Here is a 54,030-nt window from a genome sequence, read left to right as displayed (position 1 = left end):
CGTCGGAATCCTCGCGCCGACCTACGAGCCGCGGGCGACGGCATCCGTCCCACAGATGCAGGAGCTCATCACCACGCTCATCGAGCGGGGGCACGCGTACGTCGCACCCGACCGCTCGGGCGACGTCTACTTCGATGTGCGCTCGTGGTCGGAGTACGGCGCGCTCACGCACCAGTCCATCGACGCGATGGAGGCGGCGGAGGACGCCGATCCGCGAGGCAAGCGCAACCCGCAGGACTTCGCCCTCTGGAAGGGCGCGAAGCCCGAGGAGCCTGCCGACGCGACCTGGGCGTCGCCTTGGGGCGCAGGACGCCCGGGGTGGCATATCGAATGCTCGGCGATGTCCAAGCGCTATCTCGGTGCGGAGTTCGACATCCACGGCGGGGGACTCGATCTCCGTTTCCCGCACCATGAGAACGAGCTCGCGCAGTCGACCGCGGCCGGCGACGCCTTCGCGCGCTACTGGGTGCACAACGGACTGGTGACCGTCGGCGGACAGAAGATGTCCAAGTCGCTCGGCAACTTCACGCTCGCCGCCGATGTCCTGGCCGAGCATGATCCGCTCGTCGTGCGGTATGCCCTCGCGGCCGCCCACTATCGGTCGAGTCTGGACCTCACGGAGTCGTCGTGGGCCGAGGCGGAGGCGGCGCTCGGGCGCATCCGCACCTTCCTGGAACGCGGTCAGCGCCTCGCGAAGCCGGGCTGGGGACAGGCCAAGGAAGGGCTGCCGACCGAGTTCTGGGAGGCGATGAACGATGACCTCGGCGTCCCGCGAGCTCTCGCCGTGATCCACAGCAGCATCCGCTCCGGGAACGCGCTCCTCGATGCGGGCAAGTACGACGAAGCCAAGCAGGACGTGATGGACGTCATTCAGATGACGGGTGTCCTCGGCGTGAATCCTCACGCCCCCGAATGGCGCACGAACGACAGCTCTGCCGAGGCGTCCGCTCTGGACTCTCTCATCCAGACGATGATCACTCAGCGCGCCCAGGCGCGGGCTGACAAGGACTGGGCGGCGGCGGATCGCATCCGTGACGCGATCGCCGCCGCAGGAATCACGCTGGAGGACTCTCCGGCCGGAACTCATTGGAGTATCGATGGCTAAGCCACAGCGCCCCGGCGCGAACAAGGGAAACAAGAAGGGCCCGACCAAGGGCACCGGCGGACTCGGACGCAAGGCCCTCGAGGGCCGCGGGCCGACGCCGAAGGCCGAGGACCGCGCCTGGCACCCCGCCGGCAAGCGCAAGGCCGCAGCCGAGCGCTACGCGGCATCCGGCGGCAAGGGCAAGCCGAACCAGCGCCAGGCGTCGGGTGGCAACCCGAACCGCTCCGCGCGGGCGAAGGACAACACCTCCGAGGCTGAGACGGTCACCGGCCGCAACTCGGTGCTCGAGGCGCTCCGCGCCAAGATCCCGGCGACCGCCTTCCACATCGCGCAGCGGGTCGAGATGGACGACCGCGTCAAGGAGATGCTGTCGATCGCGACTCACCGCGGCATCCCGGTGATGGAGGTCACCCGCCAGGAGCTCGACCGCATGGCCGGCTTCGACGGTGTGCACCAGGGCGTCGCGATCAAGGTGCCGCCGTACGAGTACGCGCACCCGCAGGATCTGCTCGAGCAGGCGATCGATCGCGGCCAGGTGCCGCTGTTCGTCGCCCTCGACGGCATCACCGATCCGCGCAACCTCGGGGCCGTCATCCGGTCGGCCGCCGCTTTCGGCGCGCACGGCGTCATCCTGCCGCAGCGCCGCTCGGCCGGCGTCAACTCCGCGGTGTGGAAGACGAGCGCCGGTGCGGTCGCGCGCACGCCGGTCGCCCTCGCGACGAACCTCACCACGCAGCTCAAGGAGTTCAAGAAGCAGGGTGTGTTCATCCTCGGGCTCGCCGGCGACGGCGACGTCTCGCTGCCCGACCTGCAGCTGGCCGACCGTCCCGTCGTCATCGTCGCGGGCTCCGAGGGCAAGGGCCTCTCGCGCCTGGTGCGCGAGACCTGCGACCAGATCGTCTCGATCCCGATCTCCGCATCCACCGAGTCGCTGAACGCCGGCATCGCGACCTCCGTCGCGCTGTACCAGGTCGCGACCGTCCGCGGCTCGAAGAAGAAGTCCTAGGAGGACGCACATGGCTCGCATCACGGTCCTCGGGGGCACCGGCTATGCCGGCCGGCACATCGTCGCGGAAGCCGTGGCCCGCGGGCACGCCGTGATCGCGGTCTCGCGCTCCGAGCCCGCCGACCCGGTGGCGGGTGCCGCGTACGTGCAGCGGTCGGTGCTCGACGGCGAATCGGTCGCGGCGACCTTCGACGGCGCGGATGCCGTGGTCTGGGCGCTGTCTCCGCGCGGCGACATGGAAGACAAGGTTCTCGGCGCGCTGAAGAGCGTCGCCACGGCGCTCACCGGCACCGAGACCCGGCTCGGCGTGATCGGCGGTGCCGGTGGCAGCCTCGCGGCCCCGGGCGGCCCCCGGCTGTTCGACCAGGACTTCCCCGAGGAGTACAAGGCCGAAGCGCAGGTCGGCATCGACTCGCTCGCGTTCCTGGAGGGCACGGATGCCGGTCTCGACTGGTTCTTCGTGCACCCGGCGGAGGAGTTCGGTCCCTGGGCCGAGGGTGAGCGCACCGGGCACTATCGCGACGGCGGCGACGTGGTCGTGCGGGATGCCGACGGGAAGTCGTGGATCTCGGGCGCCGACTTCGCGGTCGCCATGGTCGACGAGATCGAAAAGGGCAACCACCACCGCGAGCGGTTCACCGTCGGCCGCTGAGGCCGGCGGAGGTCAGACCAGGTCGCGCCAGTCGACCTCGTCCTCGTCGTCGGCGAGCGACAGATTGCCGGTGATGACCGGCAGGCTCATGGTCTCGGTGGGTGGCCCCATGATCGTGGCCTCGTCGCGTCGGTGACGCAGCACCTCGTTGATGTAGCTCGTCAGCACCTCGGCGAGGGGCACGGAGCGGCCCTGAGCCTGCGACAGGTACCAGCGGTGCTCGAGCACCTGGTGGAACACCTCGGCCGGCTCGAGCTTCGCGCGCAGCTCGTAGGGGATGGCCCGCACGACGGGCTCGAAGACGCGCGTCAGCCACTCGTGCGCGTACATCTCCTCGTCGGCCCACTGCTTGTTCGACCGGGCGCGGAACTCGTCGAGGTCGTTGAGCAGGCGACGCGCCTGGTTCTCCTCGACGTCGAGTCCGGTGAGACGGATGAGGCGGCGCTGGTGGTGACCTGCGTCGACGACCTTCGGCTGGATCTCCACCTCCGTGCCGTCAGCGGTGGTCGACATCGACATCTCGTCGATGTCGAACCCGAGGGCGTTCAGGCGCTCGACCCGCTCGGTGATGCGCCAGGTCTCCGCGGTCGAGAACGATTCCTGCGCGGTCAGCTCCGCCCACAGCGAGCGGTAGGACGACACGATGCCGTCGGCGATGGCCACGGCATCCACACCGTGCTCCAGTCGTCCGCCGGCGGCGAGGTCCATGATCTCGCCGGCGATGTTCGTGCGGGCGAGGTCGAGGTCGTAGGCGCGCTGACCGTCGGTCAGCCCCTCCTCGTGCAGCTCACCGGTCTCGGCATCGACCAGGTAGGCGGCGAAGGCGCCGGCGTCGCGGCGGAAGAGCGTGTTCGAGAGCGACACATCGCCCCAGTAGAAGCCGACGTTGTGCAGTCGCACCAGCAGCAGCGCGAGGGCGTCGACCAGGCGGGTGGCCGTGTCGGGGCGCAGCACCCGGGTGAACAGGGCGCGGTACGGCATCGAGAAGCGCAGGTGCGAGGTGACGAGCGCGGCGGGCAGCGGTTCGCCCCCGGCATCCGTCCGTCCCGCGATCACGGCCACTCGATCGACGCAGGGAACGTCGAGGCGCGCCAGGTTGCCGAGCATGTCGTACTCCCGCTGCGCCATCTCGGCGGTCGTCTCCTTCACGGCGATGACGCGTCCCGACAGGTCGGCGAAGCGCACCAGATGGCGGGAGAGACCCTTCGGAAGTGACACGATGTGCTCGGACGGCCACTTCGCCAGCGTCGTCGACCAGGGGAGGGACAGCAGTCCGGGGTCGACCTTGCTGGCGGTGATGCGGAGGGAATCCTGCATGGCGCTCCAGGGGAAGTCGGCGGGAAAGCAGAAGCGGCGCGGGCGACCCGAAGGTCGACCCGCGCCGCATCTCGTGGAATTACGAGGCCGAGACGACCGGCTTGTCGTTCAGACGCTCGCCCGACTCGATGTCGAAGGCGTGCACGTGACCGGCCGACGCGGCGAGCGTGACCGTCTCGCCGGCGTTCGGGTGGTTGCGGCCATCGACGCGGGCGACGAGGTCGGCGCGCTTCCCGTTGATCTCGGTGTGGCCGTAGAGGTAGCCGTCAGCGCCGAGCTCCTCGACGAGGTCGACCGTGACCGTGAGGCCCTTGCCGTCGGCGGGACCGACGACGATGTCCTCCGGGCGGACGCCGACCGTGACCTGCGAGCCGTTGGCACGACCCACGGTGTCGCGGTCCAGTCCGACGACCTCGGTGCCGAAGCGGATGCCGCCCTCGGCGAGGTCGGCCGAGAACAGGTTCATCGCAGGCGAGCCGATGAAGCCGGCGACGAACACGTTGTTCGGCTTCTCGTAGAGGTCGCGAGGCGTTCCGACCTGCTGGAGCAGACCGTCCTTGAGGACCGCGATGCGGTCGCCCATGGTGAGCGCCTCGGTCTGGTCGTGCGTGACGTAGACCGTGGTGACGCCGAGGCGACGCTGCAGCGACGCGATCTGCGTACGCGTCTGCACGCGGAGCTTGGCGTCGAGGTTCGACAGCGGCTCGTCCATGAGGAACACCTGCGGCTGACGGACGATCGCGCGGCCCATCGCGACGCGCTGACGCTGACCACCCGAGAGGGCCTTCGGCTTGCGGGTCAGGTAGTCCTCGAGGTCGAGGAGCTTGGCGGCCTCGAGAACGCGGGTGGCGCGCTCTTCCTTGTTGACGCCGGCGATCTTGAGCGCGAAGCCCATGTTCTCGGCGACCGTCATGTGCGGGTACAGCGCGTAGTTCTGGAACACCATCGCGATGTCGCGGTCCTTCGGCGGCACGTCGGTGACGTCGCGGTCGCCGATGAGGATGCGGCCGGCGTTGACCTCTTCGAGGCCGGCGAGCATGCGGAGCGAGGTGGACTTACCGCAACCCGAGGGGCCGACCAGGACGAGGAACTCGCCGTCTCCGACCTCGAGGTTGAGCTTGTCGACTGCAGGACGCGTTCCGCCGGGGTACAGGCGGGTCGCGTCGTCGAAAGTGACAGATGCCATTGTTGTTTCTCCTCACCGGCAGGTACGTGCCGGACGATCCGTAGTGATGGAAGTGGCGGAATGAACCGCCATGACCCGTCTTTGGGTCGGGATCAGTATGACACGAACCGCGGCACCTGGGTATTTCTCAGCCTGGCTGGTTAACATCGAACTTGGCCGCGCATCGCGGCGATCGTCGCCCCGAGCGATGGTCGGGGCCAACCCGGACCCCCTCAGACTTTCAAGAGGAACGATGTCGAGCGACGAAACGCCGAACGTCCCCACGCCTCGCAATTCCCGCGAGGCCGTGCGGGAGAAGGCCCAGCAGGTGCACGCCCAGCAGTCCCGGGCGCGACTCATGCGACGGATCATCATCGGCGCCGTCGCGGTCGTCGCGGTCGGTGCGATCGGCACAGCGGTCACGCTCGCCGTCTCCGCGCAGGTCTCCAAGCCGCAGCTCACCCCGACGGGGATGGAGTCCGATGGTGTCGTCGTGAACGACATCGCCGCCATCGCCGCATCCGGTGACGCGCTGACGACTCCGAGCCCCGAGCCCTCCGAAGCCGGCGCGACCGAGACCCCGACGCCGCAGCCGACAACGCCCGAGCGCGTCGAGATCCACGTCTACGTCGACTACCTGTCGCCCGACGCCGGAGAGTTCGAGCGCGCGAACTCGCGTCAGCTGGCGAGCTGGATCAGCGAAGGCGCGGTGTCGGTGAGCTACCACCCGGTCGCCCTGCTGACCGCGAGCTCGAACGGCACCAAGTACTCGCTCCGTGCAGCGGCCGCGGCCGCATGCGTCGCGACGCACTCGCCGGAGAAGTTCTACGCGTTCAACCACGATCTGCTCGAGAACCAGCCCAAGGTCGGCAGCGACGGTCTCTCCGACGCGCAGCTGGCCGATGCCGCCGCAGCCGTCGGCGTGGACAACGCAAAGGCCGTGCGCTCCTGCATCGAGAACGGCGACTTCGTCACCTGGGCGAAGGAGGCGACGACGCGCGCGCTCGACGGTCCGCTCGCCGGATCGGACGACCTGGTGCTGTCGTCGGCGCCGATGATCGTCGCGAACGGCGAGGCGTACGTGGGTGCGCTCGACGACCCGCAGGAGTTCTCGCAGTTCGTGCTCACCGTCGACAACGACGCCTCGCAGGAGTCGAACGAGACGCCGTCGCCGACCGCCAGCCCCACCGCGACGCCTACCCCGTAGTTCGTAGGGGGGACGATGCCATCGGTAAGCTGGTGGCATCCGCCGACTTGGCGCAATTGGTAGCGCACCGTACTTGTAATACGGGGGTTACGGGTTCGAGTCCCGTAGTCGGCTCTGTCTGTGTGCGGGAGTTCCCCCGGAGATCCGGGGCACATGCGCGCCGATGCTCATCGCTCGGCCGAACCCCGGATATGATCCAGGCGACGCGGGACCTGGAGGAAGAATCATGAGCGGACCGCTGAACACGCCCGTCGACCGGCGCGACGGCGACAGATGGCTCACCGTTCCGAACGCCATCACGGTCCTGAGGCTCGTGGTGTTCGCACCGCTGTTCGTCGTGCTCCTGCTCGTCTGGGATTCCCCGTTCTGGGCGCTGGTCGTGCTGGTCGTGCTCGGCGCGACCGACTGGGTGGACGGATGGGTGGCGCGCCGGTTCAACCAGGTCAGCGAGATCGGCAAGGCGCTCGACCCGATCGCCGACCGCATCAGCCAGATCATCGTGGCCGGTTCGATGGTCGTTGCGGGATTGCTCCCGATCTGGATGGCGGTGGCCGTGGTCGCCGCCGACGTGGTGCTCGGCTTGACGATTCTCATCGGGAAGTCCGGCCTCTTCCCGGTCCGCTGGCTGGGACGCATCCGCACCGGATTGCTCATGCTGGGTCTTCCCGCGGTCCTGGCCGTCGAGACCTTCGCCCCCGCCAGCGATGTCCTGCGGCTCGGCGCCCTCGCGATCGTGGGAATCGGCGTCGTGCTCCACGTGATCACGAATCTTCTGTACGTGCGCAGCATCCTGGTCGGAACCGCGCACGAGAAGCGCGACTCCAGGGGTCGCCGGCTCGCCGAGGGCGAATCCCGCTGACACTCCGTTGCGTCCTCGACGCGTGTCCGCAACACGCCGTCACAGGGAAATAGCTCGACCCCCGTCGCCGTTGTCCCGAACATGACTCGTATCGGAACCAGTGACCTCAACGTCTTCCCTCTGTCGCTCGGTGGCAACGTCTTCGGCTGGACGGCCGATCGCGACACCTCGTTCGCCGTGCTCGACGCCTTCGTCGCCGGCGGTGGGGACTTCATCGACACAGCCGACTCCTACAGCTCCTGGGTTCCGGGGAACTCGGGCGGGGAGAGCGAGACGATCGTGGGTGAATGGCTCGCGTCGCGGAAGCGCGCGGACGTGGTCGTCGCGACCAAGGTGAGCCAGCATCCCGACTTCAGCGGACTCTCCGGCGCGAACGTGCGCAAGGCCGCCGAGGCCTCTCTCTCGCGGCTGGGTGTCGACGCCATCGATCTCTACTACGCGCACTTCGACGACGCCTCCGTGCCGCTCGAGGAGACCGTCGAGGCGTTCGGCCAGCTCGTCGCCGACGGACTCGTCCGCAACGTCGCCGTCTCGAACTACACCGCCGAGCGCATCCGCGAGTGGATCGCGATCGCCGACCGCCTCGGCGTCGCTCGCCCGGTCGCCGTGCAGCCGCACTACAACCTCGTGCACCGCAACACCGTCGAGGAGACGATCATCCCGGTCGCGCAGGAGTTCGGGCTCAGCCTGGTTCCGTACTACTCGCTCGCGAGCGGCTTCCTGACGGGCAAGTACCGGTCGACGGATGCCGCGGGCCAGGCATCGCCGCGCGCTCAGGGCGCCGCGAAGTACGCGACCGACGCAGGACTGCGGATCATCGACACGCTCGAGGAGATCGGACAGGCCCACGACGCGTCGATCGCGGCGACCGCTCTCGCCTGGCTGCGCGCGCAGCCGACCGTGGCAGCTCCGATCGCGAGCGCCCGGACGGTCGAGCAGGTGCCGGATCTGCTCGCGGGTGCACGCCTGGAGCTCAGTGACGACGAGGTGGGGCAGCTGAACCGCGTCTCGGAGTGGACGCCGGCTCAGGCCTGAGTCGCGTCTCGGGCGCGCGGCGGCTCTTCGCCGTCCGCGCCCCCGACGAGCCCCAGACGGTGCGCGAGGATCACCGCATGGATGCGGTCGCGCGCGCCGAGCTTCGCCAGCACACGCCCGACGTGGGTCTTGACGGTGGACTCGCCGACGTAGAGGGTCTGGGCGATCTCGGAGTTCGTGAGACCCCGGCCGATCGCGAGGAAGACGTCACGCTCCCGGTCGGTGAGCTCGGCGAGTCGGGCTGCCTCGGCGGGATCGGGCTCCGCACGCGCCGAGCCCAGCTTCGGGGTGACGTGCTCGAGCAGCATCCTCGTGATCCGAGGTGCGAGCGCCGCGTCACCTCGATGCACGGCCCGCACCGCCGAGATCATCTCGTGGCGCTGCGCGTCCTTCAACAGGAACCCGCTCGCACCCGCGCGGATGGCGCCGAAGGCGTACTCGTCGAGGTCGAACGTCGTGAGCACGAGCACACGCGTCTGCGGATGATCGCGCACGATCGCCTCGGTCGCCGCGATGCCGTCGAGTCCCGGCATCCGGATGTCCATCAGCACGAGGTCGGGCGCCAGTACCGCGGTCTGGGCGATCGCATCACGGCCGTCGATCGCCTCGCCGATCACGGTGATGTCGGGTTCCGCGTCGAGAACCATCCGGAACCCGACGCGGATCAGCTCCTGGTCGTCCACCAGCAGGACCTTGATCGTGTCCGTCATGCGTTGTCCTCCATGGATGATGCTGCGGAAGTCGAGGAAGCCCCCGACGCGGGGAACTCGGCGCGGAGCACCCAGCGTCCGCCGCCGTCCGGTGCCGACTCGATCGTCCCGTTGACGTGGGCGGCACGCTCGGCGAGACCGCGCACCCCGAATCCACCGTTGCCGGTCGGGCCCGAGACCCCGTCGTTCACGACCTCGATCGTCACGCTCTCCGGGGAGTAGGCCAGGCGCACGGCGATCGTCGTCGCCGTCGGCGCGTGACGCATGGCGTTCGTGACGCCCTCCTGCACGACGCGCCCGATCGCGTGCGCGACCGCGGGTGAGACGGCGGCGTTGCCGCTCACCGCGAGGGTCGCCGGGAAACCGGCGCGCTGGGCGGCCGCGACAGTGTCGTGCGGCGGCGTCGGCTCCAGCGGCCCGAGGGGCGCCGGGGAGTCGTCGTCGCGGAGCACGCCGAGCATGGAGCGCATCTCGGTCAGGGCGCCGCGAGCAGTCTCCGCCGCCGATGCGGCCGCGGCGCGCGCCTGCTCATGATCGGGCGTCGCCGCCGCCCCTTCGGAGAGCGCGACGATCACGGTGAGCGAGTGGGAGACGATGTCGTGCATCTCGCGGGCGATGCGCGCACGCTCTGCCGCCGCCGCGAGCTGCGCCTGTTGATCCCGTTCGACGAGGAGCTGGCGCGAACGGTCGATGATCGCGGCGAGATACCGTTTGCGCTCGCCGACGTTGACGCCGATGAGGGTGCCGATGAGCCCGAGGATCACGCAGTTGAGGACGGCGTTGCCGGCGGTCTGCAGAGTGACGGCGCCGATGGCGAGCAGCGGAACAGCGATCACGGCGACAGCCCCCACGCTGATGCCATAGCCCGTCCATGCCGCGCGAGTGGATCCATAGACCGCGAGCGCGTACGCCGCGAACAGGACGAGCGGCGTGCCGCCGTCGCGCATCGTCGTGAGGAACACCAGCTCCAGCAGCACCGCCGCGGTGAAGGGCACGATCGGCATGCGTCGTCGCATCAGGAGACTCGCGCAGGCGAGGACGACCAGCACCACCAACAGCGGCCGCAGCGCTTCGGTCGCCTCGGGCGCGGGGTCTGCGCCGTTGACGATCCCCGCCGATCCCACGGACAGGAGGAGGCAGATCCCGGCGGTCAGGACATCGGTGACGACGGGATGCCGCGCCCAGAAGCGCCGGAACAGGCCCGGCGCGCGCGGAAGCCGCAGCTCCTCGTCCTCACGGATCGAGTCGCTGCGGCTTCGCGTTCTGCTCACGTGCCGACTTTACGCGTCACGCGTGCGGAGCACGGCCCACGCCGACAGCAGGCCGGCGGCGACCCAGCAACCGAGCGTGAGGTAGGCGACGGGGCCGTCCAGCCCGGACCCCGGGATGATCGCGCTCTGCGCGGCGGCCACCGGAAGGTAGGCGGCCGCGTCCATGACCCAGCGTCCTGCGTCGCCCGCGAGAGCGAACATGGTCGCCACGATGGGGAGTACGAACAGCAGTCCGACGGTCGCCGCGATCGCACCCGCACCCGAGCGCAGGATGAAGCCGAACGCGACACCGATCACCGTGAAGACGGCCATCGCCAGCGAGGCGACGAGGATCGGCAGGAACGACGCCGAAGGATCGGACCAGTCGATGCTCTGATCACGGCCCGAGACGACGACGCCGACGGCGACAGCGGCGATGCCGAAGATGATGAGCGACGACACGAACATCACCGCGGCCAGCACGACGGCCTTCGCAGCGAGGACCGAACCACGACCGGGGTTGGCCGTGAGAGTGGACCGGATCATGCCGGTCGAGTATTCGCCGGTGACCGAGATCGAACCGAGGATGCCGGCGAGCAGCATCGTGAACTGGATCGGCGACACCACGGCCTGGATCGGGTTGAACCCGGGGTCGATCACGTTCTGCGCGATCAGGACGGCGATGGCGACCGTCAGCAGGCCGGTGATCCCGATCGACCACCAGGTCGAGCGGAGCGTGGCCAGCTTGACCCACTCGCCGTGCAGTGCGCGCACGAAGGTGAGCCGATGACGGGTGTCCACGCGGGGTGGACCGGCAACGGGAGCCTGGACGGTCATGAGATCTCCTTGGTCCGGTACTCGACGGCGTCGCCGGTGAGCGCGAGATACGCGTCTTCCAGCGATCCGGTCGTCGGGGTGAGTTCGTGCAGTGGGATGCCGCGCGCGGCGGCGAGATCGCCGATCCGCGATGCCGGGAGTCCGACGATGTCGAGCAGGTCGGGTGCCGAGCTCACGACCTCGACGTCGGGGCCGCCGACGGCGGCGACGAGGTCTGCGGCGCGCGGCGTGCGCACCCGCACGGTGTTGGTGGTCCACGCGCGGACGAGCTCGGCCAGCGGAGCATCCGCCAGCACCTTGCCGCGGCCCATCACGATGACGTGATCGGCGGTCTGCGCCATCTCGCTCATCAGGTGGCTCGAGAGCAGCACCGTGCGGCCCTCGGATGCCGCATGCCGCACGAACTGCCGCACCCAGCGGACGCCCTCGGGGTCGAGGCCGTTGACCGGCTCGTCGAGGATCAGCGTGTGCGGATCGCCGAGCAGCGCCGACGCGATGCCGAGGCGCTGGCCCATGCCGAGCGAGAACTTGCCGGCGCGCTTGCGGGCCACGCTGCCGATGCCGGCGAGGTCGATGACCTCGTCGACGCGGGATGCCGCGATGCCGTGCGTCGCGGCCATCGCGCGGAGGTGGTTGCGGGCGGTCCGGCCGGTGTGCACCGCCTTCGCGTCGAGCAGCACGCCGACCTCGGTCAGCGGCGCACGCAGCTTGCGGTACTCGCGTCCGGCGACGGCTGCGCGGCCGGCCGTCGGACGGTCGAGCCCGACGATCATGCGCATGGTGGTCGACTTGCCGACGCCGTTGGGGCCGAGGAAGCCGGTGACGCTGCCGGGTTGCACGGTGAACGACACGTCATCGACGGCCGTCTTGTCTCCGAACCTCTTGGTGAGGCCTTCTGCTGTGATCATGCGGTCCACGCTACGGACCGGGCGGGACCGCCGCGTCCTCCCCGGGTACAGTTCTCGGTCGGAGAGGGTCCTCCCCGCGGTGGACGTCCGATCAGGGGCGCGGACGAGCCTGCACGCGCGCCGCCATCTCGTCGGACGCGATGATCGCCTCGTCGATGATCTCCCTGGTCGGCGGTGCCGTCAGCCAGTCATGGCTCAGCGAGGCGGGGATGAGCAGCGGCATCCGGTCATGCAGCTCGACGAGGTGGTCGGGAGCCGGACGCATCACGATCGAGTAGCAGGTGAACCAGTCGCCGTCGGCGGTGCGCCCGCGCTGGGTGACGGCTGCCATGCCGAACAGCGCGCCGTCGTCGACGAGGAACTCGTTCCACTGCCGAGACGGCTTCTGCATCTCGTACCAGCTCGTCGCGGGAACGATCGCGCGTGCCTTCGCTCCGCCGGGGCGATCCTGCAGGCGCTCGGAGCGCGTGTTGATGGAGGGGAATTTCGCCGGCTCGCCGTTCACGAGGAATCCCCACCACGCCGGCTCGAGCGTCGGAGCGGTCTCGGGCTGCACCACGATCGGGTTGAGGTTCCGCAGGTTCTTGCCGGTGGGGCGCACGGTCTCGCCGGCGTTCTCCTCTGCCCAGACACGCAGCCCTTCGAGGACGGCGTCGTCGGCCGCAGCGAGGAGCTCGACGTCGGTGAACCGCGGATCCAGACCATAACTCGCGCACATGCCGCCAGCGTAGCCCCGCCCGCGGACATCGACCCTGGCGGCCCCGCAACTCCCGCTCGGGTAGTGTCGACAGGTGCCCGAAACCCGCCGGATCCCTGTGCCTCTGGCCCTCGGCGGAGCGGTCGCCATCGGCGTCATGACCGCGATCCAGGCCCGGGTCAACGGGGTGCTGGGCGTGAAGGTCGATGACGGCATCGTCGCCGGATTCATCTCCTTCTCCGTCGGCCTGATCGCCCTCATCGTGGTGATCGCCTGCATCCCCTCGGCGCGCCGTGGGGTCGCGCGCCTCATCCGCGGCATCCGGCATCGGAGGATCCCGTTCTGGATGCTGCTCGGCGGCGCCTGCGGAGCGCTCACCGTCTCCACCCAGGGCCTCACGGCCGGAGTGCTGGGCGTCTCGCTGTTCACCGTCGGCGTCGTCGCCGGTCAGACGCTGAACGGACTCGTGCTCGACCGGATCGGCTTCGGTCCGGCGGGTGTGGTCGCCGTCACCCCGGGACGGGTGGCCGGGGGAGTGCTCGCGCTCGCCGCCGTCGCGATCTCGCTCGCCGGCGACGTGCTCGCCACCGTGCCCCTGTGGATGCTGCTGCTGCCGTTCGCCACCGGTGTCGGCATCGCGTGGCAGGCGGCCACGAACGGGCGCCTCGCCCAGCGGGTCGAGTCGCCGATCGCCGCGACGCTGATGAGCTTCATCGCCGGCACGATCGTGCTGGCGGCCGCAGCCGGCGCTAGCATCGCGGTGCGCGGCCTGCCCGACGCACCGCCGGCTGAGCCGTGGCTCTACCTGGGCGGCTTCCTGGGTGCCGCGTACATCCTGCTGGGCGCGTTCATCGTCGCGCACACGGGGGTGCTCCTGATGGGGCTCGGTTCGGTGCTCGGCCAGCTCACGACCTCGGTCGTGATCGATCTGATCTGGCCGACCGCCGCCGGTCCCGCGCTCTGGCAGATCATCGCGATGGTCGTCGTCGCGGTGGCATCCGTCGTCGTCGCGCGGATACGACCTCGGCGCAGACGGGCTACTTCTTCTTCGCTTTCTTCTTCGGCATCCGCGTGACGAGCTTTCGCGCGTCGACCGCCTTGCGCCGGCCGGGCTTGCGCCCCGCGGGCTTGCCGCCGACGTAGAGCCAGCCGAGCAGCTCCTCGTTCTTGTCGAGTCCGTGCGCCTTCGCCACGGCCTTCGTGCGCGTGTAGTGGCCGGTGCGCCAGATGACGCCCCAACCGGCTTCGTCGAGCAGCAGGCTCAGAGTGTGGGCGACACCGGAGGCGACGGCCTCCTGCTCCCAGTGCGGCACCTTGTCGCTCTTGCGGTAGCTGGCCACCACCGCGATGAGCAGCGGTGCGCGCAACGGCTTGGTCGACGGCGACTTGTCGCCCTGCGCCTTCGCGATCGCCGCGCCCAGCACCTCGCGATCCGCCCCGCGCAGCTCGATCAGCCGCCACGGGCGCAGCGAGGAGTGATCGGCGACCCGGCCGGCGGCCGCGACGAAGGTGAGGAGTTCCTCGCGCGTGGGCGCGGTGTCTTCCACCTTCGACCAGGACTGACGCGCGCGGACGGCGTCGAGCGCGCTCACGACTCGTCGGGCGTGAAGTTCATCGCGATCGAGTTCATGCAGTAGCGATCGCCGGTCGGCGTGCCGAACCCGTCGGGGAAGACGTGACCCAGGTGGGACCCGCAGTTCGCGCAGCGAACCTCGGTGCGCACCATGCCCAGGCTCGAGTCCTCGATCAGCTGGACCGCCTCGGGACGGATCGACTCGTAGAAGCTCGGCCAGCCGCATCCGGAATCGAACTTGGTGCCGCTCTTGAAGAGCTCGGCATCGCAGGCTCCGCAGGTGTAGAGGCCCGACCGGCTCTCATCGAGCAGCTCGCCCGTCCAGGCGCGCTCGGTCGCCGCCTGGCGCAGCACGGCGTACTGCTCGTCGCCGAGTTCGCGGCGCCACTCGTCTTCGGTCTTGTCCACGCTGTACGACATGTGTCCTCCTGAGTCCCCTCCATTCTCCACGTTCGCGCGGTGCTTCGGGCGCGCCGGGTCAGAATGGACGGATGACGGATGCTGTCCAGCAGCGCTACGCGCGGTTCGCCCGGGACGAGGCTCCCGGTCGCAGCGCCGTGTACGAGGGGTGGGCCGCCGGGGTCGCCGACGATCCGGAGGTGCAGCGGATCCTCGCGCGCATCCCGGAGACCCGGCGGCAGCCGCCTCTGGTCTTCGCGGTGTCGCGGCTGCTCGGCGCGGAGGTCGACGGATATCCGACATGGCGGCGCTTCGTGCTCGCGAACGCCGAAGAGCTGATCGCGGAATGCCGCTCGCGCGCGCTCCAGACCAACGAGCCGCTGCGACTCGCGGCCCTCCTGCCGGTGCTGTCCGAGATCGAGGGGCCGGTGGCGCTGCTCGAGATCGGCGCCTCCGCGGGGCTGTGCCTCTATCCCGATCGGTACTCGTTCCGCTTCCTCGGCGAGGACGGCGCGCTGCGGGCCGCCCTCGATCCTGCGGACGGGCCCTCGCCGGTCGTCCTGGAGAGCCGCGTGTCGGGCGACCTGCCCCTGCTGCGGATGCCGGATGTCGTGTGGCGCGCCGGCATCGACCTCTCGCCCCTCGACGCCGGCGAACCCCGGGATCGGCGCTGGCTGAAGGCGCTCGTCTGGCCGGGAGAGACCGGACGCGAGGAGCGCATCGACGCCGCGCTCGATGTCGCGGCATCCGATCCTCCGCATCTCGTCGCGGGGGACGCCCTGGAAGCGATCGATGCGCTCGCCGCCGCGGCACCCGCCGATGCGACCCTCGTCATCACGACTCCCGGCGTGCTCGTCCACATCCCGCGCGCGGAGCGGACCGCGCTGGTCGAGCGCATCTCCCACCTGTCCGCTCGCTGGATCACGATCGACCCGCCTGGTCTGCTGGACCTGTGGGAGCCGCCTGTCGACACCGACGACTGGCCGGGGTTCGTCGTCGCCCTCGACGGGCGCGTGCGCGCCGCTGCGGATCCGCTCGGGCGATGGTGGGAGTGGCGCGCGGCGATCGCGGCGGACGAGTCCTAACCTGGAGCCATGCTCGGAGACCTCACGGAGCGCGATCGCGCGATCCTCGCCCTGGAGTCGTCGTGGCCGCGGCACGGCGGCGCGAAGGAAGAGATCATCCGTGCCCAGCTCGGCATGAGCGCGGCGCGCTACTACCAGCTGCTGGGGCGCCTGATCGAGTCCGACATCGCGCTCGAATACGACCCGATGCTGGTGCGCAGGCTCCGTCGGCTCCGCGACACCCGTGCCACCCGCCGCACCGCACGCACCCCGGGTTTCGTGGGCTGATCCGGCAGGCTCACCTGTTCCCGGCCGTGCCGCGGAAGCGATTGACAGGAACGTGCCGCTAGCATCGAGGGGTGTCCAAGCCCAGTCGCGATCGCTTCGATGACGTCCCCCGTTCCTCCGGACGCGTAGGGGCGCACCGTGCGGAAGCCCCCGGCATGAACGGCTGGGTCGTGCTGCTGTGGTCCTTCGTGGCCGCCCTCGTGCTGATCATCGCCGGCATCTTCGGCTCGCTCGTGGTCATGGGACGCATCTCCCTCTTCCCCGAGGCGGCGCCGACCTCCGTGCCGACTCCCGAGGAGACCGGGGTCGTGGACACCACCATCTCGGTGATGATCCTCAATGCGACGCCCGAGGAGGGGCTGGACACGCTGCTGCGCGAGGACCTGATCAACAACGGCTGGGCAGCGGGAAGCGTCTACGCGAGCGACAGCGCGAGCCAGGACTTCGCGACCACCACCGTCTACTACGTCGCCGACGAGGACGAGCTCGCGGCGATCGGGCTGGCCGGCGTGATCGGCGGTGCCGAGGTGCAGCAGAGCGACTTCTACGCGGCGCTGAACGACACGGGCTCGAAGCAGATGACGATCGTCGTCGGCCTCGATCGGGCGACCACCGTGCCCGAGACGCCCGCCGAGACTCCCGCCTCCTGACATCGGGAAACGCCCCGCCCCCGGCGGCTTGCACTCGAAGGGGTCGAGTGCCAGAATGGCGTTAGCACTCTCTTACTCTGAGTGCTAAACCCAACGTCTACGTCCAGGAGGGACGAAAAAACTCATGGCAAAGATCATTGCTTTCGATGAGGAGGCCCGACGCGGCCTCGAGCGCGGCCTCAACATCCTCGCCGACGCGGTCAAGGTGACCCTCGGCCCGCGCGGCCGCAACGTCGTCCTCGAGAAGAAGTGGGGCGCCCCCACGATCACGAACGACGGTGTCTCCATCGCCAAGGAGATCGAGCTCGACGACCCGTACGAGAAGATCGGCGCGGAGCTCGTCAAGGAGGTCGCCAAGAAGACCGACGACGTCGCCGGTGACGGCACCACGACCGCCACGGTCCTGGCTCAGGCGCTCGTCCGCGAAGGCCTGCGCAACGTCGCGGCCGGCGCCGACCCGATCTCGCTGAAGCGCGGCATCGAGAAGGCCGTCGCGGCCATCACCGAGGAGCTGCTCGCCAGCGCCAAGGAGATCGACTCCAAGGAGCAGATCGCCGCGACCGCTTCCATCTCTGCCGCCGACCCCGCGATCGGCGAGCTCATCGCCGAGGCGATCGACAAGGTCGGCAAGGAGGGTGTGGTCACCGTCGAGGAGTCCCAGACCTTCGGCACCGAGCTCGAGCTCACCGAGGGCATGCGCTTCGACAAGGGCTACCTGAACCCGTACTTCGTCACGGACCCCGACCGCCAGGAGGCCGTGTTCGAGGACGCGTACATCCTGATCGCGAACCAGAAGATCTCGAACATCAAGGACCTTCTGCCCATCGTCGACAAGGTGATCCAGGACGGCAAGGAGCTCGTCATCATCGCCGAGGACGTCGAGGGCGAAGCCCTTGCGACCCTGGTGCTGAACAAGCTCAAGGGCATCTTCAAGTCGGTCGCCGTCAAGGCTCCCGGCTTCGGCGACCGTCGCAAGGCGCAGCTGCAGGACATCGCGATCCTCACCGGTGGTCAGGTCATCACCGAAGAGGTCGGCCTGAAGCTCGAGAACGCCACGCTCGACCTGCTGGGTCGTGCACGCAAGGTCATCGTCACCAAGGACGAGACCACGATCGTCGAGGGTGCCGGCGAGGCCGAGCAGATCGAGGGTCGCGTCACGCAGATCCGTCGCGAGATCGAGAACACCGACAGCGATTACGACCGTGAGAAGCTCCAGGAGCGTCTCGCCAAGCTCGCCGGTGGCGTCGCCGTCATCAAGGCGGGTGCCGCGACCGAGGTCGAGCTCAAGGAGCGCAAGCACCGCATCGAAGACGCCGTCCGCAACGCGAAGGCAGCCGTCGAGGAGGGCATCGTCCCCGGTGGTGGCGTCGCGCTCATCCAGTCGGGCACCAAGGCTCTCGACGCTCTCTCGCTCACGGGCGACGAGGCGACCGGCGCGAACATCGTGCGCGTCGCCATCGAGGCTCCGCTGAAGCAGATCGCGCTGAACGCCGGTCTCGAGCCGGGTGTCGTCGCGAACAAGGTCTCGGGTCTTCCCTCGGGCCAGGGCCTGAACGCGGCAACGGGCGAGTACGTCGACATGTTCGCCGCAGGCATCATCGACCCGGCGAAGGTGACGCGATCGGCTCTGCAGAACGCTGCATCGATCGCGGCTCTCTTCCTCACGACCGAGGTCGTCGTCGCCGACAAGCCCGAGAAGGCTTCGGCCCCGATGGGCGACCCGTCGGGTGGCATGGACTTCTGATCCACCTCGCATGACAGAACGCCCCCGGCTCCGGCCGGGGGCGTTCTGCGTTTCCGGCCTCTGGCGAGGACCGGCTCAGCGGAACAGGCTCGCCGAGTACTGATCGGCATCCGCGTACTGCACGGCCGCGGAGCCGAGCGAGGTGCCGATCGAGTCGAGCACCTGCTCCACCTGCAGCTGCGTGCCCTGCCACTGCTCGGCGCAGCCCTGGAACGCGTTCGACGCGTTACCCATCCACGACGACTGCAGCTGGCGCAGCTGCGCCATCAGCGTCGCGGACTCGCTCCGCAGGCGCTCGATCGTTGCTCTGGTCGCCGCGTGCGCGGACTCGACGGCATCGGTGTCGACGGTGAAGACAGACATGGGAACTCCTTCTCGTTGGAGCTCCGACGTTAGGCGCGAGCGAGACGCGGCATCCGGCCTCGCCCGGCGATCCGCCACCGACTGTGCACAAGCGAGCGCGGGCGCCGCCGGTGCAGGGCTGCTACAGCTCCAGGCGGTCGAGGGGCTGCGTGTCTTCGAGCAGGTGCGCCGGCGTCGCCCGCGAGGGGGCCAGGGGGAGCGTGACGGTGAACGTCGCGCCGCCGCCCCGAGTCTCCGACACGGTGACGGACCCGTGCAGGGCCTTCACGATCGACGCCACGATCGCCAGTCCCAGCCCCGATCCGCCGGTCTCCCTGGCGCGCGACGTGTCGGCACGCCAGAAGCGCTCGAAGATCTGCTCGCGGATCTGCGGCGGGATGCCCTCGCCGTGATCGACGACCGCGATGCTCCCCGTGCCCTGCACCCGATCGGAGTCGACGACGATCTCGATGGGGCCGTCCTCGGGGGAGAAGCGGCGGGCGTTGCCCAGGAGGTTCGTGACGACCTGACGCACCTTGTTGTCTTCGCCCAGCACGATCGGCGGGGTGCGCACCGGGATGTCGGGCACCTCGGAGAAGTCGATGGTGGGCGCCTGCTCCGTCGGTCGCGGACGGCGACGCAGCCTCGCGAGGGCGCCGCGGGAGAGGCCACGAGGACCGTGCGCGGGTGTCGACGCCGTCTGCGGCTCGGGTTCCGTCACCATCCGGGGGAGCACGGGTGCCATGACCTCGACGGTGCGGTCGATGACGGTCACGGTGCGCCCCGGGGCCGCCGCGCGGAGGTCGAGCGCCGCGTCGCGGGCGATCGGGCGCAGATCGAGCGGTTCGATCGCCGGTTCCCGCTCCTCGTCGAGACGGGCGAGCGCGAGCAGATCCTCGACGAGGACCCCCATGCGGATCGCCTCCTTCTCGATGCGCTCCATGGCGCGCGCCGTGTCCTCCTCGCCCTGGATCGCCCCCATCCGGTACAGCTCCGCATAGCCGCGCACGCTGACGAGCGGGGTGCGCAGCTCGTGGCTGGCGTCGCCGATGAACCGGCGCATGTGCTGCACCGTGCGATCCCGTTGGGCGAGAGAGCGGTCGACACGGTCCAGCATCGTGTTGATCGCGCTGTTGAGGCGGCCGACCTCGGTGGTCGGCTCGAGGTCCGTGAGCCTCTGGCGGAAGTCGCCGGCGGCGATCGACATGGCCGTGGCCTCGACCTGACCGAGCCGGCGGAACGTGAGGGTCACGAGTCCGCGCGTGAGCAGCGCAGCGATGAGGATCGTGATCAGCGCGATCGTGATGTAGATGCCGAAGTACTGGCTGATGATGCGGTCGACCTCGGCGAGGGGCATCGCGACCAGCTGTGTGCGCAGTACGCCGCCGTCTCCGGTGACCGTGGCGACGGACGCGCGGTACACCGAACCGTCGGCGCCGGGGAGATCGAACACGGAGTCGGCTGCCAGTTGCGCCTGCTGCACGGAGTAGCTCTCCGGGAAGACCGGGCCCTCTTCCGAGATGGCGGTCGATGCCTGCAGCACGCCGGCACCGTCGTAGATCGCGAAGGCGAAGTCGCGCGGCTGCTGGTCGCGCGGTGTGTAGATGGTGTCGCCCTCGACGTTCGTCATGTCGAAGTAGCGCTCAGCGAGGTCGCTGGAGACGAGCGCGGGCAGCTGCGCATCGATGTTCCCGACGAGCGCGGAGCGAAGGATCGGGACCGTGCCGATTCCGGCGACGAGCAGACCGAGGGCGAGAACCGCGACCGTGACGCCGGTGACCTTCGCCCTGAGGCTCGTCCGCCGCCACCAGCCGGTGACCGCATCGGGCTTGTGCGCCATGCGGTCCTCCCGTGTGCGGCGTCTGCGCCGGTGAACGGCGTCCAGGATTCTGCGGTCGTCAGACCGTCTTGCCGACCTTGAGCATGTAGCCGAAGCCGCGCTTGGTCTGGATCAGCGACTCCTCGGTGTGCGGGTCGATCTTGCGACGGAGGTACGAGATGTAGCTCTCCACGATGCCGGCGTCGCCGTTGAAGTCGTACTCCCAGACGTGGTCCAGGATCTGCGCCTTCGACAGCACGCGGTTCGGGTTGAGCATCAGATAGCGCAGCAGCTTGAACTCGGTCGGGCTGAGCTCGATCGCCTCCTTGCCGACATGGACGTCATGCGTGTCCTGATCCATCGACAGTTCGCCGGCGCGGATGATCGACTCCTCGTCGGCCTGCATCGTGCGGCGCAGGATCGCCTGCGCTCGCGCGACGATCTCATCGAGGCTGAACGGCTTGGTGACGTAGTCGTCGCCGCCCGCGTTGAGTCCCTCGATCTTGTCCTCGGTGCCGTCCTTCGCCGTGAGGAACAGGATGGGAGCCGTGAATCCGGCGCCGCGGAGGCGCTTGGTCACGCTGAACCCGTTCATGTCGGGAAGCATGACGTCGAGGATGATGAGGTCGGGCTCCTCCTCGAGGACAGCCGAGATCGTGGCGGCGCCATTGGCCACCGTCTTCACCTGGAACCCGGCGAAGCTGAGACCCGTGGAGAGCAGGTCGCGGATGTTGGGTTCGTCATCGACGACCAGGATGCGCGCATCAGTCATGTCCCCATTATGGTGACTTCGGCCATGCGGATGCTGACTATTGTCCGGAACGGCGCGGAGTCGCCCCCTCCGGGGGCGGAATCATCCCGTGGTCGGATGCGATCCACAGGCGCACCCGGAAGGATCGACGCATGAGCTCGACCGAGGACGACACCGCCGCCCCCGCCCCCGCATCCGCCGATCAGATCGCGTTCCACCAGCTCGCCCGTCTGCGCCCGAGGTATCGCTGGTGGCGGATGCTGCTGACCGGGGTTCTGGGTGTCGCGTTCTACGCGGCGATCCTGCTCGTCGTGATGGTGCCCGTCGGGGTCGCCTCGGCGCTGATCCCGGAATGGGGTGCCGAGCTGCAGATCCTGATGGGGACCATGCAGTTCTTCGACCTCGACCGCCCGTGGCTCCTCATCGCCCTCGTGCTGCCCCTGATCCTGATGATCCCGGCGCTGCTGCTGGCCTCGCGCATCGTGGAGGGACGCGGGGTGGGTCTGCTGTCGTCGGTCACCGGGCGGCTGCGTCTCGGCTGGCTCGGCAAGAGCCTGCTGCTGGCCCTGGGAGTCTTCGCGGTGTACTTCGCCGTGTCGCTCGGGGTGACGGCCGCGACCGGGACGGACATCGCCCCGGACTTCTCGCACCCGAACCTCTGGATCATGGTGCTGCTCGTCCTGCTGCTGATCCCGTTCCAGGCGGCAGCCGAGGAGTACGTGTTCCGCGGCTACCTCATGCAGCTCGTCGGCGGGTGGCTGCGGCATCCGGCGTTCGCGATCCTGCTGCCGGTGCCGCTGTTCATCCTCGGTCACGGATACGACGTCTGGGGCGCAGCGAGTGTGGGGGTCTTCGCGATCGTGGCCGCCTGGCTGACGTGGAGGACGGGCGGCCTCGAGGCCGCGATCTCGCTGCACATCGTGAACAATGCGCTCATCTTCCTGTTCGGCTCCGTCGGCATGGTCGATGCCAATGCCACGTCGGGCACGCCGATCGATCTGCTCGGCTCTGCCGCGGCGATGGTCGTCTACGCGCTGCTCGCCGATCGGTGGGCGCGCCGGCTCGGGGTGGTGCGCACCGTCCCGGCGCCGATCACGGCATCCGCCGGCGCGAACGGCACGCATCGACTCGAGCCTGTGTTCCACGGCTGAGCCGCACGGCGCGGCTCGGAGGGCTCAGGCCGCGATCGCGTCGGCGTCCATGATCGTGTAGCTGTACCCCTGCTCGGCGAGGAAGCGCTGGCGGTTCTGCGCGTAGTCCTGATCGATCGTGTCGCGGGCGACGAGCGTGTAGAAGCTCGCGGTGTGCCCCGACTGCTTGGGGCGCAGCAGGCGCCCGAGACGCTGGGCCTCCTCCTGACGCGAGCCGAAGGATCCGGACACCTGGATGGCGACGGATGCCTCGGGCAGGTCGATCGAGAAGTTCGCCACCTTCGAGACCACGAGCAGCGAGATGTCGCCCTCCCGGAACGCGCGGTAGAGCTCTTCGCGCTCATCCACGGGCGTCGCGCCGGTGATCTGCGGAGCGTCCAGTGCCGCGGAGAGCGACTCGAGCTGGTCGAGATACTGGCCGATCACGAGGATGCGCTCGCCCGGGTGCTTCGCGATGAGCTCGCGCACCGCCTGGACCTTGGCCGGAGCGGATGCCGCGAGGCGGTACCGCTCGTCGTCGGTCGCTGCCGCATACTCGAGCCGGTCGCTCGGCGGCAGGTCGACGCGCACCTCGTAGCAGGCGGCGGGGGAGATGAACCCCTGCGCCTCGATCTGCTTCCAGGGCGCATCGAACCGCTTCGGGCCGATCAGGCTGAAGACGTCTCCCTCGCGGCCGTCCTCGCGCACGAGCGTGGCGGTCAGGCCGATGCGGCGCCGAGCCTGCAGATCGGCGGTGAGCTTGAACACGGGAGCGGGGAGCAGGTGCACCTCGTCATAGACGATGAGGCCCCAGTCGAGCGCGTCGAGCAGCGCCAGGTGGGCGTACTCGCCCTTCCGCTTCGCCGTGAGGATCTGGTAGGTCGCGATCGTGACCGGCTTGACCTCTTTGACCTGGCCCGAGTACTCGCCGATCTCCTCGGCGGTCAGGCTGGTGCGCTTGAGCAGTTCGTCGCGCCACTGCCGGGCCGAGACGGTGTTGGTCACGAGGATCAGCGTCGTGGTCTTCGTCGCGGCCATGGCCCCGGCGCCCACGATCGTCTTGCCCGCGCCGCAGGGGAGCACCACGACGCCCGAGCCGTCCTTCGAGAAGGCGTCGACCGCATCCTGCTGGTACGGACGGATGTGCCAGCTGTCCTCGGCGAGGTCGATCTCGTGCGGCGTGCCGGGGGTGTAGCCGGCGAGGTCCTCGGCGGGCCAGCCGATCTTCAGCAGCTCCTGCTTGATCTGACCGCGCGCCCACGCGTCGACGACGAACGTCTCAGGGTTCGGGTGCCCGATCAGCAGGGGCTGGATGCGCTTGTTGTTCGCCACCTGCGTCAGCACGGCCGGGTCGGAGGAGCGCAGGATGAGGGTGCCCTCGTCGTCGCGCTCGATCACCAGTCGGCCGTAGCGGTTGACGGTCTCGCGGAGATCCACCGCGACCGACGGCGGGACGGGGAAGCGCGACCAGCGGTCGAGCGTCTCCAGCATGTCTTCGGCGGTGTGCCCGGCGGCCCGCGCGTTCCACAGACCGAGCCGGGTGATCCGGTAGGTGTGGATGTGCTCGGGGGCACGCTCCAGCTCCGCGAAGATCGCGAGTTCGTGCCGGGCGCTCTCCGCGTCGGCATGGGCGACTTCGAGGAGCACGGTGCGATCGCTCTGGACGATCAGGGGGCCATCAGACATAGCTGACCAGTTTACCGGGCGCGGGAGGGTGGGGGCTTACGGTGCGACGACCGAAGCCGCCAGGATGCTCGACACCGGGAGGGTGCGCTCGACATCGGCGGCACGGTCCCGACCGCGGAGGCGGCCGCCGCCGATCCCGGTGGCTTCGAGCAGAAGCTCTCTGGTCGACCCGTCCGGCATGCCCACCGTGACCTGCAGGACCGCCTTGGCGCGCACCGCCGCCTCGAGCTCGCGGTCGAGCCATGCCGCGTCGGCATCCGGTCCCTGGTGGGCGCGCAGGCGGGAGATCAGGGCACCCAGGTCGGCTTCAGCGACCGGATCCGTGGACACCTGGGGTGCGGGATGCCGTTCCCGCACCGGGATGGCACCGTCGGGCCCGACCAGTGTCGCCGGGTAGCGCGCATCGGTCAGCGCCCAGTACACGGTCTCCCGTCCGACCCGCGTGGTGAGCGAGTCGGCGTGGGCCGCGAGGGCGAGCGGGCGCAGGGACTGGTCGACGGCCATGGCCTGGATCAGGTGCAGGTCGGTGCTCTCGATCCGGGTGCGCCCGGTCTCGTCGTCGGTGGAGACGCGCACCAGGCCGTGCCGTTGCGCGGTCTGCGCGACGAGGTAGCTCAGCGGCTGCGGGATGCCGGTGAGCGAGATCTGGTCGAGGAACTCGAGGATCGACTCCTCGGTTTCGCCGGCGACGAAGGCGTGCGCCATCGATTCCGACGTGAAGCGGTACGAGGATGCCTGCGCGGCCGACTCGCGGGCGGCGATGGCCCGGAGTCGCACATCGAGTGCGGGCACCAGCGGCCCGGGGGCGATCGCGGTGAGGTCGTTCTGCAGGAAGATGCGATCGACCTCGGTCGGGAGGAGTCGGACGAGGGCGGAGGGATCGGCGCTCTCGCCCCGGCGCACGGTCGCGGCCCACTCCGGTTCTGTGCCGTCCTCGGCGACCAGGCCGAGCAGACGCGCCGCTTCCCGCAGCGTGCGGGAGCGCTCCGGCCACGACGGATCCCACGGATGCGCGACCGGCCAGGCCTCGGGCGGGATCCATCCGCCGTCGGCCGAGCGCACGCCGCGCGGCAGGGCATCGCGGAAGGCGGTCACGAGAAGGGTCCATCGCTCCGCCACGGACGAGCGCAGCCAGGTCTCCGCAACGGCGGTGGTGCGGAGCCGGCGGTCGGCGGCGACGGCGAGCCGTGCGTCGATCGCGATGCTGAGGAGCGCGTCGACGATCTCGGCGGAGATGCCCGATTCCGTGAGCTGCCTCTTCTCACCGGCGCTGATGGTGCCGCCGGCCAGCAGGGCGAACGGCGCCTCCCTGGCGATGAGCAGCACGTCGGCGAGCACGGCCACGGTGGTGAACGCGCGTTCCGCGGCATGTGCCGACGTCGTCTCCGAAGCGGGGCCGGGCGCGGCTGCCTCGAGGCCCTCGGGGACGGAGCGCCCGGCGAGCACCGGGATCAGCGGGGCGTAGGGGGTGCCGTCCGGTCGCAGCAGCGCGAGCGCGGTCAGCGCCTCGCGCTCGGGGCCGGGATCCTCGCCGGCGAGTGCCCGGAGCAGCGCCGTCGCCTCCGCTGCCGTGAGCGTCGGGAGGATCTTCGTCAGCGCCGTCGGGTCGAGCAGAGCCTCGGCCGTGTCGAAGAAGTCCTGCCACGCGACGTCGGGTCGCACTCCGCGAGAGGACAGGAGGTGATGCAGCGCTTCATCGCTCGCCGCGGCCAGCCAATCCGCCAGCGGTCGTGCGTGAGTGCTCATGGGCGATGCCTCAGGAACGCGATGCCGCGCGCCCCTTTCGGATGAAGCTCATCACGAGCAACGTGATGATCATCACGAAGGCGACCGGCAGGCCCCAGAACGGGATCGCCGCGACCAGCGGCCACAGACCCTCGCCGAAGGCGGACTGATCCATGCCCACCGCGGTGCCGATGATGATGGCGAAGAAGCAGATCACGGATGCCGCGCCGATTCCGAGCGCGGTGAACGCGAGGATGTTGTCCAGCCGGCGGACGGGAACCTCCGGTTCGGTGTTCTGCGTGCTCATCCGTCTCAGCCTACTCGTACGGGGCCCTCGATTCCGCCGGCCCGGTGACCGGTAGGCTGGGAGTGTGCGCGCATCAGCGCGTGCCCCGTTCTGCATATCGATTTCAGCGAGGTTCTCCCATGCCCACCGGCAAGGTCAGGTTCTACGACGAAGACAAGGGTTTCGGCTTCATCGCCAGCGATGACGGCCAGGACGTCTTCCTGCACGCTTCCGCGATGCCCACGGGCACCGCGGTGAAGGCCGGTGCGCGCGTGGAGTTCGGAGTGGCGGACGGGAAGCGCGGCCTGCAGGCCCTTTCGGTGCGGGTGCTCGAGGCGCCGCCGAGCCTGTCGAAGGCCAAGCGGATCCCCGCCGACGACATGGCGATCATCGTCGAGGACCTGGTGAAGCTCCTCGACACCATCGGCGGGGACCTGCGCCGTGGGCGCTACCCGTCGTCCGGTCACGGCCGCAAGATCGCGGCCGTCCTGCGCAAGGTCGCCGATGACCTCGAAGCCTGACGCCGACGCGCGTCTCCTCGACGCCCACGATCTCGCGCTGGACGCTCTCCGCGAGATCACTCCGGCGACGTCGATCGGGCCGGCCGCCGGCTATCTCCTCGAAGACGACGGCTCGGTGTCGTTGCGCTTCGAGAACCGGCTGCCCGGCTATCCCGGCTGGTACTGGACGGTGACCGTCGCCCGCGTGGACGACGAGGATCCGACAGTGCTCGAGGTCGAGCTGCTTCCCGGTGACGGCGCCCTCCTCGCGCCCGAGTGGGTGCCGTGGGCCGAGCGTCTCGCGGACTACCGCGCGCACCAGGTCGAGCTCGCCGAGCAGGCGGCCTCCGAGGCTGCCGAATCCGGCGAGGGCGTCGATGACGACATCGACGACATCGACGATGAGGATGCCGAAGACCTCGATGAGGACGACGACCTCGACGACGATGAGGACGACGACGCTCCCGCCACCGTGCTGCACGCCGGCGACGTCGACGGCGTCGACATCGACGAACTCGACCCGAGCGTGTCCGACGAGGATTCCGCAGACGACGGCTTCGACGACGATGAGGACGACGACGTGGACGCGGAAGAGTCCGACGACGACGGCCCTCTCGACGACGACTCGGACGACGACGCCCACGAAGAGGAGTGACGCGGGGGCTCAGGCCCCCTGGTTCTCCAGGACGTAGTCGAGGGCGCGGGTGAGCTGGCGCACGTCGTCGGGCTCGATGGAGACGAAGGTCGCCACGCGGAGCTGGTTGCGACCGAGCTTGCGGTACGGCTCGGTGTCGACGATGCCGTTGGCGCGCAGCGTCTTCGCGATCGAAGCCGCATCGATGCTCTCGTCGAAGTCGATCGTGACGACGACGGGCGACCGGTGGTCGGCGTCCGCGACGAACGGCGTCGCGACTGCGGACGCCTCTGCCCAGTCGTAGAGCACGGTGGAGGACTCCGCCGTGCGGCCGGCCGCCCAGGCGAGTCCGCCGTTGCCGAGGATCCAGCTCAGCTGGCTGTCGAGCAGGTGCAGCGTCGTGAGCGCCGGCGTGTTGAGCGTCTGGTTCAGCCTCGAGTTGTCGACGGCGTTCTTCAGGCTGAGGAACTCGGGGATGTAGCGGCCGGAGGCGGCGATCCGTTCGATGCGCTCGATCGCAGCGGGGGAGACCGCAGCGAACCACAGCCCTCCGTCGGATCCGAGGTTCTTCTGCGGGGCGAAGTAGTACACGTCGGCCTGGGTGACGTCGAAGTCGATGCCGCCGGCGGCGCTCGTCGCGTCGATGACCGTGAGTGCTCCGTCTGCGTGGACGCGCTCGACGGGGGCGGCGACGCCGGTCGAGGTCTCGTTGTGCGGCCAGGCGTACACGTCGACGCCCTCGACGATCTCGGCCGCGGTGCGCGAGCCCGGCTCGGCCTTGCGCACGTCGGGTGCGTCGAGCCACGGCGCGCCGGCGGAGGCGGCGAACTTGCCGCCGAACTCGCCGAACACGAGGTTCTGGCTGCGGTGCTCGATGAGGCCGAAGGCCGCCGCATCCCAGAACGCGGTGGAGCCGCCGTTGCCGACGAGGATCTCGTAGCCCTCCGGCACGCGGAAGAGGGCGGCCAGCTGCTCGCGCACGCTGCCGACGAGGTTCTTCACAGGTGCCTGGCGGTGGGAGGTGCCGAGGATCGTCGCGCCCGACGAGAGGAGCGCCTCGAGCTGCGCGGGACGCACCTTCGAGGGGCCGCAGCCGAAACGGCCGTCAGCGGGCAGGAGGTCACCGGGAATCTCGATCGCCATGCGTCGATTCTAAGGGGCGCGCGGCGGCGTCCTTCACCGGCTGCGGATCCGATGTCCCTCCGGGAATGTAGGCTTGCCTAAGAATCTCGGAGGGCCTTCACATGACCGATCTGATCGACACCACGGAGATGTATCTCCGCACCATCCTCGAGCTCGAGGAGGAGAACATCGTTCCGCTGCGGGCGCGCATCTCCGAGCGCCTCGGGCACTCCGGCCCCACGGTCTCGCAGACCGTCGGCCGCATGGAGCGCGACGGCCTCGTCGTCGTCTCCGAGGATCGCACGCTCGAGCTCACCGATGCGGGGCGCCGCAAGGCCGTCGACGTCATGCGCAAGCACCGTCTCGCCGAGCGCCTGCTGTCCGACGTGATCGGGCTGGACTGGGCCTTCGTGCACGAAGAGGCCTGCCGCTGGGAGCACGTGATGAGCGAGCAGGTCGAGCGGCGTCTGGTCGAGCTCCTCGGCCACCCCACCGAGTCTCCCTACGGCAACCCGATCCCGGGCCTGGACCAGCTGGGCGACCTGCCGGCGCGCACCTTCGACGAGGGTGTCATCGGCCTCGTCCAGAAGCTCAACGCGGCCGGCGCGCCGATCGACGGCACCGTTCGCCGCCTCGCCGAGCCCGCACAGGTCGACCCCGAACTCCTCGAGCAGCTGCGCGATGCGGGTGTCATGCCCGGTGCTCGCGGCGACTTCCGCTTCAGCGAGGGTTACGTCCTCATCCAGATGGAGGGCAAGGAAGACGGCCTCGAGCTGCCGGTCGAGCTCGCCTCGCACATCTTCCTGGTCGGCGAACCGGCCTGATCCGCGCCGGAATTCCGGGCTCTGCGTCGATTGTCAGGTTCCCGGGGTGACACGATCGTTATCTTCCGGTAACCTCGGACAGGTCGCCAGCGAAGAAGCCCGCTGGTGATGAACCGAGAAGATCGCCTTCCAGGCTCGTCGTCTTCACGGCAGGAACGCACAAAGTACCCCGAGCTACATTCGTGCCACGAGAAGCAGAGTGCCGACGAGCCAGCGCTACCCGAAAGCGCGTGGGCCCAGGAGGATCAAGTTTTGGCCGCAGACATCGAACCGACCGCGAAGAAGACATCTGAAGACCGATCACCAGCCCGCCGCAACGGCGCGCGCGTGGGTGGTCGAAAGGCCGTCAAGCCACTCCGATCCATCGCGATCTTCGGAGCAGTCGGAGCACTCGTCGCAGGGATCGCGCTTCCCGCGTTCGCCACGTCGAAGCCGTCCGAAGCAGCCACGACCACGCTCCAGCAGCTCGCTGCCGTCGATGCGCAGTCGCTCGTGGTCGCCTCGCAGGCGACGGCCGCGCCGCTGAGCCGCGGCACCTTCACCGCGACGACTCCCGAGGAGATCGAGAAGAAGAAGGCCGAGGCTGCTGCTGCGGCCCGCGCTGCTGCTGCCTCGACAGCCTCCACCCGGTTCAACACCGCCGGCTACGCTCTCGTCTCGCCCGGATCCGGTGAGGTCCGCTATCCGCTTCCCGGCGGCTCGTACTCGCAGGGCCGCACGATCGGCGGCGGTCACAACGGAGCCGACATGCTCGCTCCCGCCATGACCCCGATCTATGCCACCGCTGCCGGCGTCGTCCGCGCCTCGGCCGAGAGCATCGGCGGCTACGGCGTCTGCATCATGATCGACAGCGTCGTGGGCGGCCAGCAGGTGCAGTCCACCTACGGTCACATGACTTACGGAACGCGTCAGGTCGCCGCAGGGCAGACCGTCGCCGCAGGACAGCTCATCGGTTTCGTGGGCAGCACCGGCCGATCCACGGCGAACCACCTCCACTTCGAGGTGTGGATCAACGGCGGAATGGTCGAGCCGTACTCCTGGCTCGCCGCGAACGCCGGCTGATCCTCCACTGATCCCGGGACACGCTCCCGTCCGTTCACCTGTCGTTTCGCCCCGCATACAGCTGCATGGGTTAGCCTGAACCCGTTGTCGTACGGGCGGGAGAGGCAGATGGACCGAATATCGAGCATCCGAACCATGGATGGTCTCGATCGTCACGTCCTCCTGCATAGCCCGCAGGGATGCCACGGCGTTGCCGTGCGCGAAAGGCGCTGTCTTTAGACGGCGCCTTTTTTCGTCCTTGCGAACGCTCTGCCGTCTGCGCGACCTCGTGTGAGTCGAGAGTGCCGGGAAGCCGTCCCGGCGGATCGAGAGGATGACGAATGCGCACACTGGTCCTGAATGCCGGATACGAGCCGCTGGCGATCGTGTCGTTCAAGCGAGCCCTCGTGCTCGTGATGAACGACAAGGCGACAGTGATCGAACGCGTGGAAGACGATCCCGTCTGGGGGAGTCACGGCGTGTACGAACGCCCCGCGGTGATCATCCTGTCCCGCTACGTGCGGGTGCCGACGAGCAGACGGGTTCCGGTGACCAGACGAGGCGTGCTCCGCCGCGACAATCACCGCTGCGGGTACTGCGGGAAGGCCGCATCCACCATCGACCACGTGCTTCCGCGTTCACGCGGCGGAGCCGACTCGTGGGAGAACCTCGTGGCCTGCTGCCTGCGCTGCAACAACGTCAAGAGCGACCGGACGCCGCAGGAGATGCGGTGGCAGCTGCGGTTCACGCCGCGCCCCCCGCACGGCACCGCATGGACGGTGCGCGGGACCGAGCGCAGTGATCCTCGATGGGAGCCGTACCTCGCCCTCGCCGCGTGAGCGGGGAGCCGTCGGTGCGGGCCGCGGCCCCTTAGACTTGGGGTGCGCCCTCGTAGCTCAGGGGATAGAGCAGCCCTCTCCTAAAGGGCAGGTCGCAGGTTCGAATCCTGTCGCGGGCACCCAGCGCTATCTCTCGCCGTGCCGCCAGAGCTTCGACGGCCACCAGATGGCCTTCCCGATGTCGTAGGTCAGAGCGGGCACCAGCAGCGAGCGGACGACGAACGTGTCGAGCAGCACGCCGAACGCGACGATGAACGCGAGCTGCACGAGGAACAGGATCGGGATCACCGAGAGCGCCGCGAAGGTCGCCGCCAGCACGAGGCCGGCCGACGTGATCACCCCTCCGGTGATCGAGAGTCCGCGGAGCACGCCCTCGCGGGTGCCGTGCGCGCGCGACTCCTCTCGCACGCGGGTCATCAGGAAGATGTTGTAGTCGATGCCGAGCGCGACGAGGAAGACGAAGCCGAACAGGGGGACCGCGGGGTCGGCGCCGGGGAACCGGAAGATCCCGTCGAAGACGAGCGCCGAGACGCCCATCGCCGTGCCGAAGGACAGCACCGTCGTCAGGATCAGCAGCACGGGGGCGAGGATCGACCGCAGCAGCAGCATCAGGATGAACATGATGACGACGAGGATGACCGGGATGATGAGGTTCCGGTCGTGGATCGACGCGTCGTTCGTGTCGATCGAGGTCGCCGTGACGCCGCCCACCAGGGCATCGAGATCGTTCAGCTCGCCACGCAGCTCGCGGACCGTGGATGCAGCGGCATCGGAGTCCGCGGCATCCGTCAGCGTCGCCTGCAGCAGGACGTCGCCGTCGACGACCGTCGGCTCGGGCGCGGGCGTACCGGGAGGACCCACGGCCGTCAGACCGTCTTCCGTCACCGTCGCCGTACCGCTGGGGGAGTCGGCGGCCGTGACGGAGACCCCGTCGATGCCGTCGCTCGCGAGCAGGACGTCGGCTGCGTCCTGCAACCGGTCCTCGGCGACCACGACGTACGCCGGGCTGCCCGAGCCGCCCGGGAAGTGCTCGCCCAGCGCCGTCTGCCCGTCGCGCGCCTCGGAGGCGCCGAGCACGAGGTCGGACTGCGGCACGCCGACCGCGTCGAGCTGGGTCACGCCCGCGGCACCGGCGAGCAGGATCACGGTCGTCACGATCCAGATCACGCGCGGACGCCGCTTGATCAGGTTCGCCAGACGGGCCCACAGGCCGGTGGTGCGCATCCCGTGCTCGGCCTCGACGACGTCGGGCTCGAACTTCGGACGGCGAGGCCAGAAGACGGCACGACCGCAGAGCAGCAGCAGCGCCGGCAGCAGCGTCAGGGCCGCGAGCATCGCGAACACGATGCCGATCGCCGCGACGGGGCCCAGGGTGCTGTTCGACTTGAGGTCGCTGAGCAGCAGGCAGAGGAGCCCGGCTATCACCGTGCCGCCCGAGGCGACGATGGGCTCGAAGGAGCCCTTCCAGGCGGCCATAACGGCCGTGCCCTTGTCTTGAGCCGTGCGCAGCTCCTCGCGGAACCGCGCGACCAGCAGCAGCGCGTAATCGGTCGCCGCGCCGATCACGAGGATGAACAGGATGCCCTGGGTCTGACCGCTGAGCAGCAGGACCTCGAACTTCGCGAGCCACCAGACCACGAGCAGTGCGACGCAGAGCGCGAAGAGGCTCGTCGCGAGCACGACCAGCGGCAGCAGGAACGACCGGTACACGAGCACGAGGATCACCAGCACCGCGAGGAGCGCCACGCCGAGGAGCAGGCCGTCGATGCCCGCGAACCCGGCGACGAGATCGGCGCTGAACCCGGCAGGACCCGTGATGAAGACCGTGATGCCCTCGGGGACGGCCGCCCGCAGCTCCTCGCCGAGCGCCGCCGTGGCATCCGCCAGCTCGGCATCGCTCTGGATCGGGATGAACGCCTGCACCGCCCGCCCGTCGTCGGAAGGGAGCGCCGGAGAGACGTCGTCGCCGATCCCCTCGACGGCGGGCGCGTCGGCGACGGCATCCGAGATCGCGTCGAGGTCGCTCGCACTGAGCTCGTCCTCCGACGTGAACACCGCGATCGCCGGGATGGAGTCGCTGTCGTTGAACTCGCCGAGCAGCTTCTGCACCTGGGTGGCGTCGGCCGACTCGGGGAGGTACGTCGTCTGATCGTTGGAGGAGACCTCGTCGACCTTGCCGAACAGCGGTCCGCCGAACGACGCGCCGGCGAGCCACACCAGGATCAGCGCGACCGGGATGAGCACGCGGACCCAGGAGTGGCGTCGTGAACGCTCTCGGGTCGACGGAGCGGGCGCGCGATCAGGGCGGGACATCGGGGTTCCTTTCGGAGGGAGGCCGTTCGGAGTCAGGAGATCCACGCGAGGATCAGGATCATCGTCGCGAGGAAGCCGGCGAAGTAGTTGAGGGCGATGAACCGGCGCCACGCGCGGTTCGTCGTGGCGGAGGTCTCGTCGGTCACGTTCCACCACGGTGCGGCGTTGACCACGTAGGGAAGGGCGAGGAGGGCCGCGAGCGGCCCCGGCCAGGGAGTGAGGATCATCGAGGCTCCCGCCACGACCCAGAGCCCCAGCGCCAGCCGCACGGTCGCCCGCGCCCCGATGACGGTGGCGATCGACGAGATCCCTCCCTCGCGGTCCGGCCCGATGTCCTGCACCGCTCCGAACGCGTGCGCTGCCATCCCCCAGAGGAAGAAGGCGGCGAGCGTGATGACCGCACCGGGGGTGACCTGTGCGCCGGCGAGGGCGAGCCCGACGATCGCGGGGCTCACGAAGTGCGTGCTCGAGGTCACCGAGTCGAGGAAGGGCCTCTCCTTGAAACGCAGTCCCGGCGCGGAGTATGCGATCACGGCGAACACGCTCACGGCGAGCCAGACCCAGCTCGCCGGATCGCCGACGGCGACGAGGTACACCAGGAACGGGATGTTCGTCACGGCGGCGGCCCAGAGCGTCGCCCGATGGATGCGGGGTGCCAGGAGGGCGCCCTCGATGCCGCCCTTGCGCGGGTTGGCCAGGTCGGACGCATAGTCGAAGACGTCGTTGATCCCGTACATCGCGAGGTTGTAGGGGATCAGGAAGTACAGCGTGCCGATGATCAGCGTGAGGTCGACCTCTCGGGTGCTGAGCAGATACGCCGCGGCGAACGGGAAGGCCGTGTTGATCCAGCTGATCGGGCGGGATGAGAGCACGATCTGGGCGGCATCCCGCCCGAGGGTGCGGGCGGGCGCGGGCTCGGCGCTCATGAGCGCTCCTGCGCGTCGCGGTCGACCCGGTGGCGCTGCGCTCGCCGCCGGGCGCGCAGCGCGGCCCAGAGCGCGGGCAGCAGCAGCACACCGGCGAGCGGATACGCGAAGTCCTCGATCGGCGCGAGCCCGATGTGCAGCCCGGCCAGATGGTCGGGGGAGTAGTGGAACAGTCCGCTCGCGATCATGACGGTGTCGAACACGGCCGTGAGCACGAAGAGGGCGATGAGCGTCAGGATCACCGCGACCGGACGGGGTCCCTGGCGACGGGAGGCGAGCGTCAGCACGATGCCGCCGATCGCGGCGAGGGCGAGGAAGCACGCGGCGAGCTGGAGGTAGGTCACTGCCGTGCCTCCTGCTCGGTGCGCGGCACGCGCCGCGTGCTCCGGCGTGCGAGCAGCCGTACGGCTCCGGTGTAGATCACCATCGTGCACAGCACGAGGAAGAGCAGGAAGACGGGCTCCTCGATGGGCAGCTCCGGTGCCAGCACCAGGCCCGTCGCGATGGCCGCCTCGCCGCGGAAGAAGATCCCACCGGCGATGCCTGCGACATCCCAGGCCAGGAAGAACACGAACCCGACGACCGTCACGATGGCCGCCGACACCGCGTCCTTCCAGAAGAAAAGGCGGAAACGCCGGTCGAGCAGCAGCATGCATCCGGAGAAGAGCACCAGGGCTCCGAGGTAGAGCGCGCCCATCAGACGGACTCCTCGCCGACCGGCTCCCGCGCGGGCTCCCGGAGCGGGCCGGCGGAGTGATCGCCGCGCACGCGCTTCAGGACGATCTCGGCGCTGATGAGGCACATGGGCACGCCGACCCCCGGTGCGGTCGTCGCGCCGGCGTAGTAGAGCCCGCGAACACGCCGCGAGGCGTTCTGAGCGCGGAACATCGCGCTCTGCGTGAGGATGTGCGCCGGCCCCAGCATGCCGCCCCGCCACGAGTTGTAGTCGTCCCGGAAGTCGGCAGGTCCTGTCGTCTCGCGCACGACGATGCGCTCGCGGAGGTCGGGCACCCCGGCCCACGTCGAGATCATGTCGATCGCGGCATCGGCGGCGCGCTCGATGTCGGGGGAACCTGCCCCGTCCGAGCCGCCGTGGCCGAGGTCGACGTCGGCCGGGACCGGGACCAGCACGAACAGGTTCTCGTGCCCGGCGGGAGCGACATCCGGGTCGGTCGCGCTCGGACGGCAGACGTACGTCGATGCGGGGGACGGGATGGACGGGGTGTCGCCGAAGATCGCGTCGAAGTTGTCGTCCCAGTCGTCGGTGAAGAAGAGGGAATGATGCGGAAGCTCCGGCAGGGAGCCGCGGATGCCGAGCATCACGAGCACGCCGCCCGGACCGCTCGTGCGGCGCTCCCACCAGGATTCCGGGTAGGACTGCAGTCCGCGAGGGAGCAGCGCCGTCTCGGTGTGATGCAGATCCGCCGCCGAGACGACGATGTCGGCGTCCTCGACGTGCGTGACGCCGTCGACGTCGACCCAGCTCACGCCCGTCACCTTCGGGCTGTCGGCACCTGTGTCGGTCCGGATGCCGGTGACCTCGGCATCCGTGACGATACGGACGCCGGCGTCTCGGGCGAGTTCGCCGATGCGCTCGACCACCCGCCAGAAGCCGCCCTGCGGGTAGCTGACGCCCTGGTCGAGGTCGAGCGCACTCATCAGGTGGTACATCGCGGGTGCGCTGCGCGGGTCGGTGCCGAGGAAGACGGCGGGATATCCGAGGATCTGACGGATGACGGGATGCCGGAACCGGCGCGCCGCGAACGACTGGAGACGTGTGCCGAGCAGCGAGAACAGTCGGGGGAGTGCCCCGAGGACTTCGGGAGCCATGAGCGTGCGGAGCCGCGTGAACGGGTTGTAGAGGAAGTGCTTCTCCGCCATCGTGCTCGCCTCGTGCGCCGAGTCGAGGTAATCCTGGAGAGCCGGAGCGGACCCCGGCTCCAGCGACTCGAACAGCCGCGACACGGCGGCGCGACCCGAGGGAACCGTGACGGATGCGCTCGCCGAGCCCTCGGCATCCGGGGCGCGGAACACGCGGTAGCCGGGGTCGAGCAGGGTGAGGTCGAGTTGCGCGTCGGTGGTCGTGCCCATCATCGCGAAGTAGTGGTCGAAGACCTCCGGCATCAGATACCAGGAGGGGCCGGAGTCGAACCGGAACCCGTCGCGCTCCACCGTGCCCGCGCGGCCGCCGATGCGATCGTTCTTCTCGAGCACGACGACGTCGTGTCCGTCGCGCGCGAGCAGACCGGCGGCGGCCAGCCCTGCCACGCCCGCGCCGATCACGGTCACGCGGCTCATCTGTCCCGCTCCAGGGCGGTGACGATGAGCGCACGCGCGGCCAGGCCGGCCTTCACCGGATCGGGCACGCGCACACGGGTGCGGTACAGCACCTCGACGGGTGTGTGCGCCACGCGGCGGGTGAGGGCGGCGAACAGGGCCAGCGCGCTGCGCACGGCCGCGCGCGCATCCTTGGGGAGCAGCGGGATCGCTTCGCGGGCGTCGGCCAGCTGCCGATGCACGGTCTCGACCCAGGCATCGCGATCGGCGTCGGTGAGGCGTGCGGAGCCGCCCAGGTAGCCGCGGTGCAGGCGGTCGGTGTCGTCGGCGAGGTCGCGCAGGAAGTTCACGTTCTGGAACGCCGCTCCCAGCTGGCGTGCGCCGCGGACGAGGGTCTCGCGCTCGGCATCCGTCCGCACCGCTCCACGCAGGAACACCTGCAGGCACATCAGGCCGACGACCTCCGCCGAGCCGTACACGTAACTCGCGTGCGCGTCGGCGTCGTAGGCGGCGAATCCCGCGTCGGACTCGATGTCGGCCGTCATCGAATCGAAGAACGGCTGCGTCAGGTCTTCCCCGATGGCGCACTCCCGGGCCGTGCGCGCGAAGGCATGCAGGATCAGGTCGCTGCTGTAGCCGCTGCGCATCGAGCGGTGCGTCTCGGCGATGTACGACGCGAGCGCCGCCGACTGCGCCGTCACGTCGAGTCCCGCTTCCGCGGCGACGCCGTCGACGATCTCGTCGGCGATGCGCACCATGGCGTAGATGTTGCGCACGTGCTGACGGTGGCGCCTGCCGAGGAGTCGTGTCGCGAGGCCGAACGAGGTCGAGTACGCGCGGATCACGCCGGTGGTGGCGATCTCGGCCGTGCGGTTGAAACGACGAAGGGCGCCGTCGCCCTGACTCGAAGGGCTGCCCGTCATACCGAGCGGCCTTCGATGCGCGACGTGAGTCCGAGGATCGTCCGCCCGGCGGCACGGGAGAGGGTACCGGTGGACTCCGCCTCGGCGAGAACGGCGGACACGGCTCCGAGCTGCTCCTGCACGAGGCTGCGGACGAACTTCTCGGCGCCGCACTCGCGAAGGCGGTCGCGGATGTCGGCCGCGTCGGAGTCGCTGAGGTCCACCGATCCGAAGCGCAGCTCGATGCTCGGCCAGTGCCCGGTCATGCGCGCGTAGGCGATGATCGCGGTCTCCTTGCCCTCGCGCAGATCGGAGAAGGCGTCCTTGCCGTGCGCACCGGGATCGCCGAACACCGACAGGAGGTCGTCCTGCAGCTGGTACGCGAGCCCGAGGTGCCGGCCGATCGCGGTGAGCTGCTCCTCGGCCGCGGGTGAGGAGCCGGCGAGCACCGCCGCCGCGCGCAGCGGGAGGACGAAGGAGTAGGTCGCCGTCTTGTAGGCGCTGGTCGAGAGGATGGTGCGCAGGTCGGGCGGGATGATGCCGTCGCTCAGTCCGATGTCGGTGTGCTCGCCCGCGACGGTCTCGAAGATCGTCTGCTCGAGCAGGGCGAGGAGACGAACGCGCGCATCGGGGGAGACGTCGGCTCGCGCGAATCCCAGCACCGCCGATGCGAGCAGGAGGTCGCCCATGAGGATCGCACTCGATCGAGCCCAGTGCAGCGCCGGCTCCGCGGGCTCGGACGACCGGCGCTCGACCAACGACCCGATCAGGTTCGGACGTCGGCGGCGGATCAGGTCGCCGTCGATGACGTCGTCATGGAGGAGGAACGCGAAGTGGAGCAGCTCGACGTGCACGGCCACGTCGACGGCGCGCGCGACCTCGACGGTCGTGAGATCGGCGGGCGCGAGGGAGCGCAGCAGATCGATCAGCAGTCGCGGGCGGATCAGCTTGCCGCCGAGCGCGTGCTCTGCGGCTGCCTGCCAGAGAGCGACGAACTCCGTGCCGTACTGCTCGGCCGCGGACCGGCGCTCTGAGAAGCGGTGTCGCAGCGCCTCTTCGATCCGGATGCCGAGATCTTCCTCGGTCGCCGTGGTGCTCATCGGTCAGACCTCTCCGATGGCGCGGAGCCGGGGGAGCTGCTCAGCCATCCATGGGCTGAAGGCGAACGGTGCGCGGGCGACCGCATCGACGAGGTCGTCGACCTCGACCCACGCCCATTCCGCGACCTCGTCGGGGTCGCCGGAGGGGTCGCCGTCGACGACGGCGACGTGGACCGGGCAGATCTCGTTCTCGACGATGCCGCTCGCGTCGATGGCGCGATACCGGTAGTCGGGGAGGACCTCGCGGAGGCCGCTCAGTTCCAGGCCGAGTTCGTGGAGGCCATGGCGTCGCACCGCCGCGGACATCTGCTCGTCGGGCCGCGGGTGGCCGCAGAAGCTGTTCGTCCAGACGCCCGGCCACGTGCGCTTGCCGAGAGCGCGACGGGTCACCAGCAGACGGCCTCGAGTATCGAACACGTAGCAGGAGAAGGCGAGGTGCAGCGGGGTGTCGGTCGTGTGGACTTCGCTCTTCGGACGGGTGCCGATGACCGTCCCGTCATCAGCGAGGAGTGTCACATTATCCATGGCATCCCTCCGCTCACCGATTTCGCTAACTTGGTAAGTAATCAACTTAGCATGAAACTCTTCGTGTGTAACATGATCGCATGGACTCGGAGGCTGGCACCACCCCGCGCGTCGGCGCGCAGCTGGCCAATGCCTCCGGTGCGCCGGATGGTCTCCGTCACGCCGCGATCTACGACGTGGAGTCCAGCGATCCACGCAGCACTCTGGTCGATCGAACCGGCGTTCCGCCCGAGGACCTCCGGCAGATCGCCGCCGTGATGGAAGCGCTCGGGGGACTGCGCGATGCGGAGCAGCGACTCTCGCAGGCGTCGCGACGCTACATGCGTCTCAACGAGACCGATATGCGTGCCCTGCACTACCTCATCGTGTGCGCCAACCGCGAGCTGGTCGCGACGCCGAGCGGCATCGCTCATCATCTCGGGATCTCGACGGCGGCGACCACCAAGCTGCTCGACCGGCTCGAGAACGGCGGCCACATCCACCGGGCGCCTCATCCGACGGATCGTCGAGCCCTGGCGATCACGATCACTCCGGAGACGCGCCATGCGGCCATGGAGACCGTGGGGCGTCAGCAGGCGAAGCGGTTCTACGCGGCGGCGCGCCTGAGTCGGGAGGAGCGGGACGTGGTGATCCGGTTCCTCGCCGACATGACCGACGAGATCACTCTCCGCGACGAGGCCTGGTTGACGAAGACGGCGGAGTGACGCACACCAGGTGCGTCACTCCGCCGTCTCAGGTCGGTGCTGTCTCAGATCAGTGGGCGGCGTTGTACGCCTCGACCACGGGGGCGGGGATCCGGCCGCGCTCCGAGAGGGTGTAGCCGTTGCTGTTCGCCCATGTGCGGATCGCGGCGACTTCGGGATTTCGTGCCGGTCGCTTGCGCGGGGCCGACGTGCGGGCCGATCCGGATGAGCCGGCGCGACGACCGGCCGAGATGTACGGCTCGAATGCTTTACGCAATTCCTCCACGTGCGCCGCATTCAGGTCGATCTCGTAGGAGGTGCCGTTCAGCGAGAAATGCACTGTCTCGCCTTCTCCGACCTCCAGCACGCTGCCATCGATGTCGTCTACAAGTTGGTGCACAATTCTTCTTGCCATGCGACGCACACTACCGCCGACATTTATCGGAGACAAGAACAGTGGTGAAATAAGACGACTATTCGTGTCCGGTGTCGATCAGCTTGAGGCCGACAATGCACCCGACGAGTCCCATGAGCAGCAGAATGCGCAGCCAGGATATCTCGGTATCGCCGGTGACCATCGCCCAGATCACCGTGAGCGAGGCGCCGATGCCCACCCACACGGCATAAGCCGTTCCCGTGGCGATATCCCGCATCGCGAATGCGAGCCCGAACATCGAAAGCGCGAGTCCGACGAAGAAGATGACGCTCGGCCAGAGCTTGGTGAGACCTTCGGATTTGCCGAGCGCAGTGGCCCAGACAGCCTCGAGGACTCCGGAGACGACGAGTACGATCCACGACATGATCGGTCCTTTCGGACCAGTCTTTTCGCTCACCGGGTACTGGTCTGCCTCGTCCGGGGCCGGAGTTCTCCGACCGCTTCCGATGCTAGCCGACGCGGCTGGGCAGGCGCTGGGCAGTCGGACCGGTGAGGGATCAGGTCAGGGGAGCAGCCCAGCGCGCCGCGCCCGGGTCACGGCGGAATGGCGCGTCGACGCGTCCAGCTTCGACATCGCGGTGCCGAGGTATGCCTTCACCGTGCCCTCTCGAAGGCCCAGCTGCGCGGCGATCTCCGCATTGGTCGAACCCAGCGCCGCGCAGGCGAGAACATCGGTCTCCCGAGGGGAGAGGTGCACGGTGGGAACAGGTCCGGTCACGACCGGGACGGTCTCGCCGGCGAGACTCAGCAGGCGCCGCTCGACCTGGGCGATTCGAGCGCGGAGTTCCGCATCGTCGACATCGGCGGCGATGCTGCGCAGCTCGGCGAAGCTCTCGCGCAGCTCCTCGCGCTGAGGTGCGGGAACGGGGTCGCTGCCGCGAGACGAGGCGCGAAGCCGGCGCTCGACCTCGTCGCGGATGCGCAGTTCCTCGGCGACCGACTGGGCGACCTGCATGGCCGGTGCGGTCGTCACGCCGCCGATCTGCTCCTCGTCCCACGCCCCCGCATAGAGAACCCCGCGCGGTCGGCCCTGCACCACGATCGGGAGAGCGAGCAGCGTGCGCAGGCCCTCGCCCAGCACGAAGACGTCGTAGTCGTGCGTGATCTGCTGCGAAGAGCCGTAGTCGCTCGTCATGCGCGGACGGAGCTCCATCATCGCCCTGCCGCCGAGGCCGCGCTCCGGGCGCACGCGCAGGCCGTCGAGGGCCCTGGTGCGGTTGCCGACGATGCTCGTCACGCTGACGACGCCCTCTTCGATCAGGCCGCCGAAGGCGACGGGGAAGCGCGTACGCCGGGCGAGCTCGCGCACCGCATTGGCGACGAGTTCGCCCTCGGATTCGATGGCGACCGGTGAGCTCACGACTACCTACTTTCGGGGGTGACGGCACCGTTCCCCGTTTCGTAGCGTCGACCCTATCACTCGCGCGACTCCGTCGTGCGAGCACCGGACATGAGGCAAGGAGGCCCCATGAGCGACCAGTCCCCCGCGGGTTCGAGCGGTGCGATCGATTACATCGCCATCGAGGAATCATCGAGATTCCGCACTCTGAAACGCACCCAGAGATCTTTCATCTTCCCTCTCGCCGCGTTCTTCCTCATCTGGTATTTCGCGTATGTGCTTCTTGCTGCATTCGCGACGGAGTTCATGGGCCAGCGGGTGTGGGGCGATATCACCGTCGGCCTGCTCCTCGGCCTCGGGCAGTTCGTCACGACCTTCGCCATCACGATGATCTACGTGTCATTCGCGAACAGGAAGATCGATCCTCTGGCGACGGAGATCCGTGACGAACTCGAGAAGGCGCAGGGCCAGGCATGAACATCGTCCCCTTCGCGACCGAACCCGTCGCCATCGAGAGCAACCCCGTTCTCAACATCTCGATCTTCCTGGCCTTCGTGGCGGTGACGCTCTTCATCGTCATCCGGGCCAGCCGCAACAACAAGACGGCCGCCGACTACTACGCCGCCGGCCGCTCGTTCACCGGTCCGCAGAACGGCTTCGCGATCGCCGGCGACTACCTGTCCGCGGCATCCTTCCTCGGCATCTGCGGGGCGATCGCGATCAACGGCTACGACGGCTTCCTCTACTCCATCGGATTCCTGGTGGCGTGGCTCGTCGCGCTGCTCCTCGTGGCGGAGATGATGCGCAACACGGGCAAGTTCACGATGGCGGATGTGCTGTCGTTCCGGTTGAAGCAGCGCCCGATCCGGATGGCCGCGGCGATCACCACGCTCGCGGTGTGCTTCTTCTACCTGCTCGCCCAGATGGCGGGTGCCGGCGGTCTCGTGTCGCTGCTGCTCGGCATCGACGGCCGGGTCGGGCAGTCGATCGTGATCGCGGTGGTCGGCCTGCTGATGATCGTGTACGTGCTGATCGGCGGGATGAAGGGCACGACGTGGGTGCAGATCGTGAAGGCGTTCCTCCTGATCGGCGGGGCTCTCGCGATGACCATCTGGGTGCTCGCGATCAACGGGTTCAACCTCAACACGCTGCTCGAGGCCGCGGTCGCGAACTCCGACAAGGGCGATGCGATCCTCGCGCCGGGGCTGCAGTACGGCGCGAACCCCTGGGACTTCCTGTCCCTGGGCATGGCGCTCGTGCTCGGCACCGCCGGATTGCCGCACGTGCTGATGCGCTTCTACACGGTGCCGACGGCGAAGGAGGCTCGGCGTTCGGTCGTCTGGGCGATCTGGCTGATCGGCGGGTTCTACCTGCTGACGCTCGTGCTCGGGTACGGCGCCGGTGCGCTCGTCGGAGCGGACGTCATCGCGGCGGCTCCCGGCGGTGTCAACTCCGCCGCACCGCTGCTCGCGCTCGAGCTCGGCGGACCCGTGCTGCTCGGCTTCATCTCCGCGGTGGCGTTCGCGACCATCCTCGCGGTGGTGGCGGGACTCACGATCACCGCCGCCGCATCGTTCGCGCACGACATCTACGCGAACGTGATCCAGAAGGGCAAGAAGGATGCCGCGGGCAAGCCGGTCGAGGCGGATCCCAACGCCGAGGTGCGCGTCGCCCGCCGCACGGTGATCGTGATCGGCATCCTGGCGATCATCGGCGGGATCGGCGCACAAGGGCAGAACATCGCGTTCCTCGTCGCGCTGGCCTTCGCGGTGGCGGCATCCGCCAACCTCCCGACCATCCTGTACTCGCTGTTCTGGCGGCGGTTCTCGACTCGCGGCGCGGTGTGGAGCATGTACGGGGGCCTCGGTTCGGCGATCGTGCTGATCGTGCTGTCGCCGGTGTTCTCCGGAACTCCGACCTCGATGATCCCGGGGATCGACATCGCGGTCTGGCCGCTGAACAACCCTGGCATCGTGTCGATCCCGCTCGGTTTCCTGCTGGGCTGGCTCGGCACCATCACGAGCAGTCGGAAGGAGTCGCCCGAGCTCGCCGCCGAGATGGAGGTGCGCTCGCTCACCGGCTTCGGAGCGGAGAAGGCCACCGAGCACTGACGCACTGACGCGAGAGCACGTGGACCCGGCGGCCTACTCGCCGGGTCCACGTCGTCTCGGGAGTGGCCGCGGTCAGCGGGACTCGAGGTCCAGGAGGAACCGCTTGCGCTCGGGGTGCGCCCCGTAGTGGCCCGCGGATCCGTCGGAGCGCACGACGCGATGGACGGGGACGATGATCGAGAACGGGGTGAGCCGGCAGGCCGTGCCGACAGCACGAGCAGCGCCGGGATGACCGGCGAGCACGGCGACCTCGCCGTAACTGAGGGTCTCTCCCCACTCGATCGTGCAGATCGTCTGCAGCGCCGTGCGCGGGAATCCCTCGACGAGCCGCCAGTCGAGGCGGACATGATCCTCGAAGCGGATCGGCTCGCCCTCGAAGTAGGCGGCGAGGAGGTGGGCGAGTTCATCGGCCGCACCGGGGTCGGGTTCGGGTATCTCGTGCAGCTCGCGAGCTGCTCCCTCGAGGAGCCAGGGGACCGAGGGGTCGTCGGATTCGGAGAGGTCGAACCGCACGATGCCCTCGTCGGAGAACACCGCGAGAGCATCCCCGAACGGTGTCGGTGCGAAGTCGTAGCGGAAGGTCATGTCCCCATACTGACCGGACGCGACGACCTCGAGACTGCCGCAGTACGCACTCCGTGGAGAATCCTTCCGCACAGTCTGCGTTGCAGGAGCAGTGGAGATCGGCCGTCAGGGCCAGAATTCCGGTGAAACCCGCCCGGGATACCCGGGCTCCCGCCTTCCCGCGCCTAGGGTGTCTAGTGTGTGGCGACGTGAAGACAGGTCTGCGGATGACGCAGTGGCGGACGCCGCTGTGACCCTCGGCGATCTGCGCGACTCCGGCACCGGGGTCGACATCGCGCACGCGGCCGAAGCCGAGCGCACGCGCCTCCGCGCGGAGGCCGCCGATCTCGGAGGGCCGTCCCCGCTCGTCAGCTTCCGCGACGGACCGGAATCCGGCATCGACATCTCGAAGGCGCATCCGGGCAGCCTTCCCCAGTTCATCACCGGGAAGTCCACGCTCCTGTCGAACCTGTTCCGCGACGAGGTGGGGCTGCGCACCGCCCGGCTCGCGGCGGAGCGCATCACGGCCAAGAACACCGAGCTGCGGACTGTACGGGGGATCGAGGCCGTGCACCTCGCGGTCGGCGTCGCGCACTGGCGGATCGGCGGCGCAGGATTCGCCGCGCCGGTCCTGCTGCGGCCGCTGGCCATCCGCCGCCATCACTCCGACTTCGAGCTCAAGCTGCAGGGCGCGTTCGAGGTGAACCCCGAGCTCGTGCGCATCGCGCGCGAGCACTTCGGCCTGACGATCGATGCGGCCTCCCTCGCCGCACTGGCCTACGACGGCGGCATCTTCAAGCCGCAGCCCGTGATCGACAGCCTCCGGGCGACGACACGCTCGATCGACACCTTCTCGGTCGAGCCGCGGCTCGTCGTCTCCACGTTCGCCGACGTCGCCGGGGTGATGTCCCGTGACGGCGGCAGCCTCGATCACGTCGTCCTGAACGCGCTGAACGGTCACGTCGACGATCGCGAGCAGGTGTCCGCGCCGCGCGCGGCGCCGCATCACACCTCTCCGGACGACCGTGCTCCGGCATCCGACAATCTCCTCCTCGATGCGGATGCAGAGCAGGAGGCGGTTCTCGCGCGCATCGCCGCCGGGCACTCGATCACGGTGGCCACGCTTCCCGGCACCGGGGGCACGCAGACGGTCATCAACGCGCTCGGCGAACTCGTGCGCGGCGGGAAGCGCGTCCTTGTCGTCTCGGCGCGCCGCTCCACGCTCGACGGCGTACGGCACCGGCTCGCCGGCATCGGACTCGACGGTCTCGCCATCTCACCGGCCAGCGTCCGTCGCGACCTCGTCCGCGCGATCGGACGCAACGAGAAGGCCGCGGCTCCCAAGGTGAGCGAGGTGGATGACGCGCTCGTGCGCCTGCGCACCGTGCTGCGCGACTACCGTCAGGCGCTCTCGACCCCCATCGCCGGAACCGAGGCCTCTGTCCTCGATGCGACCCGTCACCTCACTCGGCTCGCCTCGCTCCCGGTGCCGCCGTCGACCACGGCGCGGCTGGGACCCGATGCTCTCAGCCGCCTGGCCGCGGACCGGACGGACGCGGCTGCTGCGCTGGCGCAGGCCGCGCGCCTCGGCGAGTTCCGCTTCGGACCCGACGACTCGCCCTGGTACGGAGTGACGTTCGGCAGCACCGAGGCCGCCCGCGCCGCACATGAGCTCGCCGGCCGGCTGCACTCGAGCAGCGTGCCCGCGCTCCTGGAACGCGGTTACGAGCTGATCGCGCAGACGCACATGCGGCCGTTCGCGACGATCGACGAGCTCGGCGAGTATCTGCGGCTGCTCGAGGGCATCCGCGATTCCCTCGACCGGTTCAGCCCCACGGTCTTCGAGCGCCCGCTCGGGGAGCTGATCCAGGCTCACGGCTCGCGCCGCGACGCCCCCGGGCTGTCGGCCGCCAATCGACGACGACTGCGCCGTCTGGCGAAGGAGTACGTGCGCCCCGGAGTCCACGTCACCGAGATGCACGAGGCGCTGCTGCGCATCCAGTCGCAGCGCACGCAGTGGCAGCGGTGCGTCGAGGCGGGCGTCGCGCCGGAGGTCCCGCTGGGGCTCGCCGACGTCGCATCGTCGTGGCAGCGGGTCGAGGCGGAGCTCGCCGAGCTCGACGCGGCGCTCGGACGTCGCGAGCCCCTGGCGACGCTTCCCGTCGCGCGGCTGGTCCGCACGCTGGCCGGCCTCGCCGAGAAGTCCGACGTCTTCGACAACCTCGTCGAGCGCGCGCAGCTGCGCGACCGGCTCGCCCTGCTCGGGCTGGAGCCGCTGCTCGCGGAGCTCTCGGTGCGCCACGTCTCCGAGGCGCGGGTCGGGGACGAGCTCGAGTTCGCGTGGTGGCAGTCGCTGCTCGAGCGTGCGCTCCAGGACAACCGTGCTCTCCTCGGCGCCAACACGGCCGTCGTCGATCGGCTCGAACGCGACTTCCGGCTCGTCGACGAAGCTCACGCGGCGATGGCCGGTCCACTGCTCGCCTGGCAGCTCGCGAACCAGTGGCGGATCGCCATCGTCGACGAGCCGCAGCAGTCGCAGCATCTCCGTCGCGCGCTGACTCAGCCCGCGACGACGACCGCGGAGGTCGTGAGCGCCGCGCCGACGCTCGTCGATGTGCTCGCCCCGGTCTGGATCTCGTCTCCCTATCTCGTGCCGGAGATCCCGGACTCCGTCGAGTTCGACGCCGTGCTCCTCGTGGATGCCGCGGCGATCAATCTCGCGGAGGCGGCACCGGCGATCCGTCGCGCCCGCCAGATCGTGGCGTTCGGCGATCCTGTGACGCAGCGTCCCACCCCCTTCCACATCGCCGTGGACCCGGTGGAGTCGTGGGAGGCGGAGCTTCCGTTCGATGACGTCTCCGTCTTCGAGCGTCTGTCCGAGCTCCTGCCGGTCATGACGCTCACCCGCAGCTACCGCGCCGGCGGAGAGGACCTCGCCGAGCTCATCAACGACGCCTTCTACGGCGGCGAGATCGTGTCGCTGCCGTGGGCCGGTTCCTATCTCGGACGAGGCAGCCTGACGGTCGACTACGTCGAGGGCGGGACCGGTGCGCCGGACCCCGTGTCGGGCGCCGTCGAGAGCCCGGATGCCGAAGTCGCCAGGGTCGTGACCCTCGTCGTCGAGCATGCGATCCACCGGCCCGCGGAGTCCCTGATGGTCGTCACCGCGAGCACCCGCCATGCGGAACGGGTCCGTGCCGCCGTGACGTCCGCGTTCGCCGGGCGATCCGATGTCGCCGACTTCGTCGGGCGCGACACCGCAGAGCCCTTCGCCGTGCTCACCCTGGAGGAGTCGGTCGCGGAGAGCCGGGACCGCGTGATCTTCTCGCTCGGCTTCGGTCTCACCAAGCACGGTCGCGTGCTCAGCGACTTCGGCGACCTCTCGACCCCCGACGGCGAGCGGCTGCTCACGGTGGGCATGACCCGCGCGCGCAGGTCGATGGTGATCGTCTCCTCCATCCGCCCCTCCTCGTTCGACGACGGGCGTCTCGAGCACGGCGCCGCCACGCTGATGTCGATCCTCGGCGGGCTCGCGGGTCGCAGCAGGGACGCACGCCTGGAAGACCTCGCCGACCCGCTCACGCTCGCGCTGGCGCGCGAGCTGCGACGACTCGGCGCCTCGGTCGACGTCGACTACCGCGGGCTCCTTCCGCTGGTCGCGCAGCATGACGGCAAGGCCGTCGTGATCGAATCCGACCCGGAGTCCCGGGGCGAGTCGCTGCGCGAGACCCTGCGGCTTCGGCCGCACGTGCTCCGCCGCCTCGGCTGGCACTACGTGCGCGTGCACGCATTCGACCTGTACAGCGATCCGGCGACGGCGGCGACGCGGATCGCCGGCGTGCTCGGCATCTCCGAGTCGGCGCCGAGAGCCGAGAACGACACGCAGCCGATCGACATCCTCGACACCGAGAATGACTGAGCAGCCCGACGACCAGTCGAAGCGCCAGCGGGTCGAGCGGGTCTCCGGCGCGCGGAGAGCGCGGCTCACTCCGGTGCCGGGCAGCGATCCCTCGCCGGAGTCGGCTCCCGACGCCGGCGAGGATGCGGCACCATCCCGGAAGCGCCGACCGCGCGGACCGAAGGGTCCGAACGACGACCGGCTCATCCAGGACGTGCCTCCGCACTACTGAGCGCTGCGCTGGCTCTTCAGCAGGTCGCGGATCTCCACGAGCAGCTCGGCCTCGGTGGCTGCCGCCGGCTCGTCTGCGGGCGCCTCTGCACGCGTGCCCTTGCGGGCTTCGACGTGCGCCTTGAAGGTGTTCATCGGGAGGACGAACACGAAGTACACGACCACCGCGACGGCGAGGAAGCTGATGATCGCCGAGACCAGTTCGCCGAGCGGGAAGGTGACCGTGTCACCGTAGATGCTCGTGAGCTGCGGGCCGAACTTGCCCGTCGCATCCGCCTTGAAGAACAGCGAGACGAGCGGCGTGATGATGGTCGACACCACGGAGTTGACGATGGCGGTGAACGCACCGCCGATGACCACGGCGACGGCGAGATCGATCACATTGCCGCGGAGGATGAAATCCTTGAAGCCTTTGAGCATGGGAACTCCCAACGGGTCGGGACCTCAGGAAGAGGTCGGAGTCGACGCAGCTGCCGGTGCGGCGCTCGTCTTCGACTCCGCCTTCGATGATGCCGAACCCTCACCCGATCCGCCCGATTTGGCGCGCGAGTCCGTGCGGTAGAACCCCGAGCCGTTGAACGTCACGCCGATCGAGCCGTACTGCTTGCGCAGCGTGCCGCCGCATTCGGGGCACTCGGTGAGCGCGTCGTCCGAGAAGCTCTGCACGGCGTCGAAACGGTGTCCGCACGATGTGCAGGCATAGGCATAGGTGGGCATGGAGGTCCTTGCGGGTCAGCGTCGCGTGGGCGACAGTTCGAGGGTCTGCGTCGGGGTCACGACGCCGTTCACCGGCTGGTCGTGCACCTCCCGCGGCAGGGAGTCGAGTATCTCGGAATCATAGATCACGGCGTACACGGGCGGGCACTTCTCCATGGAACCGATGGTCTTGTCGAAGTAGCCGCGGCCCCAGCCCATCCGCATCCCTGCGCGGTCGACGGCCGCGGCGGGGACGATCATGAGGTCGACGTCGTTGACGGCGATCGGTCCCAGCACTTCGCCGGTCGGCTCCGGGAGTCCGAAGAGCCCCTCGGCGATCTCGTCGTCATCGGTCGCGACCGCCCAGTCCAGCAGGCCGTCGGCACGGGTGATCGGCAGCAGCACTCGGATGCCGCGGCGCACCGCCCTGGTCACGAAATCGCGGGTGCCGGGCTCGGTGGTGGTGGAGAGGAAGCAGGAGATGGATCGAGCGCCGAGCTCGTCGACGAGGAGGTCGAGGCGTTCTCCGATCGCGGATGCCGCGGCATCGCGCTGCGCATCCGAGAGCAGCTGGCGTCGCTCACGCAGCTCCGCGCGGAGTGCGCGCTTGGCGTGTTCGACGTCGTTCGACATGGCTCCGAGTCTACGGCGGTGACGACCACTAGGCTGTGAGGATGGGTTCGCACAAGATCAAGGCCGTCATTCCCGCGGCAGGACTGGGGACGCGATTCCTGCCTGCGACGAAGGCGATGCCGAAGGAGATGCTCCCCGTCGTCGACAAGCCCGCCATCCAGTACGTGGTGGAAGAGGCGGCCGACGCAGGGATCGACGACATCCTGGTCATCATCGGGCGCAACAAGAACGCGATCTCCAACCACTTCGACTCGGTCCCCGAGCTCGAGGTGAAGCTGATGGAGAAGGGCGACGACGGTCGCCTCGCCAGCGTCGTGAAGTCGAGCGATCTCGCCGACATCCACTTCGTGCGTCAGGGGGAGCCGAAGGGACTCGGCCATGCCGTGCTGCGTGCTCGCACGCACGTCGGCGACAGCTCCTTCGCGGTGCTTCTCGGTGACGACCTGATCGACGAGCGCGACCCGCTGCTGACCGACATGATCGCCGAGCACGAGCGCAGCGGCGCTGCGGTGATCGCGCTGATGGAGGTCGACCCGGCCAGCATCCACATGTACGGTGCGGCTGCCGTCGAGCCGATCGAGGGGTCGGACAACGTCCGCGTGACCGGCCTCGTCGAGAAGCCGGCGCAGGAAGACGCGCCCTCGAACCTCGCCATCATCGGCCGCTATGTGCTGCCGGCATCCGTCTTCGAGATCCTCGAGCGCACCGAGCCCGGCAAGGGCGGCGAGATCCAGCTCACCGACGCGCTGCAGGAGATGGCCGCAGACCCTGATGGCCCCGGTGTCGTGGGCGTCATCTTCCGTGGCCGTCGTTATGACACCGGCGACCGGGTGGACTACATCAAGGCGATCGTGCAGCTCGCGTCCGATCGCGCCGACCTCGGCCCGGAGCTGCGACCCTGGCTCAAGGAGTTCGCGGAACGCCTCTAGGCGACTCTGCGGGCGTCGGGACGACTCATGGATCTGGCGACGGGAATGCGACACGGTCCGATCGAGCTCCGGCTCGTGCGCACGAAGGACGCTCGTCCGCTGCAGCACGAGCTGCTCGCGAACCGGTCGTGGCTGCAGCCGTGGGAGGCCACCGTTCCGTATGGATCGGTGTCGTTCGACATGCGCCTCAGCATCCGGCGTCTGCTGCAGCAGTACCGCGACGGCTCGGGGTATCCGTTCGTCATGGAGTACGAAGGCGAGGTGGCCGGCCAGCTCAATGTATGGGGTGTCGCCCGCGGATCGCTCTGCTCGGCGACCATCGGCTACTGGGTGAGCGAACGGTTCGCCGGACGCGGGATCACGCCGACGGCCGTCGCCCTCGCGACCGACGCCTGCTTCACCGAGTACGGCCTGCACCGGATGGAGATCTGCATCCGTCCCGAGAACGCGGCGAGCCTGCGCATCGTGCAGAAGCTCGGCTTCCGGTACGAGGGACTGCGCCGGCGCTACATCCACATCGACGGGGACTGGCGCGACCACTACGCGTTCTCGCTGACCCGGGAGGACGTGCCGCAGGGCGTGCTCGCGCGCTGGCTGAACGGCCAGGTGCCGCCGGATGCCGCGACGGTGCCGCCGTCCGACCGCATCGCCCTCTGAGCCGCGGTCTCGGGCCTGTTCGGAGACGGAGTCGCCGCGACACGCTCCGCCTGCGCGGTACAGCGCCGGTCAGCCCTTACCGTTGACCCTATGGACGGGCCGGTGCTGAGCGGGGGAGTGATCGTACTCGTCGCCGTGCTCCTGTGGATGCTGTACCTGTTGCCGTCCTGGCGCGGTCGTTTCCAGTACAACGCGGCTGAACGCAACGCCGTCCGTCTGAATCAGGCGCTGCGGGTGCTCGCTGAGACGAGCGAGACTCCCGGCGAGGTGCGCATGGAGCTCAACGCGCGCACGGCCCTCGCACAGCAGAAGCTCGCCAAGCGGGTGCAGTCCGAACGAGAATCCGCCGAGCTCGAGTCGTTGCGGCAGGAGCTCGCGGCGACCCGCGCGGATCCGGTGATGCGCCGCGCGCGGGCCCGGCGTCGGGTGCGCGCGGTCGCCACGACGGCTGTTCTGCTGGGCCTCGCCGTCGCCGGCCTCGGGGTGTGGCAGATCCTCTCCTCGGGAGCGCAGCTCCTGGTGTGGGTCGGCGGTGCGATCGTCGTGGTCGCGGGCATCATGCTCCAGCGGATGGCATCGGTGGCGCAGCGTTCCGCTCGTCGACCGCTGGTCGCCGCCGAGCCGGTCCGAGAGCGCGTCACGCCGGAGCTGCATGATCAGGGACGCGCCACGTGGACTCCTCGCCCTCTGCCGGAACCGCTGGTGACGGTCGCGGGTTCACGGGCACAGGCCGCGCGCGCCGAGATCGAGGCTCAGGAAGAGCGGCGCAAGGCGGCGCGGGTCGCTGCCCTGCGCGAGCGGGCCGAGCAGATGGCGCCCCCGGCTCCTGTGCAGATGCCGGCCGCAAGCTCGCCGTATGCGCAGATGGGGTTCGTCGACGACGCCGAGATCGAGGCGCACGTCCGTGACCTGCTCTCGCGACGCGCCGCCGGCTGACGCGCGCGATGCGATCGGCTCCCGCGGCGTGATAGCGTAGAAGCCGTTCACGGGCCTATGGCGCAGTTGGTAGCGCGCCTCGTTCGCATCGAGGAGGTCAGGGGTTCGAATCCCCTTAGGTCCACCGAACAGAAAGCCCCCGGCTCGCGCCGGGGGCTTTCTTCTTTCCCCATCGGCGCTGTGCGAGCTGGTCGACGAAGGCCGCCGCCGGACGGCTGTCTGCGAAGCCCTTGCGCGCCCACGGGTGAGAGAGGAAGCTCATGAGAGCTGGGGGACTGTCACAAGGGTGGTGACGAAATGGCTGGGAGCTTCAGGGACATGCTGTTCGGCAGGCGGCAACCGCCGACGCCGACGACGATCGGGCCGGAACCCCTATCGCAATGGGAGTCCATCGCGCGCGGTCAGCGGACGGCGCGGAACGGCCTCTCCGGTTGGTGGAGGACGATGCGCGGGACTCAGCCCGAGGCGGTGCGGGTGTGTGCACAGGGCCATCTCGTCACCGATGGCAACACGACCTGCCCGTATGGTCACTGGGCGGCGTGACATGTCCCGCGAGATCTTCCGGTCGGGCGCACGCCTGACGACCGCCATCGCCGCGTACGCTGCTCTCGTTCTGGCGCTGACATCCTGCAGTGGCGGAAGCGCCAGCGCCTTGCGCGGTGTACTCAGGATCGGTGTGCAGGATGCGAGCTCCAGCCTCAGCGGGTACCTCGACGACATCACCGTGTTCGCCCGGAAGAGCGCCATCGAGGTTCCTGCCGAGCTCGACGACGCCATGCGTCAGGCGGACGATGCCGTCCGTTCGGGTGCCCAGCTCACCGACGAGGAGCGGACGCTGCTCGCTTCCGGGGAACGGTGGGTCTCGTTCTACAAGGAGCTCGACGCCGTTCTCCAACTCGCGATCGGCTGGGAGATCAGCATCAGCGACGACGCGATCCGGCTGGTCAACGCGCGCATGCGCACACAGCCCACCCCCGAGTTCCGAGCGGTCGTCGATGCGCTGGAGCAGAAGGTGCTGAAAGGACTGATGTGCCAGGCGGCCCGGCAAGGCCTGGACGGCGCCGCAGAAGCCCAGGCGGAGAGCATGACCCCGGTGTACGACTCCTTCGGTATGGAGCACAGCGATGTCGAGCTGTACATCGCCGATGCGATAGCCGGATGGCAGGGCGCCTATGAGGTCCTGGACTACGCGGGGCTCACCACTGCCTCCATCGATCTTCACAACAGCTATGTGGAGGGTGTCCTGGACGTCATCGAGTCACCGGACGGCTCCTTCGCCGCGGCCAACCTCATCTACTTCCGCACGTGCGTGGTCACCAAGTGAGCCGTCTGCGGGCGCCCTGACGCGGAATCCGGCACGACACGCCCGGCGGTCGGCCTGGATTTGCCCGACCCCCGGGATCCGCGTAAGTTATTACTTGTTCGCCCCAAACGGTTGAGCGGAGGTCCTCGGACCGGCTCCCGTCAAGCATCGAACACCTCCCGAATCCCGAACAACTCTCTGAGTGTCCGGGCTGAAGGAACTGGCTCGTGCCCACGAGCAGGTCGCCGGAAGGCGATTTGACACCGGGAACGAGATCAGTAAGATAGAGAAGTTGCCCTGCGGGCCTGGTTGTGATGACTGGGTCGTGGGAGCATCCGATCCTTGAGAACTCAACAGCGTGCACTTGTCAAATGCCAAATTATCCTCGTTCAGTCGTTTTTCGGCT

General features: G+C 69.1%; 57 protein-coding genes, 3 tRNA genes and 1 riboswitch (1 of these 61 only partly in view). Of the genes, 29 read left to right on the top strand and 31 right to left on the bottom strand.

The window, feature by feature from the left end; all coding sequences use genetic code 11:
• The 3 genes in view from cysS to LC452_RS00290 are tightly spaced (at most 10 nt apart) and all read left to right on the top strand, a layout consistent with a single transcriptional unit that may run on beyond the window.
• On the top strand, positions 1–1,105 hold the 3' portion of the coding sequence (cysS, locus tag LC452_RS00300; RefSeq protein WP_223622054.1) for a cysteine--tRNA ligase. The gene continues 305 nt to the left of window position 1, outside the view; the window shows 1,105 of its 1,410 coding nt (coding positions 306–1,410); the start codon falls outside the window, past its left edge; the stop codon is at positions 1,103–1,105.
• Positions 1,098–2,111, top strand: a complete 1,014-nt coding sequence (rlmB, locus tag LC452_RS00295; RefSeq protein WP_223622053.1) for a 23S rRNA (guanosine(2251)-2'-O)-methyltransferase RlmB — start codon at positions 1,098–1,100, stop codon at positions 2,109–2,111. The genes cysS and rlmB overlap by 8 nt, the downstream gene beginning before the upstream one ends.
• 10 nt (positions 2,112–2,121) lie before the next feature.
• Positions 2,122–2,763, top strand: a complete 642-nt coding sequence (locus LC452_RS00290) for an NAD(P)-dependent oxidoreductase (RefSeq protein WP_223622052.1) — start codon at positions 2,122–2,124, stop codon at positions 2,761–2,763.
• A 12-nt stretch (positions 2,764–2,775) separates the two neighbouring features.
• Here LC452_RS00290 and LC452_RS00285 read toward each other — a convergent pair whose 3' ends face one another.
• Both LC452_RS00285 and LC452_RS00280 read right to left on the bottom strand, forming a co-directional pair.
• Positions 2,776–4,080 carry a DUF4032 domain-containing protein gene (locus LC452_RS00285; protein ID WP_223622051.1) on the bottom strand — a complete coding sequence of 435 codons (1,305 nt, stop codon included), beginning with the start codon at positions 4,078–4,080 and terminating at the stop codon, positions 2,776–2,778.
• Positions 4,081–4,159: 79 nt separating this feature from the next.
• Complete coding sequence (locus tag LC452_RS00280; protein ID WP_223622050.1) at positions 4,160–5,266, bottom strand: ABC transporter ATP-binding protein; 1,107 nt, start codon at positions 5,264–5,266, stop codon at positions 4,160–4,162.
• Positions 5,267–5,498: 232 nt separating this feature from the next.
• Here LC452_RS00280 and LC452_RS00275 point away from each other — a divergent pair, with 232 nt between their 5' ends.
• From LC452_RS00275 to LC452_RS00260, 4 genes are all read left to right on the top strand, one after another.
• Entirely contained in the window at positions 5,499–6,452 is a 954-nt protein-coding gene (locus tag LC452_RS00275; RefSeq protein ID WP_223622049.1) for a thioredoxin domain-containing protein, read from the top strand.
• Between the two features lie 41 nt (positions 6,453–6,493).
• Positions 6,494–6,566: transfer RNA gene (locus tag LC452_RS00270), tRNA-Thr, on the top strand.
• Positions 6,567–6,678: 112 nt separating this feature from the next.
• Positions 6,679–7,311, top strand: a complete 633-nt coding sequence (locus tag LC452_RS00265) for a CDP-alcohol phosphatidyltransferase family protein (protein WP_223622048.1) — start codon at positions 6,679–6,681, stop codon at positions 7,309–7,311.
• 81 nt (positions 7,312–7,392) lie between these two features.
• Positions 7,393–8,346, top strand: a complete 954-nt coding sequence (locus LC452_RS00260) for an aldo/keto reductase (RefSeq protein ID WP_223622047.1) — start codon at positions 7,393–7,395, stop codon at positions 8,344–8,346.
• Here LC452_RS00260 and LC452_RS00255 read toward each other — a convergent pair.
• The 5 genes from LC452_RS00255 to LC452_RS00235 all read right to left on the bottom strand — a co-directional run bounded on the left by LC452_RS00255 (position 8,337) and on the right by LC452_RS00235 (position 12,769).
• Entirely contained in the window at positions 8,337–9,056 is a 720-nt protein-coding gene (locus LC452_RS00255; RefSeq protein WP_223622046.1) for a response regulator transcription factor, read from the bottom strand. The genes LC452_RS00260 and LC452_RS00255 overlap by 10 nt on opposite strands.
• Entirely contained in the window at positions 9,053–10,327 is a 1,275-nt protein-coding gene (locus LC452_RS00250) for a histidine kinase (protein WP_223622045.1), read from the bottom strand. Before LC452_RS00250 ends, LC452_RS00255 begins: the two co-directional genes overlap by 4 nt.
• Before the next feature lie 9 nt (positions 10,328–10,336).
• A complete protein-coding gene (locus LC452_RS00245; RefSeq protein ID WP_223622044.1) occupies positions 10,337–11,143 on the bottom strand; it encodes an ABC transporter permease subunit in 807 nt (268 codons plus the stop codon).
• The gene (locus LC452_RS00240) at positions 11,140–12,051 is read right to left on the bottom strand and encodes an ABC transporter ATP-binding protein (RefSeq protein WP_223622043.1); all 912 of its coding nucleotides are present in this window, start codon (positions 12,049–12,051) and stop codon (positions 11,140–11,142) included. Before LC452_RS00240 ends, LC452_RS00245 begins: the two co-directional genes overlap by 4 nt.
• Positions 12,052–12,142: 91 nt before the next feature.
• A complete protein-coding gene (locus tag LC452_RS00235) occupies positions 12,143–12,769 on the bottom strand; it encodes an SOS response-associated peptidase family protein (RefSeq protein WP_223622042.1) in 627 nt (208 codons plus the stop codon).
• A gap of 103 nt (positions 12,770–12,872) precedes the next feature.
• Between LC452_RS00235 and LC452_RS00230 the strand changes: the two genes are divergently transcribed.
• Positions 12,873–13,823, top strand: coding sequence for a DMT family transporter (locus LC452_RS00230; RefSeq protein WP_223624660.1), 951 nt, complete (start codon positions 12,873–12,875; stop codon positions 13,821–13,823).
• Here the strand turns inward: LC452_RS00230 and LC452_RS00225 are convergent.
• Together LC452_RS00225 and msrB are read right to left on the bottom strand one after the other, a co-directional pair.
• Complete coding sequence (locus LC452_RS00225; RefSeq protein ID WP_223622041.1) at positions 13,786–14,340, bottom strand: nitroreductase family protein; 555 nt, start codon at positions 14,338–14,340, stop codon at positions 13,786–13,788. The genes LC452_RS00230 and LC452_RS00225 overlap by 38 nt on opposite strands.
• Positions 14,337–14,741 carry a peptide-methionine (R)-S-oxide reductase MsrB gene (msrB, locus tag LC452_RS00220; protein ID WP_223622040.1) on the bottom strand — a complete coding sequence of 135 codons (405 nt, stop codon included), beginning with the start codon at positions 14,739–14,741 and terminating at the stop codon, positions 14,337–14,339. The genes LC452_RS00225 and msrB overlap by 4 nt, the downstream gene beginning before the upstream one ends.
• 71 nt (positions 14,742–14,812) lie before the next feature.
• Here msrB and LC452_RS00215 point away from each other — a divergent pair, with 71 nt between their 5' ends.
• From LC452_RS00215 to groL, 4 genes are all read left to right on the top strand, one after another.
• Complete coding sequence (locus LC452_RS00215; protein ID WP_223622039.1) at positions 14,813–15,805, top strand: DUF2332 domain-containing protein; 993 nt, start codon at positions 14,813–14,815, stop codon at positions 15,803–15,805.
• Between the two features lie 9 nt (positions 15,806–15,814).
• Positions 15,815–16,072, top strand: a complete 258-nt coding sequence (locus LC452_RS00210) for a DUF3263 domain-containing protein (protein ID WP_223622038.1) — start codon at positions 15,815–15,817, stop codon at positions 16,070–16,072.
• A 71-nt stretch (positions 16,073–16,143) separates the two neighbouring features.
• A complete protein-coding gene (locus tag LC452_RS00205) occupies positions 16,144–16,722 on the top strand; it encodes a LytR C-terminal domain-containing protein (RefSeq protein WP_223622037.1) in 579 nt (192 codons plus the stop codon).
• A 124-nt stretch (positions 16,723–16,846) separates the two neighbouring features.
• Positions 16,847–18,466, top strand: a complete 1,620-nt coding sequence (groL, locus tag LC452_RS00200; protein ID WP_223622036.1) for a chaperonin GroEL — start codon at positions 16,847–16,849, stop codon at positions 18,464–18,466.
• A 75-nt stretch (positions 18,467–18,541) separates the two neighbouring features.
• Here groL and LC452_RS00195 read toward each other — a convergent pair whose 3' ends face one another.
• The 3 genes from LC452_RS00195 to LC452_RS00185 form a co-directional block, all read right to left on the bottom strand.
• Entirely contained in the window at positions 18,542–18,829 is a 288-nt protein-coding gene (locus tag LC452_RS00195; RefSeq protein WP_223622035.1) for a WXG100 family type VII secretion target, read from the bottom strand.
• Positions 18,830–18,950: 121 nt separating this feature from the next.
• Positions 18,951–20,648, bottom strand: a complete 1,698-nt coding sequence (locus LC452_RS00190; protein WP_223622034.1) for a cell wall metabolism sensor histidine kinase WalK — start codon at positions 20,646–20,648, stop codon at positions 18,951–18,953.
• Positions 20,649–20,706: 58 nt separating this feature from the next.
• A complete protein-coding gene (locus tag LC452_RS00185) occupies positions 20,707–21,399 on the bottom strand; it encodes a response regulator transcription factor (protein WP_116635886.1) in 693 nt (230 codons plus the stop codon).
• 131 nt (positions 21,400–21,530) lie between these two features.
• Between LC452_RS00185 and LC452_RS00180 the strand changes: the two genes are divergently transcribed.
• On the top strand, positions 21,531–22,529 hold the full coding sequence (locus tag LC452_RS00180; RefSeq protein ID WP_223622033.1) for a CPBP family intramembrane glutamic endopeptidase: 999 nt from the start codon (positions 21,531–21,533) through the stop codon (positions 22,527–22,529).
• 24 nt (positions 22,530–22,553) lie between these two features.
• Here LC452_RS00180 and LC452_RS00175 read toward each other — a convergent pair whose 3' ends face one another.
• The 3 genes from LC452_RS00175 to LC452_RS00165 are packed head-to-tail and all read right to left on the bottom strand — an operon-like array spanning position 22,554 to position 26,226.
• On the bottom strand, positions 22,554–24,194 hold the full coding sequence (locus tag LC452_RS00175; protein WP_223622032.1) for a DNA repair helicase XPB: 1,641 nt from the start codon (positions 24,192–24,194) through the stop codon (positions 22,554–22,556).
• Positions 24,195–24,230: 36 nt separating this feature from the next.
• On the bottom strand, positions 24,231–25,940 hold the full coding sequence (locus LC452_RS00170) for a helicase-associated domain-containing protein (RefSeq protein WP_223622031.1): 1,710 nt from the start codon (positions 25,938–25,940) through the stop codon (positions 24,231–24,233).
• A gap of 10 nt (positions 25,941–25,950) precedes the next feature.
• Positions 25,951–26,226 carry a multidrug ABC transporter ATPase gene (locus LC452_RS00165; protein WP_223622030.1) on the bottom strand — a complete coding sequence of 92 codons (276 nt, stop codon included), beginning with the start codon at positions 26,224–26,226 and terminating at the stop codon, positions 25,951–25,953.
• A gap of 119 nt (positions 26,227–26,345) precedes the next feature.
• Between LC452_RS00165 and LC452_RS00160 the strand changes: the two genes are divergently transcribed.
• Both LC452_RS00160 and LC452_RS00155 read left to right on the top strand, forming a co-directional pair.
• On the top strand, positions 26,346–26,726 hold the full coding sequence (locus LC452_RS00160; RefSeq protein WP_116635891.1) for a cold-shock protein: 381 nt from the start codon (positions 26,346–26,348) through the stop codon (positions 26,724–26,726).
• A complete protein-coding gene (locus LC452_RS00155; protein WP_223622029.1) occupies positions 26,710–27,360 on the top strand; it encodes a DUF3027 domain-containing protein in 651 nt (216 codons plus the stop codon). Before LC452_RS00160 ends, LC452_RS00155 begins: the two co-directional genes overlap by 17 nt.
• A 9-nt stretch (positions 27,361–27,369) precedes the next feature.
• Here the strand turns inward: LC452_RS00155 and serC are convergent, their stop codons facing one another.
• Positions 27,370–28,482: a phosphoserine transaminase gene (serC, locus tag LC452_RS00150; protein WP_223622028.1), complete on the bottom strand. Its 1,113-nt coding sequence runs from the start codon at positions 28,480–28,482 to the stop codon at positions 27,370–27,372.
• Between the two features lie 101 nt (positions 28,483–28,583).
• Here serC and LC452_RS00145 point away from each other — a divergent pair, with 101 nt between their 5' ends.
• From LC452_RS00145 to LC452_RS00130, 4 genes are all read left to right on the top strand, one after another.
• Positions 28,584–29,285 (top strand): metal-dependent transcriptional regulator, encoded by a 702-nt coding sequence (locus tag LC452_RS00145; protein ID WP_136054394.1) that lies wholly within the window; start codon positions 28,584–28,586, stop codon positions 29,283–29,285.
• A 327-nt stretch (positions 29,286–29,612) separates the two neighbouring features.
• Entirely contained in the window at positions 29,613–30,347 is a 735-nt protein-coding gene (locus tag LC452_RS00140) for a M23 family metallopeptidase (protein ID WP_223622027.1), read from the top strand.
• Between the two features lie 320 nt (positions 30,348–30,667).
• Positions 30,668–31,165, top strand: a complete 498-nt coding sequence (locus tag LC452_RS00135; RefSeq protein WP_136054396.1) for an HNH endonuclease — start codon at positions 30,668–30,670, stop codon at positions 31,163–31,165.
• A 45-nt stretch (positions 31,166–31,210) separates the two neighbouring features.
• Positions 31,211–31,288: transfer RNA gene (locus tag LC452_RS00130), tRNA-Arg, on the top strand.
• A gap of 3 nt (positions 31,289–31,291) precedes the next feature.
• On the opposite strand, the gene LC452_RS00125 is transcribed toward LC452_RS00130, so the two are convergent.
• The 8 genes from LC452_RS00125 to idi are packed head-to-tail and all read right to left on the bottom strand — an operon-like array spanning position 31,292 to position 39,208.
• Positions 31,292–33,478, bottom strand: a complete 2,187-nt coding sequence (locus LC452_RS00125; RefSeq protein ID WP_223622026.1) for an MMPL family transporter — start codon at positions 33,476–33,478, stop codon at positions 31,292–31,294.
• Positions 33,479–33,510: 32 nt separating this feature from the next.
• Complete coding sequence (locus LC452_RS00120; protein ID WP_223622025.1) at positions 33,511–34,404, bottom strand: prenyltransferase; 894 nt, start codon at positions 34,402–34,404, stop codon at positions 33,511–33,513.
• Positions 34,401–34,748 (bottom strand): lycopene cyclase domain-containing protein, encoded by a 348-nt coding sequence (locus LC452_RS00115; RefSeq protein ID WP_223622024.1) that lies wholly within the window; start codon positions 34,746–34,748, stop codon positions 34,401–34,403. Before LC452_RS00115 ends, LC452_RS00120 begins: the two co-directional genes overlap by 4 nt.
• Entirely contained in the window at positions 34,745–35,101 is a 357-nt protein-coding gene (locus LC452_RS00110) for a lycopene cyclase domain-containing protein (RefSeq protein ID WP_223622023.1), read from the bottom strand. The genes LC452_RS00115 and LC452_RS00110 overlap by 4 nt, the downstream gene beginning before the upstream one ends.
• Entirely contained in the window at positions 35,101–36,702 is a 1,602-nt protein-coding gene (gene crtI / locus LC452_RS00105) for a phytoene desaturase family protein (protein WP_223622022.1), read from the bottom strand. Before crtI ends, LC452_RS00110 begins: the two co-directional genes overlap by 1 nt.
• Positions 36,699–37,604: a squalene/phytoene synthase family protein gene (locus LC452_RS00100; RefSeq protein ID WP_223622021.1), complete on the bottom strand. Its 906-nt coding sequence runs from the start codon at positions 37,602–37,604 to the stop codon at positions 36,699–36,701. Before LC452_RS00100 ends, crtI begins: the two co-directional genes overlap by 4 nt.
• Positions 37,601–38,683 (bottom strand): polyprenyl synthetase family protein, encoded by a 1,083-nt coding sequence (locus LC452_RS00095; protein ID WP_223622020.1) that lies wholly within the window; start codon positions 38,681–38,683, stop codon positions 37,601–37,603. Before LC452_RS00095 ends, LC452_RS00100 begins: the two co-directional genes overlap by 4 nt.
• A 3-nt stretch (positions 38,684–38,686) precedes the next feature.
• Positions 38,687–39,208 carry an isopentenyl-diphosphate Delta-isomerase gene (gene idi / locus LC452_RS00090; RefSeq protein ID WP_223622019.1) on the bottom strand — a complete coding sequence of 174 codons (522 nt, stop codon included), beginning with the start codon at positions 39,206–39,208 and terminating at the stop codon, positions 38,687–38,689.
• An 80-nt stretch (positions 39,209–39,288) separates the two neighbouring features.
• Between idi and LC452_RS00085 the strand changes: the two genes are divergently transcribed.
• On the top strand, positions 39,289–39,912 hold the full coding sequence (locus LC452_RS00085) for a MarR family winged helix-turn-helix transcriptional regulator (RefSeq protein WP_223622018.1): 624 nt from the start codon (positions 39,289–39,291) through the stop codon (positions 39,910–39,912).
• A 49-nt stretch (positions 39,913–39,961) separates the two neighbouring features.
• On the opposite strand, the gene LC452_RS00080 is transcribed toward LC452_RS00085, so the two are convergent.
• The 3 genes from LC452_RS00080 to LC452_RS00070 all read right to left on the bottom strand — a co-directional run bounded on the left by LC452_RS00080 (position 39,962) and on the right by LC452_RS00070 (position 41,687).
• Entirely contained in the window at positions 39,962–40,306 is a 345-nt protein-coding gene (locus tag LC452_RS00080; RefSeq protein WP_223622017.1) for an Lsr2 family protein, read from the bottom strand.
• A gap of 58 nt (positions 40,307–40,364) precedes the next feature.
• Entirely contained in the window at positions 40,365–40,691 is a 327-nt protein-coding gene (locus LC452_RS00075) for a multidrug efflux SMR transporter (protein WP_223622016.1), read from the bottom strand.
• Between the two features lie 11 nt (positions 40,692–40,702).
• Positions 40,703–40,768: riboswitch (guanidine-III (ykkC-III) riboswitch) on the bottom strand.
• Between the two features lie 61 nt (positions 40,769–40,829).
• A complete protein-coding gene (locus tag LC452_RS00070) occupies positions 40,830–41,687 on the bottom strand; it encodes a LuxR C-terminal-related transcriptional regulator (RefSeq protein ID WP_223622015.1) in 858 nt (285 codons plus the stop codon).
• Between the two features lie 108 nt (positions 41,688–41,795).
• Between LC452_RS00070 and LC452_RS00065 the strand changes: the two genes are divergently transcribed.
• Complete coding sequence (locus LC452_RS00065) at positions 41,796–42,143, top strand: DUF485 domain-containing protein (RefSeq protein WP_223622014.1); 348 nt, start codon at positions 41,796–41,798, stop codon at positions 42,141–42,143.
• Entirely contained in the window at positions 42,140–43,777 is a 1,638-nt protein-coding gene (locus LC452_RS00060) for a cation acetate symporter (RefSeq protein WP_223622013.1), read from the top strand. The genes LC452_RS00065 and LC452_RS00060 overlap by 4 nt, the downstream gene beginning before the upstream one ends.
• Positions 43,778–43,849: 72 nt before the next feature.
• On the opposite strand, the gene LC452_RS00055 is transcribed toward LC452_RS00060, so the two are convergent.
• Positions 43,850–44,362: a methylated-DNA--[protein]-cysteine S-methyltransferase gene (locus LC452_RS00055; RefSeq protein ID WP_223622012.1), complete on the bottom strand. Its 513-nt coding sequence runs from the start codon at positions 44,360–44,362 to the stop codon at positions 43,850–43,852.
• Between the two features lie 214 nt (positions 44,363–44,576).
• On the opposite strand from LC452_RS00055, the gene LC452_RS00050 reads away from it, so the two are divergent.
• Positions 44,577–48,260 carry an AAA family ATPase gene (locus LC452_RS00050; RefSeq protein WP_223622011.1) on the top strand — a complete coding sequence of 1,228 codons (3,684 nt, stop codon included), beginning with the start codon at positions 44,577–44,579 and terminating at the stop codon, positions 48,258–48,260.
• Positions 48,253–48,471, top strand: a complete 219-nt coding sequence (locus LC452_RS00045) for a hypothetical protein (protein ID WP_223622010.1) — start codon at positions 48,253–48,255, stop codon at positions 48,469–48,471. The genes LC452_RS00050 and LC452_RS00045 overlap by 8 nt, the downstream gene beginning before the upstream one ends.
• On the opposite strand, the gene mscL is transcribed toward LC452_RS00045, so the two are convergent.
• The 3 genes from mscL to LC452_RS00030 are packed head-to-tail and all read right to left on the bottom strand — an operon-like array spanning position 48,465 to position 49,799.
• Complete coding sequence (mscL, locus tag LC452_RS00040) at positions 48,465–48,890, bottom strand: large conductance mechanosensitive channel protein MscL (RefSeq protein WP_223622009.1); 426 nt, start codon at positions 48,888–48,890, stop codon at positions 48,465–48,467. The genes LC452_RS00045 and mscL overlap by 7 nt on opposite strands.
• 24 nt (positions 48,891–48,914) lie before the next feature.
• Complete coding sequence (locus tag LC452_RS00035; protein WP_223622008.1) at positions 48,915–49,187, bottom strand: FmdB family zinc ribbon protein; 273 nt, start codon at positions 49,185–49,187, stop codon at positions 48,915–48,917.
• 15 nt (positions 49,188–49,202) lie between these two features.
• Complete coding sequence (locus tag LC452_RS00030) at positions 49,203–49,799, bottom strand: 5-formyltetrahydrofolate cyclo-ligase (protein ID WP_223622007.1); 597 nt, start codon at positions 49,797–49,799, stop codon at positions 49,203–49,205.
• Between the two features lie 41 nt (positions 49,800–49,840).
• On the opposite strand from LC452_RS00030, the gene galU reads away from it, so the two are divergent.
• From galU to LC452_RS00005, 5 genes are all read left to right on the top strand, one after another.
• The gene (gene galU, locus LC452_RS00025) at positions 49,841–50,728 is read left to right on the top strand and encodes a UTP--glucose-1-phosphate uridylyltransferase GalU (RefSeq protein ID WP_223622006.1); all 888 of its coding nucleotides are present in this window, start codon (positions 49,841–49,843) and stop codon (positions 50,726–50,728) included.
• Positions 50,729–50,773: 45 nt separating this feature from the next.
• Positions 50,774–51,385: a GNAT family N-acetyltransferase gene (locus LC452_RS00020; RefSeq protein ID WP_223624659.1), complete on the top strand. Its 612-nt coding sequence runs from the start codon at positions 50,774–50,776 to the stop codon at positions 51,383–51,385.
• A gap of 90 nt (positions 51,386–51,475) precedes the next feature.
• Positions 51,476–52,321, top strand: a complete 846-nt coding sequence (locus tag LC452_RS00015) for a hypothetical protein (RefSeq protein ID WP_223622005.1) — start codon at positions 51,476–51,478, stop codon at positions 52,319–52,321.
• Between the two features lie 51 nt (positions 52,322–52,372).
• Positions 52,373–52,445 (top strand) — tRNA-Ala (locus tag LC452_RS00010).
• Between the two features lie 420 nt (positions 52,446–52,865).
• A complete protein-coding gene (locus tag LC452_RS00005; RefSeq protein WP_223622004.1) occupies positions 52,866–53,645 on the top strand; it encodes a hypothetical protein in 780 nt (259 codons plus the stop codon).
• Positions 53,646–54,030 lie beyond the last annotated feature (385 nt).

Origin of the sequence: Microbacterium sp. EST19A (assembly GCF_019969685.1) — a bacterium.
Taxonomy (GTDB): domain Bacteria; phylum Actinomycetota; class Actinomycetes; order Actinomycetales; family Microbacteriaceae; genus Microbacterium.
Note: the sequence above shows the minus strand (reverse complement) of the source record. Positions and strands in the feature narration are given on the sequence as shown.

Excerpts from the sequence above, each read along its gene's own strand:
- rlmB (WP_223622053.1), top strand. The coding sequence starts at position 1,098 with ATGGCTAAGCCACAGCGCCCCGGCGCGAACAAGGGAAACAAGAAGGGC.
- LC452_RS00290 (WP_223622052.1), top strand. The coding sequence starts at position 2,122 with ATGGCTCGCATCACGGTCCTCGGGGGCACCGGCTATGCCGGCCGGCAC.
- LC452_RS00285 (WP_223622051.1), bottom strand. The coding sequence starts at position 4,080 with ATGCAGGATTCCCTCCGCATCACCGCCAGCAAGGTCGACCCCGGACTG.
- LC452_RS00280 (WP_223622050.1), bottom strand. The coding sequence starts at position 5,266 with ATGGCATCTGTCACTTTCGACGACGCGACCCGCCTGTACCCCGGCGGA.
- LC452_RS00275 (WP_223622049.1), top strand. The coding sequence starts at position 5,499 with ATGTCGAGCGACGAAACGCCGAACGTCCCCACGCCTCGCAATTCCCGC.
- LC452_RS00265 (WP_223622048.1), top strand. The coding sequence starts at position 6,679 with ATGAGCGGACCGCTGAACACGCCCGTCGACCGGCGCGACGGCGACAGA.
- LC452_RS00260 (WP_223622047.1), top strand. The coding sequence starts at position 7,393 with ATGACTCGTATCGGAACCAGTGACCTCAACGTCTTCCCTCTGTCGCTC.
- LC452_RS00255 (WP_223622046.1), bottom strand. The coding sequence starts at position 9,056 with ATGACGGACACGATCAAGGTCCTGCTGGTGGACGACCAGGAGCTGATC.
- LC452_RS00245 (WP_223622044.1), bottom strand. The coding sequence starts at position 11,143 with ATGACCGTCCAGGCTCCCGTTGCCGGTCCACCCCGCGTGGACACCCGT.
- LC452_RS00240 (WP_223622043.1), bottom strand. The coding sequence starts at position 12,051 with ATGATCACAGCAGAAGGCCTCACCAAGAGGTTCGGAGACAAGACGGCC.
- LC452_RS00235 (WP_223622042.1), bottom strand. The coding sequence starts at position 12,769 with ATGTGCGCGAGTTATGGTCTGGATCCGCGGTTCACCGACGTCGAGCTC.
- msrB (WP_223622040.1), bottom strand. The coding sequence starts at position 14,741 with ATGTCGTACAGCGTGGACAAGACCGAAGACGAGTGGCGCCGCGAACTC.
- LC452_RS00215 (WP_223622039.1), top strand. The coding sequence starts at position 14,813 with ATGACGGATGCTGTCCAGCAGCGCTACGCGCGGTTCGCCCGGGACGAG.
- LC452_RS00210 (WP_223622038.1), top strand. The coding sequence starts at position 15,815 with ATGCTCGGAGACCTCACGGAGCGCGATCGCGCGATCCTCGCCCTGGAG.
- groL (WP_223622036.1), top strand. The coding sequence starts at position 16,847 with ATGGCAAAGATCATTGCTTTCGATGAGGAGGCCCGACGCGGCCTCGAG.
- LC452_RS00195 (WP_223622035.1), bottom strand. The coding sequence starts at position 18,829 with ATGTCTGTCTTCACCGTCGACACCGATGCCGTCGAGTCCGCGCACGCG.
- LC452_RS00190 (WP_223622034.1), bottom strand. The coding sequence starts at position 20,648 with ATGGCGCACAAGCCCGATGCGGTCACCGGCTGGTGGCGGCGGACGAGC.
- LC452_RS00185 (WP_116635886.1), bottom strand. The coding sequence starts at position 21,399 with ATGACTGATGCGCGCATCCTGGTCGTCGATGACGAACCCAACATCCGC.
- LC452_RS00180 (WP_223622033.1), top strand. The coding sequence starts at position 21,531 with ATGAGCTCGACCGAGGACGACACCGCCGCCCCCGCCCCCGCATCCGCC.
- LC452_RS00175 (WP_223622032.1), bottom strand. The coding sequence starts at position 24,194 with ATGTCTGATGGCCCCCTGATCGTCCAGAGCGATCGCACCGTGCTCCTC.
- LC452_RS00170 (WP_223622031.1), bottom strand. The coding sequence starts at position 25,940 with ATGAGCACTCACGCACGACCGCTGGCGGATTGGCTGGCCGCGGCGAGC.
- LC452_RS00165 (WP_223622030.1), bottom strand. The coding sequence starts at position 26,226 with ATGAGCACGCAGAACACCGAACCGGAGGTTCCCGTCCGCCGGCTGGAC.
- LC452_RS00160 (WP_116635891.1), top strand. The coding sequence starts at position 26,346 with ATGCCCACCGGCAAGGTCAGGTTCTACGACGAAGACAAGGGTTTCGGC.
- LC452_RS00155 (WP_223622029.1), top strand. The coding sequence starts at position 26,710 with ATGACCTCGAAGCCTGACGCCGACGCGCGTCTCCTCGACGCCCACGAT.
- serC (WP_223622028.1), bottom strand. The coding sequence starts at position 28,482 with ATGGCGATCGAGATTCCCGGTGACCTCCTGCCCGCTGACGGCCGTTTC.
- LC452_RS00145 (WP_136054394.1), top strand. The coding sequence starts at position 28,584 with ATGACCGATCTGATCGACACCACGGAGATGTATCTCCGCACCATCCTC.
- LC452_RS00135 (WP_136054396.1), top strand. The coding sequence starts at position 30,668 with ATGCGCACACTGGTCCTGAATGCCGGATACGAGCCGCTGGCGATCGTG.
- LC452_RS00125 (WP_223622026.1), bottom strand. The coding sequence starts at position 33,478 with ATGTCCCGCCCTGATCGCGCGCCCGCTCCGTCGACCCGAGAGCGTTCA.
- LC452_RS00120 (WP_223622025.1), bottom strand. The coding sequence starts at position 34,404 with ATGAGCGCCGAGCCCGCGCCCGCCCGCACCCTCGGGCGGGATGCCGCC.
- LC452_RS00110 (WP_223622023.1), bottom strand. The coding sequence starts at position 35,101 with ATGGGCGCGCTCTACCTCGGAGCCCTGGTGCTCTTCTCCGGATGCATG.
- crtI (WP_223622022.1), bottom strand. The coding sequence starts at position 36,702 with ATGAGCCGCGTGACCGTGATCGGCGCGGGCGTGGCAGGGCTGGCCGCC.
- LC452_RS00100 (WP_223622021.1), bottom strand. The coding sequence starts at position 37,604 with ATGACGGGCAGCCCTTCGAGTCAGGGCGACGGCGCCCTTCGTCGTTTC.
- LC452_RS00095 (WP_223622020.1), bottom strand. The coding sequence starts at position 38,683 with ATGAGCACCACGGCGACCGAGGAAGATCTCGGCATCCGGATCGAAGAG.
- idi (WP_223622019.1), bottom strand. The coding sequence starts at position 39,208 with ATGGATAATGTGACACTCCTCGCTGATGACGGGACGGTCATCGGCACC.
- LC452_RS00085 (WP_223622018.1), top strand. The coding sequence starts at position 39,289 with ATGGACTCGGAGGCTGGCACCACCCCGCGCGTCGGCGCGCAGCTGGCC.
- LC452_RS00080 (WP_223622017.1), bottom strand. The coding sequence starts at position 40,306 with ATGGCAAGAAGAATTGTGCACCAACTTGTAGACGACATCGATGGCAGC.
- LC452_RS00075 (WP_223622016.1), bottom strand. The coding sequence starts at position 40,691 with ATGTCGTGGATCGTACTCGTCGTCTCCGGAGTCCTCGAGGCTGTCTGG.
- LC452_RS00065 (WP_223622014.1), top strand. The coding sequence starts at position 41,796 with ATGAGCGACCAGTCCCCCGCGGGTTCGAGCGGTGCGATCGATTACATC.
- LC452_RS00060 (WP_223622013.1), top strand. The coding sequence starts at position 42,140 with ATGAACATCGTCCCCTTCGCGACCGAACCCGTCGCCATCGAGAGCAAC.
- LC452_RS00055 (WP_223622012.1), bottom strand. The coding sequence starts at position 44,362 with ATGACCTTCCGCTACGACTTCGCACCGACACCGTTCGGGGATGCTCTC.
- LC452_RS00045 (WP_223622010.1), top strand. The coding sequence starts at position 48,253 with ATGACTGAGCAGCCCGACGACCAGTCGAAGCGCCAGCGGGTCGAGCGG.
- mscL (WP_223622009.1), bottom strand. The coding sequence starts at position 48,890 with ATGCTCAAAGGCTTCAAGGATTTCATCCTCCGCGGCAATGTGATCGAT.
- LC452_RS00035 (WP_223622008.1), bottom strand. The coding sequence starts at position 49,187 with ATGCCCACCTATGCCTATGCCTGCACATCGTGCGGACACCGTTTCGAC.
- LC452_RS00030 (WP_223622007.1), bottom strand. The coding sequence starts at position 49,799 with ATGTCGAACGACGTCGAACACGCCAAGCGCGCACTCCGCGCGGAGCTG.
- galU (WP_223622006.1), top strand. The coding sequence starts at position 49,841 with ATGGGTTCGCACAAGATCAAGGCCGTCATTCCCGCGGCAGGACTGGGG.
- LC452_RS00020 (WP_223624659.1), top strand. The coding sequence starts at position 50,774 with ATGCGACACGGTCCGATCGAGCTCCGGCTCGTGCGCACGAAGGACGCT.
- LC452_RS00015 (WP_223622005.1), top strand. The coding sequence starts at position 51,476 with ATGGACGGGCCGGTGCTGAGCGGGGGAGTGATCGTACTCGTCGCCGTG.
- LC452_RS00005 (WP_223622004.1), top strand. The coding sequence starts at position 52,866 with ATGTCCCGCGAGATCTTCCGGTCGGGCGCACGCCTGACGACCGCCATC.